This is a genomic window from Actinocorallia sp. API 0066, assembly GCF_020991275.1.
Lineage (GTDB): Bacteria > Actinomycetota > Actinomycetes > Streptosporangiales > Streptosporangiaceae > Actinocorallia.
In genome coordinates this window covers 57,386-112,441 of the sequence record NZ_JAJLQY010000011.1, presented here as the reverse complement: position 1 = coordinate 112,441, position 55,056 = coordinate 57,386, and the positions used below count along the sequence as shown (strand labels likewise).

Sequence of the window (55,056 nt, the reverse complement as noted above, 5' to 3'; positions counted from 1 at the left end):
GATCGAAGGAGGCCGTGGCCAGCCGTGTCCGACGATCAGAGCGAATCGGGGCAGCGCCGGTTTCTGCGGCGGATCCTCGCTGACGGGGCCGCGCGGCTCGGCGTGAGCGTGGACGCCGACACCCCGGAGGCGGTGTTCGGCTGGCGGGACCGCACCATCGGCGCACCCGCGACCAAGGACGGGACCCGGCTGTGGCTGCGGGCCACCGCCGAACGCCGGGAATGGACCGAAAGCGACGACTGGACCGGCAACCAGGACGCCGCCGACATGCCCGGCATCCGCAAACCGTCCCTGATCGCCCACACCGAGTGGGACGACGACAACGTGATCGACCGCGCCGAACTGATGACCTACGTGCCCGACCGGGCCTGCTCGCCCACCGCCGAACTACGAACGCCCTTCACCGCCCCCGACACATGGTGGGCCGACCTGCGGGCCGCGGTGGACGCCCTCAGCGTCCACCCGACGCATCGCGGCGGCGAGAACCCCGGCTGGTACACCCCCGATCTACGGCTGTTCTTCGGCGTCCGGGCCGAGCGGTTCAAACCCTCCTGGGCCACCGAGCACATGGACCTGCAATGGTCCAACATCACCACGCCGACGCTGTGGCTGCTCGACTGGGAGAGCTGGGGCCGCGCCCCTGCCGGATACGGGGCCGCCAGCCTGTACTGCCACAGCCTGCTGATCCCGCCGACCGCACACCGCGTCCACCAGGTCTTCGCCGACGTCCTGGACTCGCCCGAGGGCCAGTACGCCCAACTGTGCGCCATCAGCCACCTGCTACGACGCGCCAGCGACGGCGACTACCCCGACCTCGTGCTACCGCTCCACGCAGCGGCCGAGAAAATCCTCGCCCCGGAAAGCCGCCGATGTACCTGACCCGCCTCTTCCTGGACGACCCCCCGCAACGGGAATGGCCCTTCACGCTGCCGCCCGTCGCCCAGCTCGCCGCGGACGGCCTGGAACTCCCGCGTCCCGTCACCTTCCTCGTCGGCGAGAACGGCTCCGGCAAGTCCACCCTCGTCGAGGCCGTCGCCGACCTGTGCGGGATCAGCTCCGAAGGCGGCAAGGCCGGCACCAGATACTCGAGTACCGGCGCGCGAACCCCGCTCGGCCAAGCCCTGCGCGGCGAGTTCACCAGCGCGGGCCTGAAGCTGCTCACCGGGCCGCGCAGCAGACGAGCGGGCTTCTTCCTCCGCGCCGAGACCCTGTTCAATCTCGCCCAGAACGTCTCCGGCAGGTACGGCTTCTGGGATGCCGACCTCACCGAGCAAAGCCACGGCGAGGGCCTCATGACGGTCCTGGACGCCATGGTCACCCGGCCCGGCCTCTACCTGATGGACGAACCCGAGGCCGCCCTGTCATTCACCTCCTGCCTGAACCTGATCGCCCAGATGGACCGCCTCGCCCGCGCCGGAGCACAGATCATCTGCGCCACCCACTCCCCGGTCCTGACCGCCCTGCCCGGAGCGCAGATCCTGGAACTGGGAGAGCACGGCATCCGCCCCTCCTCATGGGAGGAACTCCCCCTCACCGACCACTTCCGCCGCTACCTGACAAAACCCGACCTCTACCTCCGCCGCATCCTCAACAACTGACCACCCAGAGGCGGCAAAAAGGCCATGACCTGCGCGTTCACGCAGGTCGGCAGGCTTCTCCGGTGGCGGAGGGTATGGGATTCGAACCCATGGGACCCGCGAAGGCCCGGACGCTTTCAAGGCGTCTGCACTCGTCCACTATGCGAACCCTCCAGTGGCGAACACCACGATAGCGGGCCCCGCGTCCGTCGTGCTCGCGGATGGATAGCGTGAGGACATGCAAGCGATCTCCATCACCGGGCCGGGCGGCCCCGAGGTGCTCACCTGGACCGGCGCGCCCGACCCCGTCCCCGGAGAGGGCGAGGTCCTGCTGGAGGTGGCCGCCAGCGCGGTGAACCGCGCGGACGTCCTCCAACGGATGGGCTTCTACGACCCTCCTCCCGGCGCCTCGCCCTACCCCGGCCTCGAAGCCTCCGGAAGGATCACGGCCGTGGGGCCCGGCGTCACCGGCTGGCGGGTCGGCGACGAGGCGTGTGCCCTCCTGACGGGCGGCGGCTACGCCGAGAAGGTGGCCGTCCCCCAGGGCCAGCTCCTCCCCATCCCCACGGGCGTCTCGCTGGTCGAGGCGGCGGCGCTGCCCGAGGTCGTCTGCACCGTGTGGTCCAACGTCTTCCTGGACGGCCGCCTCAGCCACGGCGAACGGTTCCTCGTCCACGGCGGCGGCAGCGGCGTCGGCACGATGGCCATCCAGCTCGCCAAGGCCACCGGCGCGTACGTCGCCTGCACGGTGGGCACGCCAGAGAAGGGGAAGCGGTGCCGTGAGCTCGGCGCCGACCTCACGATCGACTACCGGACGGAAGATTTTGTCGCCTCCGGCACGTACGACGTGATCCTCGACAACATGGGCGCCAAGTACCTCGACCGGAACGTCACGGCGCTGGCGACGGGCGGCCGTCTGATGGTCATCGGGATGCAGGGCGGCACCCGCGGCGAACTCGACCTCGGCAAACTGCTCACCCGGCGTGGCGAGGTCCACGCAACCTCACTGCGCGCCCGCTCGTTGGAGGACAAGGCGCGGATCGTCAGCTCGGTCCGCGAACACGTGTGGCCGCTGATCGAAGCCGGGGCCGTCCGCCCGGTCGTGGACCGGGTGGTGCCGATGTCCCGGGCCGCCGAGGCGCACCGCGTCCTGGAGGACAGTGGCCACTTCGGCAAGATCTTGTTGGAGACTGGGGAGTCATGAGCGAACAGGAGCAGGAGCCGCACGTGCTGATCGTCGGACCCGGCAAGATCGGGGAATCCCACGACGCCGGCGGCAAGGATGGGGACGACGACCGCCCCCTCACCGAGATGGTCGAGCAGCCCGCCAAGGTCATGCGGATCGGCGGCATGATCCGGCAGCTCCTCGAAGAGGTCAAGGCCGCCCCGCTGGACGAGGCGAGCCGGGTCCGGCTCAAGGAGATCCACACCTCGTCGATCAAGGAGCTGGAGGACGGTCTCGCGCCGGAGCTCGTCGAGGAGCTGGAGCGGCTGTCACTGCCGTTCGCCACGGAGGTGCCGAGCGAAGCGGAGCTGCGGATCGCCCAGGCCCAGCTCGTCGGCTGGCTGGAGGGCCTCTTCCACGGCATCCAGACGACGCTGTTCGCCCAGCAGATGGCCGCGCGGGCACAGCTGGAGCAGATGCGCCGCGCGCTGCCCGCGGGCATGGCCCCGCCCGGCCTGCACGAGGACGACCGCGGCACGAACGGCCCGTACCTGTAAGGAGTGACGCGGGGGCCGCGGCCGCACGGCGGCGGCCCCCGCGCTGGACCATGAAGCTCATCGCCACCGATCTCGACGGCACCCTCGTCCGCTCGGACGGTTCCGTCTCCCCCCGCACCGTGGCGGCACTGGCCCGCGCCGAGGCGGCCGGGCTCGCCGTGCTCATGGTCACCGGCCGTCCGCCGCGCTGGATGAGCGCGGTCGCGCAGGCGATCGGCAACCGAGGGCAGGCGATCTGCGCGAACGGCGCGGTGCTGTACGACCTGCGCGCCGAGCGGATCCTGAGCCGCAAGACGATCCCGGAGGCGACGCTCGCGGAGGTGATCGCCCGGCTGCGGGCGGAGCTGCCGGAGCTGCGGTTCGCCGTCGAGTACGGCGAGGGGTTCGTGTTCGAGGCCCGCTACCAGCGCGGCGGCTGGGATCTCACCGCGATGGGCGGCGAGGCCGTCGACGACACGGGCCTGATCGCCCGTCCGGCGACCAAGCTGCTCGGGCTGCATCCGGGGGCCGACCCGGACGCGCTGATGAGCCACGCTGCCAAGGCCGTCGGCGACCTCGTGACGATCACCCGCGCGTCGAGCAGGTCGCTGCTGGAGATCAGCGCGCTGGGCGTCACCAAGGCGACCGCGCTTGAGGAGTACTGCGCGGCGCGCGGCGTCACCGCCTCGGACGTCGTCGCGTTCGGCGACATGCCCAACGACCTGCCGATGCTGACGTGGGCGGGCCGCCCGTACGCGATGGCGAACGCGCACCCGGCGGTGCTCGCCGCGATCCCGGCCCGCACCCCCGCCGACAACGACGGCGACGGCGTCGCCGCCGTCCTGGAACACCTCCTGGACGGCCGCTGAGCCCGGCACCCGGGCCGATGAACACAGCCCGGCTGACGGCACGCGTTCCTCAGCGCTCGCTCTTCAGCGGACGGGTTCCAGCACCTCGCGGCCCAGGTACTTGCGCAGCGCCTCGGGCACCCGGACGGAGCCGTCGGCCTGCTGGTGGTTCTCCAGGATCGCGACGATCCACCGGGTCGTCGCCAGGGTGCCGTTGAGGGTGGCGACGGGCTGGGGCTTGCCTTCGGCGTCCCGGTGCCGGATCGACAGGCGGCGCGACTGGAAGGTCGTGCAGTTCGACGTGCTGGTGAGCTCCCGGTAGGTGCCCTGGGTGGGGATCCACGCCTCGCAGTCGAACTTGCGGGCGGCGCTGGAGCCGAGGTCGCCCGCGGCGGTGTCGATGATCCGGTAGGGCAGCTCGACCTTGGCGAGCATCTCCTTTTCCCACTCCAGCAGGCGCAGGTGCTCGGCGTGCGCGTCAGCCGGATCGACGTAGGAGAACATCTCCAGCTTGTCGAACTGGTGCACCCGGATGATGCCGCGGGTGTCCTTGCCGTAGGAGCCCGCCTCGCGCCGGAAGCAGCTCGACCACCCTGCGTACCGCTTGGGCAGGTCGGTCAGGATCTCGTTCATGTGGTACCCGGCGAGGCCGACCTCGGCGGTGCCGACGAGGTAGAGGTCGTCGGCGGGCAGGTGGTAGACCTCGGGCGCGTGGTTGCCCAGGAACCCGGTGCCCTCCATCGTCTCCGGCTTGACGAGCACCGGCACGTACATCGGGACGAACCCGGCGGCGACCGCCTGTTCCATCGCCAGGTTCAGCAGCGCCAACTGGAGCAGCATGCCGACGCCGGTGAGGAAGTAGAACCGCGAGCCGGACACCTTCGCGCCGCGCTCCATGTCGATGGCGCCGAGCAGTTCGCCCAGCTCCAGGTGGTCGCGCGGGGTGAAGTCGAACGACGGGATCTCCCCGACGGTCTCCAACACCACGTAGTCGTCCTCACCACCGGCGGGCGCGCCTTCTTCGATGACGTTCGGCACCGAGCGCAGCAGCGCGTCAAGCTCCGCCCCGAGCACGTCGGCCTCGGCGTCCGCCTCCTTGACGGCCTGCGCCAGCTCCTTGGCCCGCGCCAGCAGCTCCTGTTTCTCCTCCCCCTGCGCCCTGGACACGAGCCTGCCGGAACTCTTCTGCTCCGCACGCAACTGCTCGAACCTGGTCAGCGCCGCACGCCGCCGCTCGTCCAACCCCAACAAAGAGTCGACAACCGCCGCGTCCTCACCCCGCGCACGCTGCGACACACGCACACGCTCGGGATCATCTCGAAGGGCTCGCAGATCAATCACAACCCCGAGGTTATCGCCCCCCACCCCCCAGCCGCGTCGAGTTATCCACAGGGTCGCGGGATCGGGCGCTCCCGGCGAAGTCGGGCCCGGGAGGCGCCCGAGGGCCGGGAGGCGGGTCGCGCGCCGATCCGCCTCCCGGGGTCGGGGGTTAGAGGACGTTCACCCAGACGTTCTTGCTGGTGACCTTGAAGTTGGCGCCGTTGCCCTGGTACACGGTGCGCCACCAGCCGTCGCGGGGGGTTTTGAACTTTTTGCTGTACTTGCCGTTGGCGGAGACCCAGGCGGTGCCCTGGGAGCGCCACTTGCCGCCCTTGGGCTTGAAGTAGACGGTGACGCGGACCTTGCCTAGAGGGCGCCACACTCCGTCTACGCGGTGGCCGAGGGCGCCGTGTAGGCGGACCTTGGCGTTTTTCTTGACGTTCTTGGGGGTGGCGGCGACCGAGAGGCGGGTTGGGTAGCGGGAGTCGATCCAGACGGAGCGTTGGGTTCGGGTCCAGCCGTCGGGGGTGGGGTTGGCTTCCAGGACGACGTACCAGGTGCCGTCCTGGGCTACGGTCGGGGCGAAGCGGAACCTGCCCTTGGCGTCGAGGGCGGAGGTGCCGACGTAGCTCCAGTTCTTGCCGTCGCCGGAGAAGTGCAGGTCGACGGAAGCGCCGGTGAGCGCCTCCTTGCCCTTCAGGCCGACCCGGAAGGCGCGGCCCGCGATGTTCACCGGCTTGTTCTGCGCGACGGGCTTGGGCGAGGCCGTGAACTCGTCGATGCCCGTCCGGTAGTGGACGGGGTAGTAGGGCGTCGCCCGGGTGGACTCGTCGTAGGCGGTGTCACCGAGGTACTCGGCGGTGTACGCGCCACTGCGCGGCACCACGAGTTCGGCGATGTACAGGCCCTGCGTGTTCGTCCTGACGATGGTGCGTTTGCCCGCGACGTTCACGAGGATGTCCCGGCTGGGCAGCGCGGCGCCGCCGGTGCGGGTGAGCTTGCCGCTGACGGTGACCGAGTCGCCGATGTACTTCGGCGCCTCGTCCACCCGGATGGTGATGGCCGTGCCGACCGCGGCGTAGGCGGGCGGGGCGAAGGCGAGACCGCCGGCGATGAGGGCGATGCCGACGGGGACCGCGAAGATGCGCAACGGATCCTCCGGAAGGGGGGAGTACGGAACGTACGAAACGCGCAAAAGTAAAGAGATCTTCGTTATACCAGGATTCGCAGAAAAATCCTGGAACACAGGCAACCCCACACACCCCTCGCGTGTCGCCTTCCCGTCACCCGGGAAACCGGCCCCTTGACGGCCTCAGGCACGCGTCCACGTGAACGCCGGAGGCCGCCGCTCCAGGAACGCCGCGACGCCCTCGGCGGCGTCCGGCCCGGAGAGCGAGTCCGCCTGCCAGCCCTCCAGGCGCTCCGGTGTCATGGACCCGTCGACGAACCCGTCGATGATGTCCTTCGCCGCCTCATGGCTGAACTGGGAGCGCGAGAGCAGCACGTCGAGGAAAGCGGCGACCCTGCCTTCGAGGTCGTCGGCGATCTCCTGGACGAATCCGATACGCAGCGCGTGAGCGGCGTCCACAAGATCCGCCGAGTAGAGCAGGTGCTTGGCGGCGGCGGGCCCGACCAGGGCGACGAGCCGCCGCAGCGCCGACGGCGGGTAGACGATGCCGATCTTGGCGGGGGTGATCGCGAACCGGGCGCCCGGGTCGGCGAAGCGCAGGTCGCAGGCCCCGGCGAGCTGCCAGCCGCCGCCCACGCAGAACCCGCGGATCACCGCGATCGTCGGCGCGGGGAACGCGGCGAGCGCGTCCTCGGCCCGCGACGACAGGTTGGCGTCGCCGGTCGCGTTGATCGAGGCCAGTTCGGTGATGTCGGCGCCCGCGCAGAAGTGCTCGCCCTGGCCGGTGAGCACGAGCGCGCGCACGGCCGGGTCCTTGGCGAGCACCGCCAGGAGGTCGGGTAGCTCTCGCCACATCGCCGCCGTCATCGCGTTGCGTTTGGCGGGGTGGGCGATCGTCACCGTCGCCACGCCCCCGCTGATCGCCGTCTCCAGGCCCATGGCGCCGATCGTACCTACCGGTAACCTCAGAGCCGCATGATGGGCGGAGCGTAGGCGAACTCCCCCAGGTCACCCGGGGTGAACGTGTACAGGGTGCGCACCTGGAAGTGCACGCCCCACGACGGATCGGGCGCCAACACGCCGACGTCGGAGGCGGGCACGAACCCGAACCGCGCGTAGTAGTCGGGATCGCCCAGCAGCGCCACGAACGGCTCGTTCCGCGCGTCGGCGGCGCCCAGCACCGCGTGCATGAGCGCCGAGCCGACCCCGGAGCGCTGCACGTCGGGCCGGACGGCGAGCGGCGCCAGGCCGAGCGCCGCGACGTCACCGGCGTGGCCACGGGTGCAGAGCACATGCCCGACGACGTCGCCGCCCAGTTCGGCCACGAGCGACAGCGCGGGGATCCAGGCCGGGTCGGCGCGGAGCGCGTCCACCAGCGGCGCCTCGGCCGCGTGGGGGCCGCCGAACGCCGCCGCCACGACGTCGCGGACCGCTGCGACGTCCGAGGGCAGCTCGCGTCGGATGATCAAGCCGCGCCGCCGCGGATGTCGGCGAGCCAGTCCGAGGCCGCCGCGAAGTCCTCGTCGGCGGTGCCGAACCGCGCCACCGGACGCACCCCGTCAGCGGCCGGGTAGCTGCCGACGAACCGGACCTCGGCGCAGACCCGGCGCAGCCCCATGAGCGCCTCGCCTACGCGGGCGTCCTCGACGTGGCCCTCGAAGTCGATCCAGAACAGGTAGGAGCCCAGCCCGGCCCCGGTAGGCCGTGACTGGATCAGCGTCAGGTTGATCCCCCTGACGTAGAACTCCTGGAGGATCTGGAGCAGCGCGCCCGCGTGGTCGTCCCTGATGTAGGCGACGACGGTGGTGCGGTCGCGTCCGGTCCGCGCGGGCGGCCGCACGGGACGGGCGAGCTCCACGAACCGGGTGACGGCCCCCTCCACATCGTGGATCTTCGACGCCAACGCGCTCAGCCCGTACCGGGCACCGGCGAACGATCCGGCGAGCGCCGCGTCGTAGAGCCCGTCCGCGACGTGCTGGGCGGCCTCGGCGTTGGAGGTCGCGGCCCGCCACTCGGCGTCCGGCACGTGCGCGGCGAGCCAGCGGCGGCACTGCGGCTGCGCGTGCGGGTGCGAGGCGACGGTCTTGATGTCGTCCAGCGTGGTGCCGGGCCGCACCAGCAGCGCGAACTCCACCGGCAGGTGGATCTCGGAGACGATCTGGAGCTGCTCGCCCGTCGCCAGCTCGTCCAGGGTGGTGGGCACCGATCCCTCGACGGAGTTCTCCAGGGCCACGACGGCGCGGTCGGCGAACCCGTTGCGCACGGCGTCGAGCGCGGCGGGGACTGTCGTGTAGGGCACCCGCTCGGCCTGCGCGGCACCCGGCAGGGTGAGCAGCGCGGCTTCGGTGAAGGTTCCTTCGGGGCCCAGGTAGGCGTAACGGTCGGGCATAAAACAGAAGGGTAACCGAGTGGTGCGCCCGCTCAGGTGCCGACCGGCGTGCCGAAGTCGGCGAGCGGGTCGTCGAGCTCCACCACGGGCCCACGGCCGAGCCTGGCGGCCCGGAGCGCGTGCTCCTCCTCGGGGGAGAGCATCTGCGGGCTGTGGCCGCCCTGGACGACCTTGGCGTAGGTGCGGGTCTCGCTGCGGCCGTTGATCGAGCTGATGACGACGCCGTCGCCGGCCGCGTCGAGCACGGCGAGCGAGAACGACAACTGGCCCGACATCTCGGCGAGCGCGTCGTACCGCACGATCGCCAGATCCCTGAGCGCCTTCTTGTCCACCCCTGTGGCGGTCTGCATCTGCCGGCGCAGGACGTCGGCGCACTCCTCGACGACCCGGTTGACCCGGTTGCGCGCGACGAGCGCGACGCACAGGCCGGTGATCCCGGTGAGCGCGCCCGCGACGGCTACGGTGATAAGCATCACGGGGTGAGCGTACCCATGACCGGGGATTCCTGAGCCGCTTCACGGCGGCGTGGGGGTGTTTCCCGCCACATTTCGTTCACCAGCCAGACACCCAGGACCAGCACCAACGCGAGCGCGCCGAGCCCGTAGGAGCTCTGCATGACGCGGCCCCCGGCCTGCTCCCAGAGCGGTTTCCAGCCCTGGATGTGCCTGGTCCCCCACCACGGGATCTGCAGCACGTAGTACAGCCAGACGACGACGGCGGCGAGACAGCGCCGGAGGTTGCGCCCGTCGCCCGCCAAAGCGCCGACGACCAGCACGATCCACACGAGGTGGTGGATCCAGGCGACGGGCGACAGCAGGACGGCGAGCAGCCCCGCGACGGCGATCCCGGCCGTCTCGGCCGACCAGGCGTTGGCCGGGGAGAGCGATCCGGACGCGCCGAGCAGCGAGAGCCGCCGCGCGTAGTGGAACCCGACGGCGGCGACCAGCGCGACGGCGGCGAGCCAGACGAGCGAGGTGACCGCGTCCGGCCAGTAGAGCCGCAGCAGCATGCCCCGGATCGACTGGTTGGAAGTGCCCAGGTTGGAGCCCACGCGGTCGCTCGTGAGCAGCGCCCCGAACCAGAAGTCGACCGAGTCGCGGGGGAGGACGGCGAACGTGATCAGGGTCGCCCCGGCGGCCGTCACGACGGCGTTCCCCGCCGCCTCGCGCCTACGCGTCACGAGGAAGTAGATCAGGAAGACCCCGGGCACCAGCTTGAAGGCGGTGGCGAGCCCTACGAGCAGCCCGCGCGGCCAGTAGGTGCGCGGCGCGAGGCAGTCCACGGCGCACAGGGCGAGGAGGAACAGCCCGACCTGGCCGAACCTGAGCTGGTCGTGGACGGGCAGCGGCAGCGTCAGCGCGGCGACGAGCCCGCCGAACACCAGCGGCCCCCACGCGCCCGCCCTGGCGATCAGCGGCCGGAACGCCCACCACACCGAGACGGCGAGCGCCGCGAAGACCGCGAGGATCATCGCCACCTGCGCGACCGGCCAGGAGAGCCACGCCAGCGGGACGGCGAGCAGCGCCGAGAAGGGCGGGTAGGTGAAGGGGAGCAGTTGGGGGGCCTGTGTGACGAAGTCGTAGACGGAGCCCCCGTCCAGCACGGTCTGCCCGGCCGTCCGGTAGACGTCGAGGTCAACGAGCCGCTGGTCCACGGGGTTGGTGAGCCAGCGCGCGGCGAGCGGATACAGGGAGGCGCCCGCGATCAGCAGGCCGCCTACGGTCGCGAGGGGGCGTCTCCAGGGTCCGGCCATGGGTCCATCCTGGCGCAAGACGACCACTAACCTGGGGGCGAGCGTCCGATTGGGCCCCCTGGGAGGTGCCGTGACCCGCTGGCGGGTGAAGTGCCGGGACGCCGCCACAGCGGGACGGTTGCTGCTCCTCGCGCTGGTCGCGGCGCTGGTCCCGCTCGTCGCGCTGCCCGCCCCCGCAGCGGCCGAGACACAAGGCGGGGCCCCCGTCATCGTGCTCGGTGTGCCCGGCCTCCAGTGGGACGACCTGTCGGCGGGCGGCACCCCTACCCTGTGGCGGCTCGCGGGCGAGCACGCCGCCGCGTCCCTGTCGATCCGCACCACGACCACCCGGACGTGCCCGATAGACGGCTGGCTGACGGTGTCGGCGGGCCAGCGCGCGCGCTTGGAGCACGGGGCCTGTGCGCTGCCGCCGCAGCCGCAGGCGGCGCCCGGAGGCGGCGCGACGGTGCCGGGCTGGGCGGAGATCGCCGCCGACAACCGGACCACGTCCTACCAGGCGAAGGTCGGCCTGCTCGGCTCGAAGATCAAGCAGTCGGGCGGCTGCACCCGCGCGGTGGGCGCGGGCGCGGCCCTGGGCGCGGCCGACGAACGCGGCCACGTCGACGGCTACGCGCCGCTCCCGGAGGAGGTCGAGGACTGGTCCCGGTGCGCGGTGACCATGGTCGACATCGACGACGTGCACCGCGTGTACGTCGAGGCGGGCGTGGACGAGGACGGCGAGCAGGTCGAGCCCGCCCCGCTGGACCGGGCCGACGCCGCCGCCGCCGCCGACACCAGGATCGCCGCGATCCTCGGCAGGCTGCCCGCGCACGCGACGGTCCTGGTGGCCGGGCTCGCCGACACGACCGGAGACCCCCACCTGCACGTGGCGATCGCGTCAGGCCCCGGCTTCGCTCCCGGCTACCTCACCAGCTCCTCGACCCGCAGGCGCGGCCTGGTGACCCTGACGGACCTCAGCTCGACGGTCCTGTCCGTGCTGGGCCTCCAGCAGCCGTCCGGCATGGTCGGCGCGTCCTGGACGGCGGCGCCCTCGCCGGACGCGGCCGCGCAGAAGGCCGACGTGCTGCACGACGAGGACGTCGCGGCCCAGGCGATCAGGGACCTGTCCGGCGCGTTCTTTGTGGTCCTGCTGGCCGCTCAGCTCCTCCTGTACGGCTTCGCGGCGTTCGCCCTGCGCCGCCGTGCCTTCGACCGCCGCCGTGTCCTCGCGCTGACCCGTGTGGTCGCGCTGGGCGGCGCGGCGGCGCCCGTGGCGACGTATCTGGCCAACCTGGTCCCCTGGTGGCGCTCGGACCATCCGGTGGTCTCCCTGGCCGTCTGTGTGGCCACCGCGACGGCGCTGGTCACCGGGCTCGCGCTGGCCGGGCCGTGGCGGCGCTCGCTGACGGGCTCGGGCCTGGTCATCGCGGCGATCACCGTCGCGGTGCTGGGCATTGACGTCGTGACGGGCTCGCACCTCCAGCTCAACGCGTTCATGGGCTACACGGCGCTGGTAGCGGGCCGGTTCTACGGCTTCGGAAATATGGCGTTCGCCCTGTTCGCGACCGCCGCGATGCTCACCGCCGCCTGGCTGGCCGAACCCCTGGTCCGCAAGGGCAGGCGCGGCCTGGCGGCGGCCCTGGTCGTCGTGATCGGGCTCGGCGCGATGATCGTCGACGGCATGCCCGGCTGGGGCAGCGACTTCGGCGGCGTCATCGCGATCCTGCTCGGCACCGCCGTACTGGCGCTCCAGGTCGGCGGGCAGCGGGTGTCGGCGGTGCGGGTCGCGCTCGCGGGCGCGCTCGGCGCGGCCGTGGTGCTGGGCCTGGCGTTCCTGGACTCGCGGCGGGCCGACCCGACCCATCTGGGCAAGTTCTGGGAGCAGCTCGCGGCCGGGGAGGCGTGGGGGGTCGTCACCCGCAAGACAGGCGCGATGCTGCGCAGTTTCGGCGGGTATCTCCCGTTCACGCTGATGGCGATCAGCGCGCTGCTCTTCCTGTTCCTGGTGTTGGCCAGGCCGTCGGCTTGGCGGGCGTCAGCGCTCGGCCGCGCTTACGAGTACAGCCCTACCTTCGCGCCCTCGCTCGTCGCCGTTCTCACCGTCACCCTGGTGGGGATGCTCATGAACGACTCGGGTGTGGTCATCCCCGCCCTGGTGTTCACCCTCGCGGTACCGCTGGTGCTGGCGGCGTCGGTGCGGGCGCTGGAGCTGGACGCCGAGCCAGGCACGCCCAGACCAGGGCCGCAAGAACCCCGGCCAGCACAAAGGGCATGACGGTGGCCCGCAGGCCCGTCACGAGCCAGTGCAGGCCCTCGGGCAGCCCGGCCAGGCGCGGGTCGCGGGCGGGCAGGTAGGCGAGGCTCAGCGCGACGGTCCGGGCCAGCAGGACCCCGTCGAAGCGGGACGCGGGCAGCAGCGCCAGGACGGCCCAGGCCAGGCCGTCGTACCAGGGCAGCGCGTAGGGCGCGGCGAACAGCCAGGCGAGGACGAGCGCGGCGGCGATCCGCACCGCCTCGTCGCCCGGAGGCAGGGCCCGCAGCAGCAGCCAGGCCAGCAGGCACGCCAGCGCCAGCGAGAGCACCGGCACGAAGTCCGACGACAGCCCCACGTTGAGCACCCCGCCGCCGCGCCCGGCCACCAGGTGCCAGGGCGTGGCCAGCGAGACGAACTGGGACGCCTCCCGCACCTGGTCGAGCGCGCGCGGCCCGACAGCCGCGTAGGCCCCCCCAGCGACGAGCAGCGCCCCCGCGATCAAGGCGGCCAACTCCGCCCGCCGCCGCCCCCGCAGCAACCGCCACGCGGGCCCGGCCCCGACGAGCGCGGCCGGGAACTTCATCGCGACGGCGGCCCCGGTGAGCGCGCCCGTCCCGAAGGCCCGCCACAGCGCGGACGTCCCCGAGGCGAACAGCGCGAGCGCCACAACAGCCGCCCCGATGCCCAGCATGTCGTTGTGCGCCCCGGAGACGAGGTGGTACAGCAGCAGCGGGTTCAGCGACCACAACAGCGCGGCGCGGGCCCGTCCGGCCTCGCTCCGGGCCGTCCGCCGCAGCACCAGGCCGACCAGCACGAACACCAGCGCGTTGATCAGCGAGAGCACCAGCACCGTCGTACGCACGGCCCCCGGCCCAGAGCCGCCGATCCAGGCCGCGAACTCCTGCGTCCAGGTGATGATCGGCCCGTAGACCGACGGCGTCCCGCGCCACTCCTGCACCGCGAGCCCGAACGGATCGGCCCCGAGCCCCTCGGCCGTCGTGCTGTACGGATCAAGGCCGAGCACCGCCATGTGCCCGTAAGCCGCGTAGTTCAGGTGATCACTGGAACCCACCGGGGGCGTCACCGCGAAGGCGAGCGCCGCCACCGCCCCCACCCACACCAGCCGCCCGGAGGAGGGCGCCCACCCGAGCGCCAACCCCCGCATCCAGAGCCCCAACCCCAGACCCGACAGCACGATCGCCAAGGCGAGCACGGCCACAGCGACCGAAGGCGCGACCCCAAGAGCAAGAGCCCAAGGCGGCCCCGCCCCTCCCCCCAGCGCGGGCTGCACCGCCGAAGGCCCCATGACGGACAGTGCCATAAAGCCCAGAAGTCCAGCACCCACACCAATGCCACCCAAGCGCACCATCAAGGGGAAGTGCGAGCCCGGTTCGACGGCTTCTCTGGAAACGCCCATGGCCAGGGGAGGGCGGCCGGTTAACGACGCCGCAGCCGCGCCGCCGCGTCCCGGACGACCGGGTCGCGGGTGGCGAGCGCGCGCGCCACGTCGCGGAACTGGCGGGCCCGGTGCAGTTGGGCCTTCAGGTCGGTGCCGGTGGCGCGGTGCGCGAGCGGCACCTCGACCTCACGGATCCGGAAGCCCTGCCGGAGCAGGTCGATGGTGAGCGCCGTCTCCACGCCGAACCCTGCGGCGAGCGGCTTCGCGGCCTCGAAGGCGGCCCGCGTAAGGCAGCGCTGCCCGTTGAGCGGCTGGGTGGCGGTGAAGCCGGTGGCCCGCCTGATCCCGTCGCGGGAGAGCCGGACAACGATCCCGTGCCCGCCGAGCTTCACCCGGGAGACGAAGACCGCGATGGTCATGTCGGCCTCGCCCGCCCGCACCGGCTCGATCAGCGGGGCGGCGTCGGCGGCGGTGGCGCCCAGGTCGGCGTCGAGGAAGAGCAGGTGACGCGGGGAGATCCCGTCGCGGGAGTCGAGCAGGGCGACGGCCTCCGCGCCGGTCTCCATGGCGGCGGCCTTGCCCCGGTTGCGCGCGTGCCGGACGACGTCGGCGCCCGCCTCGCGCGCGACCCGCGCCGTGGCGTCGGCGGACCCGTCGTCCACGACCAGGACGAGATCGACGCCGGGCAGCTCGCGGGCTGCCTTGACGGTCGAGGCGATCCGGTCCGCCTCGTTGGCGGCCGGGATCACCACTGCGGTGCCGGGCGGCGTTTCGTCGGACATGCCTGCGATCGTAGTGGCGCGCGGCGCCCGCGCGGCCCGCCGCGCCGCGGTGTCGCGGCCGGTCAGGTGGCGTCGAGCGCGGGCACCGCGTCGTGCACGGTGAACACGGTGTCCAGGCCGGTCACCTGGAGGATGCGCTGCACGGCCGGGCGGGGCGCGGCGAGCTCGAAGACGCCGCCGCGTTCGCGGACCCGTTTCATGCCGGACAGCAGGACGTTCATGCCGGTCGAGTCGCAGAATTCGACTCCGGACAGGTCCACGACGACCCTGTCGAGTTCCTGTTCGCCCAGCAGTGCCTGGAGGGCCTGCTGAAGCCTGGGCGCGGTGTACAGGTCCAGCTCACCGACGGCTGAGACGACGGCGTGACCTGCCTGAGATGCAGTCGAGACCTGAAGCTCCATGACGGGCACACTATCGGCCCGCGAGCCAGGTAGCCAGACAGTCATCACCAAGTCCGAGTGATTCGCCCGGCCGGTTGATGATGATCCGGTCTACCTGCGGTAACACCAGGTTCGATCTGCTGGATCGGGACCCGCGCGGGGCCGGACTTTGGGAAGCTGGGGCGGTGAGGATGCAGCCCGACCGGCAGCCCGACCGGCCCCGCTCCCGGATGCGCGACCGCCTGGAGGCGATGCGGGCCCGCGCGGAGAAGTCCACGTCCTGGCGGGTCACTGTCGCCTATCTGCTGCGCCTGGTGAACCGTGAGGGCGAGGTGCCGGTGCGGGCCCGGCTGAGCCGCGAGGACCTGCTGTTCCTGGGCGAGGCCCGCGAGGAGGTGGCGACGCTCGCGGAGATGGCCTTGCGCGTCCTGGAGCTGCACCAGCCGCGCGGCTCCGGCGGCCTGACGAGCGATCCGGACCATCCGCTGCACCGCTGCCGGACCTGCATGACCCGCTGGCCCTGCGCGACGTTCCGGATCCTCGCCGAGACCCTCGACCGCTGACGCGGGAGGCCGTCCCGGGAAGGGGAGCTTGGCTGCCCGGAGTGCTACCGACGGGGGCACGACAGCACCCCGAGCTTGGGAGAGGACACTAGCGGGTGGTCAGGAAAGATTTTGCACGGGGGTGCCCGTTCCTTGGATGAACCTTTCCCCGGTGTTCACCCTGTCCGAGGCGTCGACGAACTCGTCGGCGTCCAGCGGGAAGACCGAGGGCGCGTGCAGGTGGGCCCAGACGGTGCTGCCGTGGTCGTCGCGGCGCACCCCCCACGCCTGGGAGAGGGTCTCGACGATGCCGAGGCCGCGGCCTCCCAGCGACGACAGCGCGGGTTGGCCCTTGCGCGGCTCGGTGATCGCCCCGCCGTCGGAGACGGAGAGCTCCACGATGTCGCCGATCCGCGCCCATGCCGCCTTGATCTGCGGCTCGGGTCCGGGCAGCGGCCTGGCGTGCCGGAGCGCGTTGCTCAGCAGTTCGCTCACGATGACCGCGGCGTCGTCGGCGACCTCGTCCGAGACGCCCCAGGCGAGGAGTTCGCGGACGAGCCTGCGCCGTACCGCGGAGACACCGGCCGCGGAATGAGGCAGGTGGACGATGCTCATCGCCGGGACCTCCTCTGCTCGATCCGCTTGACCTTCTGTTACCGACCGAAATGCCCCGTATGTCCCGGCCAGAAACCAGGACGTAACAGCGGTTTCCCGGTCCAACGACTGACCGACCCGAAGGTCACGGCCCCTACACCGGAGACTTTTCCACGGCCACGCCCGGTTATTCGTCACACGCGCGTTTCGTCCGTCACATCCGCGATCGGGACGGTCAACCGCATGCGCGTTCCGCCGCCCGCCCGCGAGTGCGCGGTGACGTCGCCGCCCTGCGCCGTCGCGAGCCGACGGGCGATGTAGAGGCCGAGCCCGACGCCGCCGAAACGACGCCTGTCCCCCGCCTCGCCCTGCACGAACCGTTCGAAGATCCGCTCGTGGTCGCCGTCGGCGACGCCGATTCCCTCGTCGTCGATGGTCACCACGAGCCTGTCCCCCGCTCTACCCGCCGTGACCTCGATGAGGCCGCCGTCAGGCGAGTACTTGTAGGCGTTCTCCACTAGCTGCCCGACGATGATGTCGGTCGCCAGCACGTCCCCGTACGCTGTAGGAAGGTCTTCCGGCACGGCGCACTCCAATCGGTGCGCCTGGGACAGCGTACGGAACGCCGGAACGACACGGCGCAGCAGCCCCCCGAGGTCGAACGGCACCGGCGTGACGGGCGGCCGCGCCGAGCCCGCCCGCGAGCCGAGCAGCAGTTGCTCGACAAGCCTGCCCATCGCCCTGCCCCGGTCGGCGATCATCCCGACGGCGCGCCGCCGCTCGGCGTCCGGCAGCTCGTCCCAGCGGGTCACGAGGGTCTCGGCGAACCCCTGCACCACGGTGATCGGCGTGCGCAGCTCGTGCCCCGTCGTCGCCAGGAACAGGTCCTTGGACTCCTCCAGCTCCTTCGCGGCGGTGACGTCGCGGAAGTCCACCACGATCTCGCCCGTCTCCTCGATCTTCGCGGCGAGCACGTCGATCCACGTCCCGTTCGGCAGCAGGTGGCTGACGGTCTCGCCGGGCGAGTACGGGAACGGCAGCCCGGCCCCGTGCGCGGCGACGGCGTCCCGTCCGGTGATCCGGGTCGCCGCCGGGTTCCACTGGCAGACGAGGCCGTCGGTGTCGAGCACCGCGATGCCGTCCGCGCTCGCGTCGATGACGGCGCGCTCGTGCGCCCGCTGCCGGACCACCTCCTGATAGGCGACGGCGTTGCCTACGGCGACGCCCGCATGCCCCGCGAGCAACTCCAGGAGTTCCAGCTCGGTGTGGCCCGTGGTGCGTCCGGCGAACAACGCGTACAGGGCGCCGTAAGGCCGGTTGCCCAGGTGCGCCATGCCCAGGGCGACCGTGTGCAGGTCGGGCAGGCGCTGCCAGATGAGGTCGGTCACCCGAGGCCCGGACGCCAGCATCACCGCCCGTCCCGAGTCGAGCAGCTCCGTGACGAGGCTCGGCTCCAGATCGACCGAGGCGCCCAGCATCTCGTCGGGCAGCCCGCGCGCCGTGACCAGGCGCAGCCGCGCCCCCTCGATCCGGACGAACGCGGCGGCGTCCGCGCCGGTCAGCTCGACCAGCGCGGCGGTGATCCGGTCGAGCACCAGGTCGAGGTCGAGCGCCGAGTTGAGGTCGCCGAGGATGTCGTTGAGCCGCCGGACCAGCCGCGCCTTCTCCGCGACGGCCCGCGTCTCCGGCTCGGCGACCGGGTGGAACACCGACACCCAGCCGGTGAGCGCGCCGGAGCCGTCCCGCAGCGCGCTGGTGTCGATCCTGACGTCGATGAGGTCGCGGGCCCTGGTCCGCCGCCGCGTCCCGATGGACACGTGCGCCCCGGCCGATCTGACGCGCTCCAGCACCGCGTGGTGCTCGGCGGTCAGCTCGTCCGGGACGATCGGCGGCACCCGGCCGACGATCTCCTCTGCCGTCCAGCCGAACAGCCGCTCGGCGGCCGGGTTCCAGAGGATCACCCGGCCGCCGGTGTCCACGGCGACGATCGGATCAGCCGCGCTGGCCAGCACCTCACGCGCGTTCCGGCCGCCTTCGTCTGGGAGCATCACGCCCGCCATCGTCCCATCAAGGGCGGCGGACGCCCCGCGCTAGGCCGATTCCCGTATGCCCGGGATCCTTCCGATGGCGAAAGCCAGCGCCGCCGCCACGAGGAACGACAGCAGAGACGCGCTCATCCAAGGCTGGACCGTCAGGCCGATCGCCTCCTGCGCGCCCTTCCAGAAGTCGGTCCAGGCGCCCAGGTGGCCGGGGTTGATGAGCTGGTAGACGGTGAAGCCGCCCGCCCACGCCGCGATCATCGACCAGCGCGACGGCGCGTCCTGCGCGGTGTTCCAGCCGTGCCGTCCCCGGCCGAGGAAGAAGTCGGCGGCCAGCACGCCGAGCATCGGCACAAAGACCGAGCCGATGAGGGCGAGGAAGTTGTAGTAGTCGTCGCCCATGGTCAGCCAGAAGGCGAGCACCGTGATGAGGGTGCCGAGCCCGATGCTGAGGACGCGCCGGTCCACGCGGGGCAGGAGGTTCTGGATCGAGAGCGCCGTCGAGTACACGTTCGCGAACGACTGGTCGGCCTCGCGCAGCACGAACACAAAGAAGAAGACCGCGCCCAGCGTCACCGAGAGGAACGGCTGGTAGACGCCGCCGCCCTGGGTGGCCAGGACGAGCGCGAAGAGTCCGAGCGTGTAGGCGATGATCTGGGTCAGCGCGTAGGCGCCGCTGGCCGCTCCGAACGCGGCTCGCTCACTGCGTGAGTGCCGGGTGTAGTCGGCGGCGAGCGGCACCCACGAGATCGAGACGGCGAGGGCCGCGTCGGTCGCGAGCCAGAACAGGCTCCAGTCGGAGCCGAACGGCGCGCTCCCGGACGGCCCGGGGTTGTCGGTCAGGGAGGGCAGCCCCTCCCGGAAGAACTGGAGGTAGAACCAGCCGAGCGCGATCACCACGGCGATGGTGACGACCCGGCGCAACAGCCGGACCGAGCCGAGCGGCCAGATCGTCAGGACCGTCGTGAGCACACCGGCGGCCAGCACGTAGACCCAGCGCGGGCCGCCGCCGAACAGCTCGTAGGCGGCGTCGGAGATGACGACGAGCTCGAACGTGCCCCAGCCGATGAGCTGGACGACGTTGAGCACGGTCGGCACGTAGGAGAGCCGGGCCCCGAACAGGCCGCGCAGCAGGACCATCGCGGGCCGTCCGGTGCGGGCGCCGGTCACCGCGGCGAGGCCGAGCATGAGCCCGCCGACCACGGTGCCGATGATCATCGCGGTGATGCCCGCCGCGATCGAGAGCTGCGGCACCCCGTCCACGCTGGGCGCGAGCACGGTGTAGGCGCCGGAGAAGGCGAACAGGCTGACGCCGAGGTTCGCCCAGAACGCGCTCTGGTCCCAGAACGAGAGGACTCTGGGGGCGGGTTCGTCAAGGGTGAGGGGTGCTTCGGCGGGCGCGGGCCCGGCCTTCTCGGGCGCGTTTTCGGGCGCGCCTGTAGACGTGCTTGAGGACATGCGAGGAGCACTTCTCCCTACGCCGGCATTACCCGGACAGGTTCATGCGGTCGGCGACTCGGGTCGCCCTCTCAGCCCGGCCGTTTCCGAGCTCCCGCGGTGGGTTATTCGTCGCGAATCGTACCCACAGCCCCATTTATCCCCTACGCCCGGGGGGTGACGCTTCCCTTACCCCCCGGGCGCACGCCGATCAGGCGATGTAAGGCTCGCCGCCGCCCACGGCCGTCACGGGCAGCCCGTGGCCCGCCCACGCGAGCATGCCGCCCTCCACGTTGAGCGCCTTCCAGCCCGCGTTGTTGAGCGCCGCCGCGACCTGCGCCGAACGCCCGCCGACCCGGCACACCACGTACACCTCGCGGTCCTGCGGGATCTCCCCCGCCCGCTGGTTCAGCGCGCTCATCGGGATGTGGACGGCCTGCGGGGCATGGCCCGCGTCCCATTCGTCCTGCTCACGGACGTCGAGTAGGTAGGCGCCGTCCGGCACCCCGGTCACGCCGACGCCCGGCACTCCGCCGAAATTCATCACGGGACCCATGGAACCGTGCCGGGAGGGCCCGCGTCGAATCGCGCATGAGGACCTCATCGCCCGGGACCGCCGCGAAGCTCCTGCTGCTCGCCGCCGCCCTCACGGCCGCCACCGCCTGTGGTTCGCAGCCACCCGACTCGCAGGACACCGTCACCACCTCGCCGTCGGCGGGGCCCGGCGCCGCCGGCGTGACCGAACTCACCATCACGCTCGCCAAGGCGCCCGGCGCCGAGGAGGAGACGTGGACACTGAAGTGTGACCCGCCCGGCGGCACCCACCCGAAGCCCGCCGCCGCCTGCGCCCAGCTCGCCGCCTCGGGACCCAAGGCGTTCGAGCCCACGCCGCCCGGCACCGCGTGCACCGAGCTGTACGGCGGCCCGGAGCAGGGCACCGTCACCGGCACCTACCAGGGCAAGCCGGTGGACGCCTCCTACGCGCGCAAGAACGGCTGTGACATCGACCGCTGGGAGCTCGTCTCCGAACTGTTCGGCGAGCTGCCCAAGGTCCGCTAGGCGGCGCTGACTCCCCTCACCTGAGCAGACGGGACATCCGGCGGTCCGCCAGGGGCTTGCCGCCCGTCTGGCAGGTGGGGCAGTACTGGAAGGACGAGTCGGCGAACGACACCTCCCTGATGGTGTCGCCGCAGACCGGGCAGGGCTGCCCCGTCCGCCCGTGGACGCGCAGCCCCAGCTTCTTCTCCGACTTGAGATCGCCCGCGGCCAGGCCCCGGGACCGCTCCACGGCGTCGTTCAGGGTGGTGGTGATGACACCGTGGAGGTCGGCGGCCTCCCCCTCGGAAAGCGTTCCCGCGATCTTGTAGGGCGACATCTTCGCGGCATGCAACACCTCGTCGGAGTAGGCGTTGCCTATCCCCGCGATGATCTTCTGGTCCCGCAGCAGACCCTTGATCCTCGTCCGGGACCCCTGAGTGAGGGCATACAGCGCCTCCGGCGTGAACTCCGACCCGAGCGGGTCGATCCCCAGCCCAGCGACCCCCGGCACCTCAAGCGCGTCCCGCACGACATAAACGGCAAGCCCCTTCTTCGTCCCAGCCTCAGTCAGGTCAAACCCAGACCCATCATCGAGGTGGACCCGTAGGGCAAGCGGGTTCTTACGACTGGGCCGAGGCGGCGCCGCAGGCAACTCCGCCCGCCACCGCAGCCAGCCCGCCCGAGCCAGGTGGACAACAAGGTGCAGCCCATCCACGTCAATGTCCAGAAACTTCCCATGCCGAGACGCCCCCGTCACGGCAAGCCCCTGAAGCGCCGAGACAGGCGGATCATAGGTCTTCAACGCAGCCACGGCCGCCACATCAATCCTGGCAACCGCCTTGCCAACGGCATGCTCGCGCAGAAACGCGCCAAGCGATTCCACTTCAGGCAACTCCGGCATGCCCTCAGTATCTCTCCCAGCCACACCCCCCAACCCTGCTTGTCCCCAGCCACCCCCAGCGCCCGGTTGAGTCATCCGCAGTCCATAGACCAACGAGGGCGCACACAGGCGGGTGTAACGCTTACATGCCTATACGGGCACCCGGCAGCGACAGCCTTGTGTGGCGGTATGTGGCTGATATGGCCGTGAGCGGTCATTGCTGCGGCGTGAAGTGCGCAGGTGGGTAGGGGTGGTGAGCAAGGTGCCACTTTGCAGCACATCACATCATCTTGGAGGCGGCCATGGCGGTAACGTTCATCGGGATCGACCCCGCGACCGACGGCGACGAGTGCCCGTCGGTGTCCGTTGACCCGGAGACCGGAGACTTCCTGTTCCACGGGTGGACGGTCAAGGACGTGGAGACGCTCAGGGCGATCGCGGCGCACAGCCCGATCGCGGACGACGAGTCGGTGGTGCGGCTCCCCGCGCGGATGAGGGGGCTCATCCTGAAGGCGCTGGAGGTGCATCTTGCAGGTGTCGGTCCCGACATTCGATGAGCTGATCAAGGCCACCACGGTCTCGGCGGTTCACCTGGAGATGCGGGACGCCTATGTGCCGTCTGATCCCTCGTTCGTCGCCTTCCAGGGAGGCGCGCCGTTCGACCGCTCCGCGCGGGAGGCCGCTTGGCTGGAACTCATCGGCGGTGCCGTAGCGCGTGGGGTAGAAGTGCGACGGGCTCGGATCGTGTCCGAGCCCGTCACCGACTACATCAAGTTCGAGTACGCCGTCACTGAGTCGATGAACCTACGCGCCGGTGAGCGAGTGCGCTGGCTGCCCCGGCGGCTCGCGTCAGACCTGTGCCTGCCAGGAAATGACTTCTGGGTCTTTGACGGGCGCCTCGTACGGTTCAACCACTTCACCGGGGACGGCTCGTCCGGACCGAAGGAGATGCGGGACGAGCCAGCGGTGGTCGAGCTCTGCGTCCAGGCGTTCGAGGCGGTCTGGGACCGGGCCACCGACCACCGCGACTTCCGTCTCGTCTGAAAGCCGTTCAACCCATCGTGCGAACTCCTCCGTCGTCGAGCGTGCGGGCGGCCCGCCAGGCATTGGCCGACCGCCTGCGCGAACTCCGCGTAGATGCCCGCCTGAGCGCTAAGAGCCTGGCCGCTGCGGCAGGCTGGGAGCGGACCAAGGTCTCCAAGATCGAGCACGCGGCCCGCGCCCCCAACGCCCAGGACATCCGGACGTGGTGCGAGGTCTGCGGAGCACCGGAGCAGACCGAAGACCTACTGGCCTCTCTGCGAGCGGTCGAAGGAGCCTACGTCGAGTGGCGTCGGCTACAACGGACCGGCCTTCGGCAGCTCCAAGAGTCGCGGATGCCGCTGTTCGAGCGGACCCGCCTGTTCCGGATCTACTGCTCGCAAGTCGTACCCGGTCTGCTCCAGACTCCGGAATACGCTCGGGCGTTGCTGGCCGCCATCGCGGCACAGCACGGCACACCTGACGACGTCGCCGAAGCCGTCTCGGCGCGCGTGGCTCGGGCCAAAGTGCTTCGTGAGGGCGACCACAGGTTCGCGTTCGTCATGGAAGAGTCAGTGCTCTACTACCGCATGGCCGACCCCGAGACCATGGCCGGGCAGCTTGGTCACCTGCTCACAGTCATGTCGCTGCCTTCAGTCGCCCTCGGAGTGATCCCCTTCTCCTCCCCAGAGGCGCGGCCCATGTGGACCCTGGGGAACTTCTCCGTGTACGACACCGAACAGGTTCGGGTGGAACTGCTGACCGCCGCAGTGACCGTCACAGCACCCGGTGAACTCGCCGAGTACTTCCGGGCCTTCGAGACGTATGCCCACATGGCCGTTTACGGAGCAGAGGCGCGAGCGCTGATAACCCGAGCTGTTGACGCCCTCAGGTAACGCTCGGACGCCACACTTGGCCACACCGCTAGCCCCAAGAGTCCTGGCCGACCGGACTGTTCCGCTGAGATCACCTCGGCGGAAGCCGAGTTCTCGTGGGTGTGAGCGGTTGGGTGGCGACGTAGCGTGGTGGGATGTCCCGTGTGGAGGGAGGCGGAGTGATGGAGGGCTCATTTGCGGATCGTTCGAGAGTCGCGGTCCGGGAGGCTGCTGGGCTTGCTGGACTGTCCTGTGAGGGGGTCGAATTGCTTCGTGTGGGGGATCGCGCGGTTTTTCGCCTGGCTGAAGGGAGGGTGATCGCTCGGGTGGCTCGCCCGGGTGGGTTCGGGAACGCTCAGCGGGAGGTGAAGGTCGCTCGCTGGTTGTTGTCGGAGGGGATGCCTGTTGTTGAGCCGTTGGCTGGACAACAACCTGTGGATGCTGACGGACTCGCGGTGTCGCTGTGGTGGACGGCGGAGGGAGATTGGACCACGCCTGTAGAGCTTGGTCGGCTGCTGCGGAGGTTCCACTCGTTGAAGCCGCCGGGGTCGCTCTCGCTGCCAGGGCTCGATGTCTTGGATCAGGCTCGGGGGCGGGCGAAGCGGGCTCGGGGATTGTCGGCTGCTGAACACGATGTGCTGCTGGGGGCGGCTGATCGGCTGGATGGCGAGCTGGCGGGGGTGGAGTTCGAACTTCCGCGGTCGGTAATCCACGGCGACGCCAACATCGGGAATGTGTTGAAGCAGCCGGACGGGCGAGTCGTGATGTTTGATCTCGGCGGTGTGTGCTGGGGGCCGCCGGAGTGGGATCTGACGGCGACGGCCGTCTACCGGGATCTTGGGTGGCATTCGCGGGATCAGTACCGTGAGTTCTGTGAGGTCTACGGGTTCGATGTCACGCGGATGTCTGGCTGGCCTGTGTTGAAGTCGCTTCAGGAACTACGGATGGTGTGTTGGCTGGCGTTGAAGTTTCAGGACGGGGAGGAGATCGCCGAAGAGGTGCGGCGTCGGGTGGACGACTTGGCCAACCCGGAGAGGTCCCGGGACTGGCGGCCTTATTGAGGCCGTGTGGGGCGGAGAACCCGGCTGATATGGATCATCAGTTCACGAACATCTGGGTGGTCGGCGTGGGTGTTGAGCCTGGTGCGCAGGTCGCGAAGATAAGTGCGGCAGCGGGTGGAGCCAGTTTCTTGGATGCGAGGTAGTGCTGCGGTTACGACAACGCAGGCTTCTTCGAGTTCGTTCTGGGAGAGTAGGGCGGCGGCGAGGACCAGGCGGGAGAACGTGCGGCTGCGGCTGTAGTCGGCGGTCTCCGCGTCGAGGCATTGCATGGCATAGCGCCTGGCCTCGGCGGGACGGTTGAGGTCACGGAAGCAGTGGGCGAACTCGTCAGAAAGTTCTGATTCGTCGAAGTAGGCGATCCACTCCGGGCCTTCGCAGGGACGGTGGCGGATGAAAGCCGCTTCGGCCGTAGCGAGAGCTGAGAGGCATTCGGACTCTCGGCCGGGGATCGCTGCGGCGGCCCTTGCCTGCATCGCGGCGAACTGGGCTTCCAGAAGCGCGCTGGGACGATCGTGAATCGCCTGGGTCGCGGCGCGGGCGAACGTGAGGGCTTCGGTGTGTTCGCCGAGGTAGTTGGCCTGGTGGGACATGGCGGACAGCACGCTTGCGCCGAGTTGCCGGTCTCCGGCGTGGTGGGAGAGATTGAGGGCCTGGACGAGGTAGCGGCGGGCTAGGCCATGGAGGCCGGTGTCGTAGGCCATCCAGCCGACGGTGAGGTTGAACTCGGCGACCGCGCTGAACAGAGCGGTACCGACAGCGGAGGTGTAGGAGCCGTTGAGGAGCGGCGTCACCTGATCGGTGAGGTACTGGATCGCGGCCGTGCGTGAGTGGGCACCGCCGAAGCGGTTGTCGAGACCTGCGAACATCGCGGTGGTGGCACGGATCGCCAGGACTTCGGACATCCCGATCTGCTGGGAGCCGGCGCGCTCGGGACGGCTGGCCGGTGCGGCGAGGAGCCACTGGAAGGCCGGGTGCGAGATGGAGACGGCAGCCACTTTTCCTGTGAGGAAGCGTCGGCGCTGTACGTCGGCGGTCCACAGAGCGCCGATGCCGCTGATGAGCTCTTCGGCTGACTCGACGAAGTCGAGGCCGGTCTCCGGCGCGTCGGTGGAATTGTCCATGCCGATATCGGCGAGGGTGACGCGGCGTCGGAGTTTACGGCTGAGTGCCTCGGCGATCAGCGCGGGAGTGGTGCCGCGCGGTTGTTGACCGGCGATCCAGCGGGCCACCTGGGTATGGGCCGGTCGTATGTTCTCACGCCACTCTTCAGCCACCGCCGTGATGCGGCTGGCCAGGCCGAGATGGGAGACCTCGGCCTCGGCGATGAGGTTGGCGAGCTTGGTGTTGGGCTGCCGTTCCATAGCCCGAGCGTAATTCTCTGGCCACCAGAAGATAAGACCGGAGTATGAATGCACACCGGTTTGCACACATGCGCACCGGTCGAGCGCTGTCGGGGACGTGAGGCGCTGGCGTTTCCTGAGGTGTATGGAGCCCGTACTGATCGAGTCGTTGTCGCCCGCAGGACGGGCCGCGCTCGAATACGTGGGTTGCGGCTCCCGCTCGGCGAGGCGGCCCTGTCAAAAGTCCGGTCCTCGGCCGGATCGTCCTCGGCCCGTTCTGACCGGCCGTCGCGTGGTTTCCGTACTACCCGCAAGCCCGATCTGCAGTTCGTCCACGTCGGGAGATGACATGAGGAAGTCGGCCATGACGTCGGAACCCGCCCCCTGGGACTGGGAGTTCGACTGGCACCTGACCAACCGCTGTAACTTCGACTGCGAGTACTGCCATCCGCAGATCAAACACGTCCTCAACCGCAAGAATCTGAACGAGCCTGACGCCCAGTTGGTGGTGCGCCGGTTCGATGAGACTGGGCGCGTGTGCCTGGTTCACATGTCCGGCGGAGAGCCGTTCCTGTTCCCCGGTTTCGTGGACCTGTGCGCGGGGCTCACCCGTCGGCATCACATCAGTATCAACACCAATCTGGCGACCCCCGATGTTGCGGAGTTCGCCCGCCGGGTCGATCCGGCCAAGACCGTCAAGATCGTGGCGGCGTTGCACATCGGCGAGCGGGAGCGGTTGGGACTCGGCCTTACCGATTACGCGCGGGACGTTCATCTTCTACGGGCCCTCGGGTTCGATGTGGACGCGCTCTATGTGCTCTATCCGCCGTTGCTGGGTCGTCTCGTCACCGACCTGGAGCAGCTGTCCGATCTTGGTGTCGAGCAGGTCAGGGCCAAGGTGTTCAAGGGGGTGCTGAACGGCCGCCGCTATCCCGAGGCATACAGCGACGCGGAGAAGGAGTTCATTCTCGGCTATTCCGGCCAGTACCTGTTCAACAAGCCCTACTTGGACGGTCCCCCCGATTTTCGGGGCGCGCCGTGTTCGGCCGGGGTGTCCTCCTTCAAGGTGACGGTGACCGGAGACGTCCGGAGGTGCGCCTCCGTTCCCGCAAGGTACGGGAACCTGTACGACGGCACCTTCAGCGCGGCGGACGCGGCCGAGCTGTGCCCCGCCAGACGTGTCCTGGTCCTGTCGCAGTGTCTCGCCTACTCGTTCGTCACGGAGAGGGCCTCGTCGTGAGGATCCTCTTCCGTGACGGGCTCCTCGACCCGGACGACCTGCCGTTCGACTGCGCGGAGCGTAAGGGGCTCGGGCACCCGGACACTCTCGCAGACCTTGTTGCCAATGCTTACTCGCGCGAGTACTCGGCCCACTGTCTGGAGGAGTTCGGCACGATCCCGAACCATTGGGTCGACAAGGTGACCCTGGTCGGGGCCGGTTCGCGGGTGTCGTTTGGCTCGTTCGAGGTGATCACGCCGGTGGCCTGCCACCTGATCGGGAAGATGACCGCCCGGGTCGGCTCCGTCGCCGTGCCGCTCGGAGAGATCTTCGAACGGGTGGTGCGTGACGTCCTCAACGAGGCTCTCGGCGGCCCCGAGATCTGGCCGCACCTCACCACCGAAGTCTTCAACACCGCCGGAACGGCCGCGGACCACGCCCCCGGCTTCTATGCGCCACAGAACCCCGCCGAGCTGCACAAAGTGCTGTCCTCGGAGACCGTCTGCAACGACACCGTTCTCTGTACGGGGACTTCGGCGCCGGGCCGCGCGGCGCGGCTCGCAATATGGCTGGAACGCCGGATCATCGAGTCGGGATGGCCGCAGATCGGCGCCGACGTGAAGGTCATGGTCGTCCGGCACGGTGACGCTTTCGAGGCGACGACCGCTGTGCCGGTCCACCCGGAGTCCGTTCGGTCATGGCGGGAGTACGCGGAACTCGTCCGCGACCTGAAAGCGGAGTTGTCGGCTGAGCTACGTGATGCGTATCGGCTGACGCTGCACCTGAACACCAAAGACGGACCCAACCGCGCCTACCTGGCACCGTTCGGTACCTCTCTCGGCAAGGGTGACTGCGGTGCCGTCGGCCGTGGAAACCGAGGCCATGGCGTGATCGAGCCGCTTCGGGCCTCCTCCGGTGACGCCCCGGCGGGCAAGAACCCCGTCCACCACGGCGGGAAGATCTACGCCGACCTCGCGGGCCGGGCAGCCAGGGAGATCGGTGCAAAGACCGGACGGTCGGCAGAGGTGACGATCGCCGCCCGCAACGGCGACCCGCTCGACGACCCGAGGTTCGTGCTCATCTCGCTTCCCGACGGGGGCGACCGAGCGCTCGCGGAGACCATCGTCCGCGAAACACTCACCTGCACTTCGGACGTGGCCGAACGTTTCCTCGCTACGGATGCGATTCGTGACTTCCGGGAGCAGCGATGACCGCGGCGTTCACCAGTGTTCACCAAGCCCACGTCGGGCGGCTCCAGGGGCTGGAGGCCCGCATGGATGAGGCGGGGCTGCTCCTCGGAGATACCTACGTGATGTTCTTCGCTGAGGCGGAGTTGATGAGCCTGCACGCCGCGGCGCTGCTCGCCGGAACGACACGCCCGGACGTCCTTGAGGTCGGCCTCGGGCTGGGGATCTTCGCGGAGCAAGCAGCCGTCTACCGGCCCGCCAGCTACACGGCGATCGAACCGCATCCGCACATCGCCTTGATGACGGAGGAACGTGTGGTGCGCGGGATAGCGGAGGACACCGCCGTGCTCGTCCGCCCCTGGCAGCTCGTGTCGTTTCCCCCGGCCCACTTTGACGCGATCATGTACGACACCTGGCCGCCGGACGGATTCGCCGACGCGGACTTCGAGGCGTTCATCGAACACATCGCGCTGCCGAGCCTTCGGCCCGGCGGGCGGTTCAGTTTCTTCTCCTCCGGCTGTTCCCTCTCGCCGACGCGCGCCGCCATTCTCAGCGACCGATTCACTGGCTGGAGCCAACAGCGGTACACGCTTCCACCCGATCGTGTCCCGGTTGGCTGGACGAAACCGACCGCCGACTTCGTCATTCCGGTGGCGGTCCGATGACGCCGAACCAGCTGGAGGGATTCCGTTCGGAGGGACACCTGACCCTCCCTGGCCGGATCACGGCCGAAGATCTCGTGCGCCTGCGTGCTGAGGCTGACGCGATCCTTCGCAGCGTCCCGTTGACTGATCGGCGTATGACGGCCTGGCGTCTCGCAGACGGGGACGCCTATGTCCTCAAGGCCAAGCCGGTTCTGGACCTGGCGCCAACCGCTCAGACGCTCGCCGTCACCCTGTCCGGGTTGGCGAGCGCTCTCCTGGGAGACGACGCCCGGCTGATCGACGAGAAGATCTCCTACAAGCAGCGTCTCACCGGAACCGCACCCGATCGGATTCTTGGCGAGGATGTGCGTAAGCACACCGACGCCGCCTATTACCGGCTTCGCGGTATCACCGAACCAATCGTCACGATCGCGGTCTGTCTTGACGACTGCCCGCCGTCAGCGGGTCCTGTCCGGGTCTGGCCCGGGAGCCACCTGCACGACGTCACCCACGAGATCACCGAGGACCACGGCCCGGTGGTGTCCGACAGGGACGCGCCTGATGAGCACAGCGTACTCCTGACGGCGGAAGCAAGGGCTGTCCTCGTGTGGGACGCCCGCCTCGTTCACGCCAGCACGTCCAACACCAGCGGCAGACCCCGTCGGCTACTCATCCTCGGGTACGCCCTGTGAACCCTTACAACCAGCCCGAGCCGTACCACTCCCAATGGGGTGAGGACCGCTGGCTCGCTGAGAACCTCGACCTGCCCTCCAACGGGACTTTCGTCGACGTGGGCGCCGGGGACGGCCGTCGGGGAAGCAACACCCTCTACTGGGAGAGCCGCGGCTGGACCGGCCTCTGTGTAGACGCAGACCCCCGCAACCACGCGCCGCTGGCCCGCCGCCGCTGCGAGGTGTCCCAGCACGCGGTATCCGCGACACCCGGACTCCGGACCTTCTGGATGTACGGGCCCCGCAGCTCCCTGTCCGGGCTCAACGTCAACGGGCACGGCTACACCCCCGTCCGTGTCGAGGTACGAACGCTCGCCTCCCTGCTCCAGCGGGCGAACATCGATGCGATCGATCTGCTCAGCATCGACGTGGAGGGAACCGAACTGGACGTCTGGGCTTCCTTCGCCCCCGACCTCCACCGGCCGGGGATCGTCCTGATCGAGTACGACGACCGTGTCCCCGAGCGTTCGACGGCCCGGATCATCTGGGCTCTCGGCACCCGCTACGAGCTGCTCCACAGGACCCCGTCCAACCTGATCCTCCGACGCAAGGGATACCCGTGGAACAGATCCAACGCGTGATCGCCGAAGCGCTCAACGAGGTCGCGGCCGGTCGGCCGGTCATCGTCCTGTCGACGCACGAGCAGGACGCTCCCGTCTGGGAACAGCTTCTCGTCAACGCGGGGACGGACCACCTGGTCCTCGCGCTGGGGCGGGAGTTCACCCCCGGCCGACAGATCTCCGGCCCGAGCGCCCACCTTGAATTCCATCACGAGGTCGTCGCGCGCCTGGTGCTCGGCCCTTCCCGGCTGGACGACTTCGATCCGGTGAACCGGGCCGTCATGATCATCCCAGATCCGCTGCTTCCCCCGCTCATCGGCGGACGCGCCCAGCTGGGCCGCCGCCGCCCCGAATGGGCGCTGGTCGAGGACAAGATGCTCATCGATCCCCTCTGGGACCTGGCGGGAATCGACCGTGTGCCAGCGCTGACCTGCGACTCCACGCACGCCGTCGCGAGACTGGCGGACGAGGTCAACGAAGGCCGGGGAGTGGTGGCGAGCTGCCAGCATCGCGGGCACGGGCCGAGGGCGGGAGCGGAGGGCATCTGGTGGTGGCAGAACGTGCCGCCGCAGGCGTTTCCGTCACAGGCCCACGACTTGCGGGTCAGGTTGATGCCGCTTCTCGAAGGTCTTCCCTGCCGGGTGCATGGCATCGTCACCGCCGAAGGGATCGCGGCCTTTCCCCCGATGGAACTGCTCTCCCTGCCCCGGCCCTCCACCGGGACGTTCCTGTGGGCGGGCGCGGTGCCACTCGGAGAACACCCGCGCTCAGGAGAGCTGAGGCAGATCACCGAAAGCGCGGGCGCCTTCCTGCGCGATCGGTTCGGTTACCGTGGGTCGTTCGCCTCGGACGGCATCCTCACCACGGACGGCTACCGACCCACCGAGCTGACCACCCGCCTCACTTCCGCATTCGAGACGGTCCCGTCACAGGTGAGAGTCCTGCTCCACGCGGCGACGGTGCTCGCACGCGCCGGATTCTCGCTGCCCGATCTCGGCCCCCTGGTCTCGACAGCGCTCACCTCGGACGTCGTCACCGTTTTTGGTGCCTCGGCCCACGCCGACAGTGCCCCGTTCGAATGCGGAGTCGTGTGGGACGGAACCCGCTGGCTGACCAACGATGGAACAGGGCAGGGGACCCTGACCGTGCGGCCGTGGGTCCGAGGCTGGCAACTCCGAGCGGATCTTCGGCGTGCGGACCTTCCCGCCGGAATTCCGATCGGCATGGTCGCCCCCCACCTGTTCCACCTTGCGGACAGCCAGTTCGGGACGTCCTTCGGTGAGGTCACCGCGCCCTTCGGACTGACTCTTCCCTCAGCGCGGTGCCCGTGACTCGCTCAAAGGCGCGCGACCGCGGAGCGGAGACGGGACAGGGTCCGCTCCCGGCCGAGCACCTCAAGGGACTCGAAAAGCGGCAGGCCGACCGAGCGGCCCGTCGTCGCGACCCGGACGGGTGCCTGCGCCTTTCCGAGCCTCAGCCCACGCTCAGCGCCGATCACTTCGAGGTGTTCCTTCAAGACGGCCGCTTCCCAAGGAGCGTCGGTGTAGGCGGCGATCGTCGCAGTGAGGAGGTCGGCGCTGCCTTCCTTCATCGCCTTCGACCAGGAGTCCGCGTCAGCGACCGGCTCGTCGAAAAATGCGAAGTCGACCATTGTGACGATCTCACTCAGCACCGCGACACGGGTTTGTGCCAGCTGCGCGAGGACCGTGAAGGCGCCGGGATCGAACGCCTCAGCCGCCCACGGCACATCGGGGCCTTCGACCCACGGGCGGCATGCCTCGATGAACGCCCCCTGCTCCATCGCCCGGATGTACTCACCGTTGAACGCCCGCAGCTTCTTCACATCGAAGAACGCGGGCGACGGGTTCACGTCAGAGAGACGGAACTCGGCGACGATTTCCTCCCAGGGGACGATCTCCCGGTTCTCCCCGAGACCCCATCCCAGCAGCATCAGGTAGTTGCGCATCGCTTCGGGCAGGTAGCCCTCGTCCCGGAAGTCCTCCAGCGCGACCCGGTCCCGGCGCTTCGACAGCTTCTGGCGCCTGTCGTTCACCAGAACCGGCGCGTGCGCCCACACCGGTGGCTCATGTCCGAGCGCGTCCCACAGCAGTTGCTGCTTCGGGGTGTTCGACAGATGCTCCTCAGCCCGGATCACATGGGTAATCCCCATGAGGACGTCATCGACCACGTTGGCGAGGAGGAACGTCGCCGATCCATCGCTGCGCGCTATGACGAAATCCTCCAGGACCGCGTTCTCAAACGTCGGCTTGCCGCGCACCAGGTCCACGACGACCGTCTCGCCGTCATCCGGTGTGCGGAAGCGCATGGCGCCTTCCGTGAGTCCACGGTCGCGACAGAACCCGTCGTATCCCTTGTTGGAGTCGCCGGTCCGTGCGATCACGTCGTCCCGTGTGCATTGACACCGGTAGGCGAGGCCCTTGGCGTAGAGCTCCTCGACGGCCGCACGGTGTTTCCCGGCGTTCGCCGACTGGAAGTAGGGGCCTTCATACTCTTCCGGCCCCATCCCGAGCCACGCCATCGCCCCAAGAATCGAGTCGACCCCGGCCTGGGTGTTGCGCTCCGCGTCGGTGTCCTCGATCCGCAGTACCATCACCCCGCCGACTTGCTTGGCCACAACCCAGTTGAACAGGGCGGACCGGGCATTCCCCACATGAAACATGCCCGTCGGCGAAGGCGCGATGCGAGTACGCACACCAGGATTCGGCATGGTCGAACTCTAACGGCGCGGGGCGTTGTCCGCTGGTCAATTTCGTCCTCACCCGACCACGTCCACAGGAACACATCACCCGTCCATGGCCGGCAAGACCATCACGCTCAAGGCTCTCGCCTACGTACTGAACGACGCCGACGAATTGCTTGTCATCCGGCATGTGGATCACCCATGGACGGAAGTGGGCCTCCAGGTTCCCGGAGGCAGTGTCCGCCCCGGCGAGAGCCCGGCGGACGCAGCGCTTCGCGAGGCGGCGGAGGAGACCGGTCTTTCCCGTCTCATGTTCGTGCGGTCGGTTGGCCGCGCCACCTACGACATGAGCCCTCTCCGGCCGGAGGTTCAGCGTCGGTTCTTCTTTCACCTCGCTGCCTTGGGAACGCACCCGCGGGCCTGGGACAGCAGCGAAGAACACGATGGCCTTCTCCCGCCGACACGCCTCCAATGCCTGTGGATTCCGCTCCGCCAAGCACACGTCCTCTCAGCAGGCCATGGCGTCATGATCAACAAGCTCGTCGACAGCCACTCAACCCGATAGCACCGAGAAACACCGGGTGGCCTGACCACCAAGAAGGGGCGAATCGAGTAGGGAAACGGCGGCCGGTGCGGACACCATTCGTCTGGTCTAAGCGATGGAGTTCGAGTCGCTGCGCGACCGGGCCGAGGGACCTGAATTCGAGGCTACCCGCTCGGTGCGCGGCGAGGTGGTGCGGGCCGCGTGCGGCTGACCGCGTCTGTTGGGAAGCCCCCGATAGCGGTGATCGATTGAGCGGCAATCGCGCAGGGGCAAGCCCACACCCGCACCGATGCGCATGTTTTCCGTACGTCCCGTGTGGATTGTCGCGGGAGTTCCTCTTTGATTCCAGAAAGGTGTGTGTGGCATGTCTTTGGCTGCGGTGAATCTGGCGCGGTGGGGTGAGGTGCCGTTCATCACGGCGTGGTCGTCGGAGGAGGCTCTGCCGGTCAGGTTGGTGGTTCGAGACGGGCGGATCGCTTACGTCGATGAGACGGCGCGGGATCGTGACGGGGCGGGGGTGTTGTGGACGCGCATGGGGTTCAGTCCCGGGGTCGGGGTTCCCCGGTTCAAGTCCGTCCACTCTCTCCGGCAGCGTCGGGCGATGCACAGGCTGTTGTGTCAGGTGTGCGGGACGCCCTGCGGGAAGAGCGCCTTGTGGATGCTGTCGCGGGAGGAGTACGAGAGCGCGGAGGGCCCGTGGCCCGCCCCCGTCATGACGGCTCATCCGCCGGTGTGCCCGGGGTGCGTGGAACGGTCGACGCGGCTGTGCCCGCACCTGCGTGGAGGGCATGTGGTGCTGCGTGCCCGCCGAGTCGTCCCGGCCGCGATCTCCGGCATGCTCTACAAGCCCACCCGGGACGGCCTGGCGCCCGCCGCCGCCACCATCGCCCACGACGACCCTCGCATCCGCTGGCTCCGTGCGGCCCAACTCCATATGGAGTTGGGAGACTACGACGTCATCCACCACGGACACATGATCATCACCGGTTCCGGGTGGCGTGGAACCATGGGCGATCGACAGGGGCGTCCGTAGAGACGATCACACGGTTCCGGACACTTGGGCCGCTGGGATTACTCACTCATCCCCGATCGTGAGGCCACGTCGGCGATCTGGAGCGGACGACGGCGATCAATCCTCGGCGGGGGAGCATCTTTTTCAGCGGCGGATGGAGATCTGTACGACATCCTCGTGACGAAGGCTTCGCGTCGTGAATTTCTTTGAAGTTCCGGCTTGACGTTGGTTGCCGAGTCGATCCCTTATGTAGCACGCCTGAGCCGACCTCCATTACCCGCATGCCCGGCTCGATCGCCGCCTGCTCCAGCATCACGACCTGGAGGTGCGTCGCCGAGACCGAGCTGAGCGCCGCGCCCGTGCTGTCGCTCTTCACCGTCAACGGGTTGTCCGGGGCGTAGGCGGCCTCCAGCGACTCACCGGGCGCGAACACGTGCCGAGGCACCGTCGCCACCGCGGCGGCCACCCGTTCGGACTTGAAGGCGCCCAGGTCGTGCAGCCTCTCGACCATAGAGGCCCGCAACGCGCCCGCCCGATCCTGGACGCACGAACTGGGGTCAACGATTCGCGTCATTCCGCAATCGCCTTGGGTTACTCGACGATGAGTTCCGTGCCGGGCGGCCCGGCGAGCCACGATCGGCCCACCTCCGTGCCCGTGTACGACCTGGTGCGGGTACATCTTCCGACGCCGTCGGCCGTCATCGGCGACGCCGCGTGGGACGGCGCCGGGCCGGTTTTCTCGGCGTCCTCGTCCGCGCCGGTGCGGTGGGGCCGCTGGTGATGGTGGCGTAGAGGGCCAGGGCGAGGACGACGGTGAAGTGGCGTGGGTCGTGGGGGGTGGGGGGTGGTAGTGGCGGTGGGTGACGGTTTGGACGAGCCAGTCGATGAAGGGCTGGATCATAGGGTCGTGTGGTGTGAGGTCGGACAGGTGCGCGATGGAGTCTCGGGTGTGGTGTCCCGGTGACCGTTGGGAGCGTTGGTCGAAGTAGACGATCATGGCGAAGAGTCCCTCGGCGACCTTGTCGATGCCCCAGCGTTGGAGGGCGGTGTCGGCGCATTGGTGGGCGTGGAGCGTGGCGGCGGAGACGTCGGTGTGCCGGGTGGGGGATCGGATGGTGGCCTGTACCCGGGCGACGGCGGCCATGAGGTGGGCGAGGTCCGCGCCGAGCGGGTCGTCATCGGACATGGTCGGCTGCGACCTTCGCCAGGAATCGGCCGTCTCGGAAGGCGTCCGGGGACAAGGTCGCTCGGCCGCCCGGGAGCCGGGTAAGCGCTTCGGTGACGGGGGCACCGCTCAGAGGGCCACATCGCCTCGATGTTGCGGATGGTGGCGATCAGCTCGGGGATCTGGTCTTCTGCTCCGGTGACTCGGCACCAGGCGCGTATGTCGTCTTCGCTGGCGGAGCGGCGGCCGTGCTCGATGCGGCTGATCTTGGACAGGTGCCAGCCTGCGGACGCGGCCAGCGCTCGCCCGGTGAGGCCCGCGTCTCTGCGCAGGTCACGCAGGCGAGCGCCGAACGCTTCGCGTGCCTGTTGTGCTTGGGTTGACACGATCAGGCAGGCAGGTACTCGTGATGCGGAACGGCCAGGTCCCAGAGACGGTCGCGCACCGCGACGCAGGACGCGACCACCGCAGGGTCGGTGACCAGTTCGGAGCCGAGGACGCGGGCTTCCTCATCAAAATGCCCGACGGTCACGAAGCGGCCATCGAACAGCCACCAGTCACTCCCGTCCACAGGAAACGCGAGGTCGGCGGGGACCAGGTGGCGGGGTAGCCACCGGATGTCTTCTCCCGCGCCGATATTGAGGTGGGTCACGGAGCGGAGCCAGCGGACGTATTCGCTGTGTGGCTCCGTCACCACCCGGACCCGCCGGACCGTCCGGCCCGCCTTGGCCGCCTCACGCACGCGGTTCAGCCAGGGCTGGAGCCAGGCGTAGTCGTCGGGCTCGCCGCGCCGCCAGCGGGCTATCGGGCCGTGCTCGTAGTCGGCGGCGTAGTAGTCCTTGAGCTCCAGGTGGAAGGCGTCACGCTCGAACGTGTTGAGCAGCTCGTCCCGCTGCTCGGGTGTCATCAGCTGCATCCTCGGGGTCCTCCAGCAGCGCGGCCAGGACGGCCTTGGGCACCTCGATGGCGTCCTCGTGATCGGGCATGGACATCTGCTCGCGCGCGTCCGGGTCGGTGAGCCTGCGCCCCCGCACGATGTAGTTGCCGTTCGGCAGGACGTGGACGATCGGGGCCCTCATGTTGCGCACCACCCCGAAGATGCCGTCCTTCGCGAGGTTGGCCAGGAGCATGGCGTAGATCTCCACGCACGTCTCGCCCTCCGAGATGTCCAGCAGGACCGCGACCGCCGGATCGGTGATCTTGTAGCCCTGGATGATGTAGGTCTCGCGCTCGGTCGCCCACAGGGTAGGGCTGTCGCCGCCGCTGGTCACCTTGCCCATGAACCGTATCGACATGGTCGCGCTCCCGTCCGAATGTTTGCCGGGGTTTGCATGGCCTGCATCGTCGGTCAGTGCTCTCATCTGGTCAAGGACACCCATGGCAAACTGCGGCAAACTAGTTGGGGCCACGCCAACCCCAGCTTTAGCTTGCAGGTAGGCCCCGAGATGCCCTACCTGCAAGGAGATCCCGTGACGGTCCTGGTTCTGGTATTCGTCGTGGAACGGGTCGATCTGCCCGGTGGAGCGTGTGGAGGCGGCGAGCCGGGACGTGCAGGGGTGGTTGTTCCAGAGGCGGCGGGCGGTCGGCCGTGGCGCTTGACCGCGAGGCTCTCACCGACACGGTTCCGATGGTCGTTCCGGCGAGTGCGGCTCCGGGGTGGCCGGTGGGGTTATCCACAGGGGGGGGTGGACCTGTGGATGCCTGTGGACAAAGGCTGTGGATAACTCTGGGACGCCTGGGGGCGAGTGGGGATAGGGCGCTGTCAAAGTGGCCAAATCCGTACAAGGGCTGACAAAGTGGCCAGTGGATGGCGGTGTGGATATCCACAGGGGGTGTGGATAACCCTGTGATGGAACCGTGCTCGACTGATCTCGGCAGACGGCTGGCGTGGGGCTGTCCACAGGCCCGATACTGCCCGCACAACCGAAAACTCGGGGGAGCGATCGGGAGAACGACATCCCATGACTCCCCGTGTGCCCGCCCTTGTGTTGGGCCTCTGTGCGCTCCTTCTCGGCAACGTGGCGCCCATTCCCGTGTCCGCCGCCGTGCCGGAGCCCGTCTACTACCTTTCGCTTGGTGATTCGCTGGCCACCGGCTACCAGCCGGGGCAGGGTGACACCGACACCGGTTACCCTGACCAGCTGCTTTCCCGCCTTGGCGCGCGGGCGCCCGGCCTGGAGCTGGTGAAGCTTGGGTGCTCCGGCGAGACCTCGGCGTCCCTGCTCAGGGGTGGGCGGTGCGCCTACCCCGAAGGCAGCCAGCTCAAGGCGGCCGTGGCGTTCCTCAGGGCCAACCCCGGCAGGGTGAGGTACCTGACCCTCGACATCGGCGGCAACGACGTGAACCGCTGTGTGCGCGGCGGCGCGCTCGACCAGAAGTGCGTGCTGCCCGCGATCCGCGAGCTCACCGGCAACCTGTGGACGATCATCACCGAGCTGCGCCGGGCGGGCGGCCCCTCGGTGCGCTACACCGGCATGACCTACTACAACCCCGTCCTCGCGTCGTGGCTGACGGGCTCCTCGGGCCGGACCCTCGCCACCGTGTCCACACCCCTCGTCCAGGGGCTCAACGGGTTCATGTCCACCCTGTACCTGCTCGCGGGCTACCGGGTCGCCGACGTCCAGCGCACCTTCGCCACCGGCGATTTCCGCGGCAAGGCGACGGTGGAGGGCTACGGCGAGCTGCCCCTCAACGTCGCGCGGATCTGCCTGTGGACGCACATGTGCGCGCGCGGCGACATCCACCCGACCGTCGAGGGCCACACCAAGATCACCGACACCTTCGCCGCCGTCGCCTGAGCCCTCCCCGTCGTCCGCTCGCGACGGGCGTCGGGGGCTAGTCGCGGTAGGCGTCGGCGAGGGCCGCCGTCTCGCCGAAGGCGACGAGCAGGGTGCGCAGGCCGCGTTCCACGCCGCGCGGGTCGGCGAGCGATTCGAGGACCCGGCGCTGCACCGCGAAGTAGCCCTCCAGCATGTCGTCGACCAGCGCGCGGCCGGGCGCGGTGAGCGTGACGCGCACCGCGCGCCGGTCGGCGGGGTCGGGGGCGCGGGCGACGAGGCCCTTGCGTTCCAGCTTGTCCAGCCGGTTGGTGATGGCGCCCGACGTCACCGTGGAGGCGCGCAGCAGGTCGCCGGCGGTGAGCCCGTCGGCGCCGCCCTCGCGGCGCAGCGCGGCGAGCGCGTCGAACTCGGCGTGGTCGAGGCCGAACTCGGCGTGGAACCGCGCTGTCTCCCGCTCCAGGAGCCGGTTCAGCCTGTGGATGCGCTCGGCGACGCCGAGGGGCGAGGGGTCGAGGTCGGGCCGCGCCGCTCGCCACAGCGCGATGATCCTGTCGACGGCGTCGTCGACGCCGCCGTGCGAGGCTTCCTGCACAGCCGCGACCGTACCGCACTTCTCTCAATGTTGAAACACATCCGGCAACACACAGGCAACCGGTGGATAACTATTTCAACATTCATATGTTCAACGCTCAATTGACAAGCCCAGCCCACCGACCCAACCGACCCAACCACCAAGACGTTCCACGCTAGCAGAGCCACCGAGTCCCGGTGTCCCACTCGCCAGATCGCCGCCGCACCGAACCCCGCCCAACGAGCAGGCCGCGCGGGCGCCGGGAAGGCGCCCACGCGGCCGGGGTCGGGTCGGCGCGAGGCTAGACGGGCAGGACGCGGAGGGCCGGGTAGCGCGGGGAGTTCAGGTAGAGCTTGTCGGTGCTGTGCTCCTTCTCCAGTTCGAGGACGAACCGGTAGCGGTACAGGCCGGGACGGGCGGTGCTGAGCACGGCGCCCGCCCAGTAGTAGTAGACGGCCGTGTACTTGTCCCGCATCCGGTCCGGCCCGCCGTACACCTTCAGCTCGGTCATCATCCGGCGCTCGGCCGGGTCGTCCTCGTCGCCCTTCTCGATGTCGAGGAAGACCAGGTTGTTGATCTTCGGCATGGGCGGCCAGGTGCCGTCGGCGCGGCGGTGCATGTCGATCGGGCGGATGATCCAGTTGACCACCTGGCCCTGCTTGCAGACCGTCTCCAGGTGGTCGGTGCCCTGGCCGACACCGCCGATGCTGTTGTCCATCATGTACAGGCAGCCGTCGAGCGACTCGGTGGCGGCGGCCTTCTCCATGTCCACGAGCGTGACGACGTTGAGCTGCACCGAGTTGAGCTGGCCACGCTCGGTGAAGTCCGTGGCGGCGTACAGGGACATCAGGACTCCTTCGTGTCGGGGCCGACGAGCAGCGGGGACGCCTCGGGGGTGAACGGCTCGGCGACGCCGCCCAGCAGGAACGACAGCCGGTAGCCGATCGGGCCGGTCAGGTCGCGCTTGACGGTGGCCGTGAAGAAGACGATGTCGGTGCCGGGGTAGACCTTGCGGACGGGGTCGGCGACCCGCCGGTCGATGTCGATGTCGGCGAGCGCGACGAACGTCTCGCACTCCAGCGGGATCACGTTCCACAGCAGGACGTCGCCCTTGCGCACCCGCGTCCGCAGCTCGGGCGTGCCGAAGCCGGTCGAGCCGACGGTCCGGTTGGTGTCGTACAGGTACAGGTTCTCGTCGAGGTTCCCGGACGCGAGCGCGGCGACGGGATCAACGACGGCGGTGATCGTCAGCGGCCGGGCGGCGGGCTGGGTCGGCTTGGGCCTGGGGGGCATGGGTGCTCCTCGGGGTCAGGAGATGGGCGGGAAGGCGGGCAGCGGCAGCACGCCGAGGCCGGCGCCGGTGAACGCGTTCCGCTTCGGGTCGGTGATGACCTTCAGGTACGACTCGCAGGTGAGGTCCACCGGCTCCCAGACCAGCTCGTCGTCGCGGGAGACGAGCTCGTGGAGCTGGATGTGCATCGTGTAGGCGTAGACGCCGGGACGGCTGGTGTCCACGGTGGCCGCCCAGTACCAGCCGTCGTAGGTCATGTCGGGTGAGCCGTACTGCGCCGGGTAGATGATCTTCTCGGTGACGGCGGGTCCGGTGATGTCGGTGATCACCGGGGTCGGGTAGTTGTAGGTGTCGGCGGCGTTCGCCCCGGCGACCTGGCCGGTGGCGTCCAGCACCTTGCTCGTCACGAGGCTGCGGCTGCTGTGCGACCGCCGCGCCCGGCGGCCCGCCTGCTCCCGGATGCGCCCGAGTTCGGCCTCGTCGGCCGGGGCCAGCTCCGCGATCCCCTGGAGCGCCTCCTGGTCGGTGTGCCTGGCCTGCTCGGCCAGGTAGTTGCGCGGCACCGTCGGGGGCACCGAGCCGAGCGCGGCGGGCAGCCAGTTGAGCACCTGCTCGGTGGCCTGGGAGCCGTCGAGGAAGTACGCGCCGGGGACGATGGTCGTCAGCTTCTCGGTGCCCTCCCCGGTCGAGCCGAGGAACTTCATGTTGTCGAACCAGTAAGCGTTCCCGTCGAGGGAGCGCTCCTTGAGCGCGTTGTTGACGTCGACGAGCACGATGATGCCGTGCTGTTGGGCCATGGATCCGCCTTCCGGGTCGGGTGCTTCAGACGCGCAGCAGCGCGGGGGACTCGATGGACAGCACGCTGTTCGCGCCCTCGTGGAGCTTGATGGAGAGCCGGTACCGGTAGGGGACGCCCGGCACCATCGTCACGGGCACGATGCCCTCCCACACGAGGAGGTCGTGGTTCTCGAACCCGTTGGACGCGAGGGCGCTCGGCCCGCCCGTCCAGGGCTCGGCGGCGGCGGGGAAGTCGGGCAGCGTGAGGACGGGGCCGTCCGCCTCGTAGACGGGCTCGGCGGCGTAACCGGGCTCCACGGCGGCGCCTTCCTCCGCCGCCGGCGCGGCCAGCGGCGGCGGCACGGGCGCGGGCGCGGCCCCGAGGAACTCGATGTTCTGGATCTCGACCGGCGTCTGCACGTCCACGTGGATGGGCGTCCACTGCACGACCTGGCCGGGGACGACGGCGGTGACCAGGTCGGTCGTGCCGAGGTTGCGGCTGCCGAGCGGGCTGTCGTCGACCAGCGACAGGTTGCCGTCGTGCAGCGTCCGGTCGGACAGCGCGCCGACGGCGTCCACCAGGACGACGATGCTGATCTTCGGTTTCACTGTTTCTCCCAGGGTGTCGGGGGTGCGGTCACATGCGGTCGCGGACGAGCGGGACCTTGCCGACCGAGGTCCGCTCGATCTCCACCGAGCCGCGCGGCACGAACGCCAGCCGGAAGTCGTATCCGGAGCGCTCGATCGTCTCGGGGGTGGCCTCGCGGTCGTTGAACAGCGAGAGCGACCGGGGCAGCGCGGCCGCGAACAGGCCGCGCCAGCCGCCGGGGCCGAGCGCGGACTCGGCCTTCTCCGCGAGCCGCTCGGCGTCGTCGGCGGCCACCAGCAGGACGAGCGCCTTACCGCTGCGGTGGTTGACGAACTGGACGTCCAGGGCCGTCTGGTCGAGGTCGATGCCCGTGACCCGCAGCAGTTCGGCCCGCAGCGCCGCCTGCGCGAGCACCGCCGAGTACTGGCTGTCGCCCAGGTGCAACACGTCGCCGCTGCGTCCGGCGAACTCGAACCGCCCGGTCTTCAGCTTCGGCTCGTCCAGCGGCGTCCGGCGCACCATCCGGTCGCCGAGCTTGAGCCGCAGCAGCGGCGCCTCGTGCGCGTGCAGGCGGGTGACGACGAGTTCGCCCTCCTCCCCTTCGGCGACCGCCCTGCCGTCCTCGTCCACGATCTCGACGAGGTGCAGGCCGGGGACGGAGGCGAGTTCGGGCCGCGTGTGGTCGAGCTGCAGTCCGATGCATTCGGCCTGGGTCGCGGCGAAGTAGCTGAGGATCGACACGTTCGGGTAGACCTCACGCAGCTCGTCCCGTTTGCGCTGCGGGAGCAGGCCGCTCCCGTACATCGCGACCCGGAAGGACTCGCGCGCGGCCGGGGGCATGTCCGCGCCCAGCTCGCTGAGGATCCCGATGCCCGCCGAGATGCCCATCAGCGCCTTCGGGCCGGGGTAGGAGAACATGTGCGCCAGCACCGGCGCGCTGACCGGCCCCGCCCCGATGTAGTTGACGCCCGGCACCTGCGCGAGGACACCGCCGACCATCGTCCCGCTGCTCCACATCTGGTAGTCGGCCAGCGTGGTGTACAGCCAGCGCGGCCCGGCCCCGCCCAGGTAGCGGCTGAGCTGGTAGGTGCCCATGAACGCGCCGGAGATCCGGTAGGTGTCCTGGAGCTCCCGCAGCGAGTAGACGATCTCCAGCGGCTGCCCGTCGCTGGTGCCGCCGCTCGCGACGACCTCGAACCCGCCGTGCTCGATCGGCACGACCATGCCCGCGCGCGCCCCCATGAACATGTCGCGCTGCACGATCTTGTCCGACAGCGGGATCCGCTCCCACTCGGCCAGGTCGGCGGGCGCCCCGGTGACGCCGAAGTAGCGCAGCCGCTCCCGCCACAGCGGGTTCAACAGCACGGTGTTCACCATCTGCTGGAGCCGGCGCAGCACCAGCGCGTCCTGGACGCGGTGCGGCAGCTCGCAGTAGGGCGCGCCGGCGAGGCGGGCGCACTCGCTGAGCTTCCCGGCGAACGACGGCAGCGCGGCGACCTGCGCGACCGAGCGCGGCCGCAGCTCGTGCTCGGGGATCAGCCGCGCGGCGAGGTCCGCGGCGGCCCGTCCGGTGCCCGTCAGGGTGGTGGTCATGAGCGACTCCCGTCGGCGTGGTCGGCGGTGCGGTCGGCGCGGGCGCGCTCGCGCAGCACCCGCTGTCCGGTCGTTCTGATCTCGCTGATGAGCAGGGCCAGGTGTCCGGCGTCGATCCGGTGGTTCATCAGCACGACGCGCAGTGCGGCGACGCCGTCGAGGTCCACCTTGGAGATGAAGAAGCGGCCGTCGGCGCGGACCCGGTTGCGGATCTGGAGCTGGAGCGCGTGCAGCTCGGCCGGGTCGAAGCCCTCGGGGTCGTACCGGAAGCACAGGATGTTCGCCTCGGGCTCGTGCAGGACGGTGAAGTCCGGCTCGGCCGCGAGCAGCCGGTGCGCCTGCCGGGTGAGGTCGCACAGGTGGTCGATCTTCCGCGCGAACAGCGCGGGCCCGTAGACCGACCAGAGCGTCCAGAGCGGCATGATCATCGGCCGTTTGGTGCATTCGAGGTTCTTGTCGCCGCTGTCGAACGCGCTGTAGACGTCCGGCTCCTCGTCGAACACGTAGCTGGCGTGCTGCCGGAACGCGCCGCGCGCCGCGTCGCCGTCCCGGTAGAACAGCAGCGTGCAGGGGGCCGGCACGAACAGCATCTTGTGCGCGTCCCAGGTCAGCGAGTCGGCTTCGGCGATGCCGCGCAGCCTGTCCCGGTGCCGCTCGGACACCAGCAGGCTGGCGCCGTGCGCGCCGTCCACGTGCAGCCAGATGCCGCGCGGCCGGGTCAGCGCGGCGAGCTCGTCGAGCGGGTCGAACGCGCCCATCGAGGTGGTCCCGGCCGACGCGACCAGGCAGAACACCCGCAGCCCGGCGCGCGCGGCGGCGTCCAGGACGGGCCCGGCCGCGTCGGGGCGGATGCGGCCGTGCCCGTCGACGGGCAGCCGGACGATCTGCTGTTCGCCGATGCCCAGCACCCCGGCCGCCCGGTTGACGCTGTAGTGCGCCTCCTCGCTGATCGCGATGGCCGGACGGCCCTCCGCCTCCGCGACGCCCTCCGCGACGCCGCCCGCCCAGACGCCGGGGAAGGCGCGGTTCCGGGCGGCGAGGAGGGCGGTGAGGTTGGCCATCGAGCCGCCCGAGGTGGTGACCATCGCGAACGTCTCGGGGTCCCAGCCGATGAGCCGGTTGAGCTCGTCGGCCATGAGCCGTTCGGCGACGTTCGGGAGCTGGCCCGCCTCGTAGAAGGAGGACGGCTGGTTGGTCACCGAGCTGACGAGGTCCATCAGCCCGGCCAGCGGCACCACGCCGGAGAACTGGCGGCCCATGTAGCCGGGGGAGTGCACGTGGATGCCGGTGTTGAGGTACAGGTCGATGATCTGGGCGAGCCTGTCCTCGTCGAAGTCGGCGATCCGTTCGCGTTCGGTGGTCATCAGCTCGCGGGCGGCCTTCAGCAGCACCGCGGGCTCCATCAGGTCGAGCCCCTTGATCTCGGGGTCGTCCAGGTACCGGCGCAGTCTCAGGGTGCTCTGCTCGGCGGCCCGGTGGAAGTGCAGGGAGTCGAAGACCGCGAACAGGTCGTCGGCATTCCGTTCCGCTCCGTTCACCGAATTATCGGCGGCATTTTGAGTCCTGGCGAGCGAACCCGTCACAGGTGGAGACCTCCCTTGTGATCACGTTCCAGAGAATTTCCGAACCGTCGGCATCGTAGGCACCGGGAGGGCTATTCCGACATCTCCGAGACCACCTGAGGACTCGCCGGTCAAATAGGCGGACCGTAAATAATCACCGCGTGATGGTGTGGTGTTGTGGATTAATTACGACAATCCAGACACGCAGGGACGAAGGGCGGGAGCGAGCTGGACACCGGGGGAAGTTCACACCAGGGTGCCGTCCTTTTCGGCTCGCCACCCCTCGGACACCCGTCCGCGACCAGCACCGGCAGGTCATTACCCAACCCCCCGGGCACGTGTTAAGGGGCAGTGGAAAAGATTCCGATTCGATCGTCCCGCGACCACCCCCGAAAGAAGTTGTGAAAAGCCTCTCCCGACAGACACCGAGGATCAGATCGTCAACCGGGTACCACTTCGGGCTGAATAAGCGCCGCACCCGATCCCCCACAAAAAGATGTGACGCGCACCGAACCCCGCGGCGCTGTTTCACATCCCCCACCGCACCACCGCTCGCCCCCCGGACACTCCACACAAAAGCGAATCGCCACCCACCCCCGCCGGACCGGGCGTCCCCCGCCGACGCCCCCGCCCCCGACCGCACGGGTCTCCGCCGCGCCCGTGCCCGACTCGACCCCAGCACCTTTACCAAAGCGTTACAGTATGTTCCATGAGTGTGCCGGGAACCCTGTCGGAGGCGCGAGCCACCCGCGCGCGGCGGCGCGGCCCACACCGCCCCGCTGTCCGCAAACGCGGAAAGGGCCCCGACGCATCCTGCGTCGGGGCCCCTTCCACACGTGGTGGGCAGGACTTTCGTCGCTGCCCCAGGGTGGGCGAGGAGGGATTTGAACCCTCACACCCTTTCGGGCACACGGACCTGAACCGTGCGCGTCTGCCGTTCCGCCACTCGCCCCTGCGACTGGCCGCTCTCGGCGGCGCTTGAAAAGATTAGCACGGCACAAAGGGTGGTTTGGAAACGACGGCGGGCCGCGAACCACCGCACGGATACGATCGTCTGACGAGCAGGGAGAGGAGGTGCCCGGTGGGCGTCCTACAACGCTTCGAACGTCGACTTGAGGGCATGGTCGAGGGTGCCTTCGCGCGCGCGTTCAAGGCGGAGCTTCAGCCGGTCGAGGTGGCCAGCGCGGTACAGCGGGAGATGGACGAGCGCGCCGCCATCGTGGCCCAGGGCAGGACCCTGGTGCCCAACGACTTCGTGGTGGAGATCTCGCACCCCGACGGCCAGCGCCTTGAGGTCTACGCCGACAGCCTGAGCCAGGAGCTGGCGAACCTCGCGCGCGAGTACGCGAAGGAACAGGGCTTCTCCTTCGTGGGCCCGGTCCGGGTGCGCTTCGAGCCGGCCGGCGACCTCAGCACCGGCATGTTCCGCATCAGGTCCGGCGTCGTGCGCGGCTCCACGATCGAGAACAACGAGATCCGCCAGCCGCCGAGCAACCATCCGCAGCGCGGCGGCGCCTTCCCCGGCCGTCCCCGCCTCGACGTCACCACCGGCGACGGCGCGCGCCAGTCCTATGAGATAGCCACGCCGGTGACCCTCCTCGGCCGTGGGACGGACTGCGATCTGCGCCTCGTCGACCCGGGAGTGTCCCGGCATCACGCCGAGATCCGCGTAGAAGGTCCCGAAATCGTGCTCGTGGATCTAGGGTCTACCAACGGCAGTTTTGTGAACGGCCAGCCGATACGTCGGGTCTCCCTGATCGACGGCACCCGGATCACGATCGGCCGGACCAACCTCGTGTTCCGCCGCGACCGGGAGTAGCACCCCTCGATGACCCCGATCACCCTGACGCTCATCAAGATCGCGTTCCTCGCGGTGCTGTGGCTGTTCGTCATCGCCGCGGTGGGCGTGATCCGTGCCGATCTGTTCGGTTCGCGGGCGGCCGAGCGCGCCGCGAACCGCCCCCCCAGACCCGCCCGCCAGACCGCACAGGAGCGGGCAGGGCGGCAGCAGCAGCGTCAGACCGCCCCTCCGCAGCCGGGGCCCGCACCCGCTCCCGCGCACTCGGGGCAGACGCCGCAGCCGCACCAGGGCCGTGCCGAACAGGCGGTCCTGGTGGTCACCGAGGGCCCGCTCACCGGTACCACGATCGACCTGGCCGCCTCAGGCCCGGTCACCATCGGCCGGGCCCCCGACTCCACGCTCGTGGTGTCGGACGACTACGCGTCGAGCCGGCACGCCAGGATCCACGCGCAGGACGGCGGGTGGATCCTGGAGGACCTGAACTCGACTAACGGCACCTACCTGGGCCGGTCGAAGGTGACCCGGCCCGTCCAACTCCCTGTCGGCGTCCCGGTGCGTATCGGCAAGACGGTAATCGAGCTGCGCAAATGAACACTCCACGTATCGGCATTCGCTACGCCGCCCGCTCGGACGTCGGGATGCTCCGCGAGGGCAACGAGGACTCGGGGTACGCCGGGCCCCGCCTCCTGGCCGTCGCCGACGGCATGGGCGGCCATGTGGGCGGCGAGATCGCCAGCGCCGCCGCGATCGAGACGCTCCGCAAGCTGGACGCCGACGTCCCCGCCGAGCAGCTTCTCGGCGCGCTGGAACGCGCCGTCAGGGAGGCCAACGACAGGCTGCACAAGGCCGTCGAGGGTGATCCGTCGCTCCAGGGCATGGGCACCACCCTGACGGCGATGCTCTGGTCGGGCCAGCAGGTCGCCCTCGCGCACATCGGCGACTCCCGCGCCTACCTGCTGCGCAACGGCGAGCTGTTCCAGATCACGCACGACCACACACTCGTCCAGTCCCTCGTGGACGAGGGCCGGATCAGCCTCGACGAGGCGGCCACCCATCCGCAGCGCTCCCTGCTCCTGCGCGCGCTGGACGGCCGCAACGAGGTCGAGCCCGACCTGTCCCTGCGCGAGGCGCAGATCGGCGACCGCTACCTCCTGTGTTCGGACGGCCTGTCGGGCGTCGTGTCGGCTGACACGATCCACCAGGTGCTCACCACGCAGGACGAGCCGGGCAACGCGATCCGGCAGCTCATCGACCTCGCCAACCGGGGCGGCGGCCCCGACAACATCACCTGCGTCATCGCCGACGTGGTGGACCTCGACGCGGCGGCCCCGCCCGCCGAACGTCCGGCCCGGGTCGGCGCGGCCGCCAACAAGGCGCAGGAGACGGCGCAGGATCCGCGCCCCGCCGACACCCCCGCCCAGCGCGCGGCCGACCTCCGCGACACGCTCCCGCAGCCCGCGCTGATGATGAACGGCGGCGACTACGTGCCGCCGCCCTCCCCCGCCCCCGCCGCGGCGCCCCCGCCCTACCAGCACGGCGCCCCCCCGCCCGCGGGCCCGCCCCCGCAGCTCCCCCCGACGGCCCCCCAGCCCGCGCGCGGCCGCAAGCGTCCGCGTAAGGCGGTGCTGCTGCTCGGCGCGGCCGGTGTCGCGGGCCTGCTCGTGATCGGCGCCGCGTTCTTCGGCTACCGGGCCCTGAACAGCGGCTACTACCTGCGCGCCGAAGGCGGCCAGGTGGTCGTGTACGAGGGCAGCAGCGACGGCCTGCTCGGCTTCGACCTGTCGTCCAGGGCCGCGCCCGGTGTGCAGCCCAAGCCCGCGCTCGCGGTCGGCGACCTCACCAAGTCGGCGCAGAGCCAGGTCCGGGCCAAGTCGATCAGCGCGGACTCGACGGGCGGCATCAAGACCGCGATCGATCGGCTGCGCGAGCAGGTCTGCCAGTTCGGCCTCGCCGTCGAGGAGGGCGTCCTGGTCATCGTCCAGGGCAAGGACCAGCCCGACTGCACCGTCAAGCAGATCACCGAGAACCCCGCCGACACCGCCCCCGACGCCACGCTCCCCGCCCCCGAGGCGAAGTTCCTGAACGTCCGTGACGTGCAGGCCGCCGAGGGCCAGAGGTTCGGCACCCTGGACGAGGCCGTCGCCCGGCTCACCGAGCTGGACGGCCAGGCCAGGGGCTGCCAGGCCAACCCGAACGGGGCAGGATGCCCCGGAAAGTGACAACGCGGGCGAGGAAGGGACTTCACCGCTCATGAGCGAGGCAGCTACTCCGACGGCGGGGCGCACCCGTCTCGGGGCATCCCTCGGGCTGCTCATCTTCGCGATCATCGTCGCCGTCTCGGCCTTCGCCCAGGTGGGCCTCGTCCGTGACGGCAGCCTCCCGACCGGCATGTTCGGCTACGGCCTCGCCATCACGGTGCTCGCGGGCGTCGCGTTCTTCGTGATGCGCAGGTTCACCCCGTACGCGGATCCGGTGCTGCTGCCGCTGGCGATGCTGTTGAACGGCCTCGGCCTGGCGATGATCTACCGCATCGACCAGACTACGCTCCTCACGTTCGCGGAGGACAAGGCGCGGTTCGAGGCGACCAACCCGGGTAAGAAGTTCGTCCCGTTCGGCGCGGGCGCCAACGTCTTCGGCCAGCTCCTGTGGACGGTCCTGTCGATCGCGCTGTTCATCACGGCGCTGATCGTGCTGAAGGAGATCAAGGTCCTTCAGCGGTACCACTACAGCCTCGGCCTGGCCGGGCTCGTCCTGCTGATCGCGCCGATCTTCTTCCCGGGCATCAACGGCTCGAAGATCTGGATCACGATCGGCTCGTTCTCAGTGCAGCCGTCCGAGTTCTGCAAGTTCGCGTTCATCGCCTTCTTCGCCGCCTATCTAGTGAAAAAACGATCAGCGCTCTCGCTGGTGAGCCGCAAGATCGGCCCGCTGGAGCTGCCGCGCTCGCGCGACCTCATGCCGATCCTCGCCTTCTGGGTCATCGCGCTCATGATCATGGCGGTGGAGAACGACTTCGGCACCGCGCTCCTGTTCTTCGGCCTGTTCGTCTCGATGGTCTACATCGCGACGGGCAAGGTCTCCTGGGTCGTCATCGGCCTCGGCATGTTCCTCGGCGGCGCGTTCCTGCTGTACCTGACCGCCAGCACCATCGGCGGCCCGATGGAGCACATCAACCAGCGCGTCGAGATCTGGCTGAACCCCGAGCCGTTCTTCGGCAACGGCTGCTCCAAGGGCGGCGAGATCTTCAACGCGGTGAACGACCCCGACGGCTACAAGCAGTGCCTCGCCGACGGCGGCAAGTTCTCCAACAGCGAACAGCTCATGAAGGGCCTGTTCGCGCTCGCCCAGGGCGGCGTGCTCGGCACCGGCCTCGGCCAGGGCCAGCCGTACCTCAACGACCTCGCCTTCTCCGACGAGATCTTCACCTCGTTCGGCGAGGAGATCGGCCTGACCGGCCTCATGGCCATCCTGCTGGTCTACGTCCTCCTGGTCGAGCGCGGCTTCAAGATCGCGATCGCCACCAAGGACGAGTTCTCCAAGCTCTTCGCGGGCGGCATCTCGTTCGTGTTCGCGCTCCAGGTCTTCGCGATCTGCGGCGGCGTCACCAAACTCGTGCCGTTCACCGGTCTGACCACACCGTTCCTCACCCAGGGCGGATCGTCACTGCTGGCCAACTGGATCCTCATCGCGATCCTGCTGCGGCTCAGCCACGAGGCGCGCAAGCCAGCGCCGGTCGCGATCCAGGACGAGGGGATGACGCAGATCGTCAATCTGAGGGGGGCGAACCAGTGAGCGCCGACGAGCAGCGCGGCAGCGAGGCCGGGTCGCGCAACATGAACAAGGAGCTGAAGCGGGTCGGCCTCGTCGGCCTCGCCATGATCGGCCTCGTCGCGGTGAACACCAACTGGATCCAGGCCAGCCAGGCCGACGACCTGCGGATACACAAGCTCAACAACCGTCCCCTCCAGGGCGTCTCGCTGCGGTTCCGCGGCGAGATCATCTCCGCGGACGGCGTGAAGCTCGCGTTCTCCGAACCGCTCAGCCCCGGCGACCCGAAGACCAAGTACCAGCGCCGCTACACCAAGAACGGCGAGGCGTTCCTCCCGGTCACCGGCTTCTTCTCCGGCACCATGCAGAAGTCCGGCCTGGAACTGTCGTACAACTCGCTGCTGGACGGCCTCGACCCGCGCCAGACGACGGACTCCTGGATCGGCATGCTCACCGGCGCGAAACCGCTCGGCGGCAGCGTCTACACGACGATCGACTCCAAGGCGCAGATCCGGGCGTTCCAGGCGCTCAGTAACCAGCCGACCGCGCGCCGCGGCGCCGCCGTCGTGATCGACATGAAGACCGGCGCGATCAAGGTGGCGGCGAGCTTCCCCGCGTTCAACCCGAACGAGGTCGCCGACATCAAGAACCCGGGCGACGACCAGAAGCGCCTCAACGAGCTCAACAAGGCGCCGAACGCCCCGCTCGTGGACAAGGCGTACTCCGAGCTGTTCCCGCCCGGCTCGTCGTTCAAGACGATCGTCGCGGCCGCCTTCCTGTCCAAGGAGGGCAACACCAAGGACAGCATCGTCCCGGCGCCCTTCACCGTCTCGACGAGCGGCCCGGACATCGGCAACAGCCACAACGACAACATCTGCGGGGTGCCGAACGGCTCCCCGCTGATCGGCACGTTCGCCCAGTCCTGCAACACCACCTACGCGCTGCTGGGCGTGGACAACTCGATCGCCGGGAACAACGCGGTGAAGACCCAGGCGGAGAAGTTCGGCTTCTACAAGCGCATCCCGATCGAGCCCGACCTGTCCGCCCCCGCTTCGGAGTACCCGCACGGCGACGTCGACCGCGACGAGATCCTCCGCGGCAGCTTCGGCCAGGGCGAGACCAAGGCGACCGTCCTGCAGATGGCGATGGTCGGCGCGGCGATCGCCAACGGCGGCGAGATGATGAAGCCGTACCTGGTCGAGAAGGCCGTCGGCAGGGTCGAGGACGACAACGGCAAGCCCAAGGAGACGGGCAAGATCCACGAGGCCGAGCAGGAGGCCCTGGGCAAGCCGATCTCCAAGAGCGTCGCCGAGCAGTTCCAGGACATGATGCGCGAGGTCGTCACCACCGGTACGGCGACAGTGCTGAACGGACGTAACATCGCGGGCAAGACGGGTACCACGGAACTGACCGCCGGACGCGGTGGCGCCTGGTTCGTCGGGTTCGCCCCGGCGGACAAGCCCAAGTACGGGTTCGCGGTGTTCGTCGAGGGCAGCGACAAGCTCTTCGGCGCCAGCACCGCCGGACCCATCGCCGCGGACATCATCGACGCCCTGGGGAAGCAGTGAGTCCCATCACATCGCCACGCGGGACCCAAACCGGCCCCATGGCCGCAGAAGCGCCCGGTCACAGGCCGGACGCGACGGTAACGATTATCACACCTTCTTCCCTCGCCGAACCTAATCCCGGGAGCACTACCCCTCGGGCGCTAGGTTCGGGTAACAAGGTTTGACCCGGATCGAAGGACTGGAAGAGATGACACAGCCTCGGCTGCTCGGTGGCCGTTACGAGCTCGGTGGGGTCATCGGGCGCGGCGGCATGGCCGAGGTCTTCCGTGCCCGCGACCTGCGCCTAGACCGGACCGTCGCGATCAAGACGCTCCGCACCGACCTCGCCAGGGACGCCACGTTCCAGGCGCGGTTCCGGCGCGAGGCGCAGTCCGCGGCGTCGCTGAACCACCCGTCGATCATCGCGGTGTACGACACCGGCGAGGACGACTTCAACGGCCAGCCGATCCCGTACATCGTGATGGAGTTCGTCGAGGGCCACACGCTGCGCGAGCTGATCCGGCCCGAGGGCGGGCAGGAGCGGCGGCTGCGGCCGGAGCGGGCGCTGGAGATCGTCGACGGCATCCTGCGCGCCCTCGACTACTCGCACCGTGGCGGCATCATCCACCGCGACATCAAGCCCGCCAACGTCATGCTCACCCGCTCGCACGAGGTGAAGGTGATGGACTTCGGCATCGCCCGCGCGATGTCGGACTCGGCGGCGACGATGACCGCGACGGCCCAGGTGATCGGCACCGCCCAGTACCTGTCGCCCGAGCAGGCGCGCGGCGAGCGCGTCGACGCCCGCAGCGACCTGTACTCGACCGGCTGTGTGCTGTACGAACTGCTCACCGGACGTCCCCCGTTCCAGGGCGACTCGCCGGTGGCGATCGCCTACCAGCACGTCCGCGAGGAGCCGATCCCGCCGTCCCAGCTCGACCCGGACATCCCCCAGTGGGCGGACCGGATCGTGCTGAAGGCGATGACCAAGGACCCGGCGCACCGCTACCAGTCGGCGTCGGAGTTCCGCGCGGACATCCAGCGGGCGATGCAGGGCGTCCAGGTGGCGTCGCAGTCCACGTCCACGATGGTGATCCCGCCTGCGGGCACCCAGGTGATGGGGGCCGCAGGCGCGACCCGCGTCCAGCCGCCCGTGGGCCCCGCGACGTACGCGGGCCAGGGCTACGACGATCTGCCTCCGGTCCGGTACGACGACACCCAGTACGGGCGTTCGCCGGGCCGTCCCGGCGGCGGCCCGTCCGGCCGTGACGACGAGGACGAGCAGCCCGGCAAGAAGGCGCAGAACCTCGCGCTGTGGGTGCTGCTCGGTGTGGTGATCGTCGGCCTGTTCGCCGGTCTCGCCGCCTGGATCACCAGCGGCGGCGGCGACGGTGACAAGGCGGGCACCGTCGAGATCACGAACGTCGCCGGCATGTCGGGCGACGACGCGAAGGCGAAGCTGGAAGAGCTGGGCTTCAAGGTCACCGTCACCCCGCAGGCCAGCGACACGGTCGACAAGGGCCTGGCGATCGCCACCGACCCGAAGGCGGGCGAGGAGGTCGCCGAGGGCTCGGCCGTCGAGCTGTTCGTCTCCTCCGGCCAGCAGGACGTGACGATCCCGGCGGGCCTGGTCGGCCAGCAGATCGCGGACGTCCGCCGCAAACTCCAGGACGAACTCGGCCTCGTCGTGCGGGAGCGATTCGAGACCACCGAGTCCCAGGCGGCGGGCACGGTCCTGAAGACCAACCCGAGCGCGGGCAAGAAGGTCAAGCCGGGCTCCACGGTGACCGTCACGGTCGCCAAGGCCCCGGAGGCCATCACCCTGTCTGACCTGACGAACATGACCCAGGTCGAGGCTCAGGGCGAGCTGGAGAGGCTGGGGCTGCGCGCCAGGTTCGTGGAGATCTCGCCCGAGGGCGACATCGACCCGGGCCACGTGATCAGGACCAACCCCGAGGCGGGCGCGACGGTCAAGAAGGACCAGTTGGTCACGGTCTACGTCGCGAAGGCCATCGAGGTCCCGCCGACCGACCCGAACCAGCCCGACCCGAACCAGCCCACCGACCCCAACCTGCCGACCGACCCGAACCAGCCGGGTGACGGCGGCGACGGCCAGCGCAACGACGCGCTGGACAAGCTGACCAGCCTGTTCAGGCGGGACTGACACGGCGCAGCACAGGAGCCCCGGACCTCAGGGTCCGGGGCTCCTCGCGTTTGGTACGGGGCGCCCGCGCGGGCTCCCCGGAAACACAAATGAGGGCTTCCGCCACTCGGGGGCGATGGCGGAAGCCCTCATTCGTCTCATCGGTTCTGGGGAGGCGTGTGTTACACGTTCTTCGCATCTTGTGGAAAGAAGTTCATCCCGGCCGTCCGGGGAGCCTCGCCAGCCACGTCCGTACCATCGTGTGGCCGTGCTCGCTGAGGATGGATTCGGGGTGGAACTGGACGCCCTCGACCGGCGCCGTCCGGTGCCGCAGGCCCATCACGACGCCGTCGCCGGTCCAGGCGGTGATCTCCAGCTCGTCCGGGACGGTCTCGGGGTCCACGGCTAGGGAGTGGTAGCGGGTCGCCTTGAACGGGGAGGGCAGGCCCGCGAAGACACCCGCGCCGCAGTGGTGGATGTCGCTGGTGTACCCGTGGACGACGTCGGGGGCGTGCCCCACCTTCGCGCCGTACA

57 protein-coding genes, 2 tRNA genes and 1 riboswitch (1 of these 60 running past the window's edge) are annotated in these 55,056 nt (G+C 69.6%); of the genes, 28 read left to right on the top strand and 31 right to left on the bottom strand.

All coding sequences use genetic code 11. The features are described 5' to 3' along the window. The first annotated feature begins 24 nt into the window (after nucleotides 1–24). Together LO762_RS25565 and LO762_RS25560 are read left to right on the top strand one after the other, a co-directional pair. On the top strand, nucleotides 25–879 hold the full coding sequence (locus LO762_RS25565) for an aminoglycoside phosphotransferase (protein ID WP_230618562.1): 855 nt from the start codon (nucleotides 25–27) through the stop codon (nucleotides 877–879). Beyond that, entirely contained in the window at nucleotides 870–1,598 is a 729-nt protein-coding gene (locus tag LO762_RS25560) for an AAA family ATPase (RefSeq protein WP_230618561.1), read from the top strand. Before LO762_RS25565 ends, LO762_RS25560 begins: the two co-directional genes overlap by 10 nt. Nucleotides 1,599–1,661: 63 nt before the next feature. Here LO762_RS25560 and LO762_RS25555 read toward each other — a convergent pair. Next, nucleotides 1,662–1,751 (bottom strand) — tRNA-Ser (locus LO762_RS25555). Nucleotides 1,752–1,815: 64 nt separating this feature from the next. Here LO762_RS25555 and LO762_RS25550 point away from each other — a divergent pair. Genes LO762_RS25550 through LO762_RS25540 form a run of 3 tightly spaced genes read left to right on the top strand, consistent with a single transcriptional unit; the run spans nucleotide 1,816 to nucleotide 4,147 of the window. Then, on the top strand, nucleotides 1,816–2,781 hold the full coding sequence (locus LO762_RS25550; protein WP_230618560.1) for an NAD(P)H-quinone oxidoreductase: 966 nt from the start codon (nucleotides 1,816–1,818) through the stop codon (nucleotides 2,779–2,781). Then, a complete protein-coding gene (locus LO762_RS25545; protein WP_230618559.1) occupies nucleotides 2,778–3,299 on the top strand; it encodes a bacterial proteasome activator family protein in 522 nt (173 codons plus the stop codon). Before LO762_RS25550 ends, LO762_RS25545 begins: the two co-directional genes overlap by 4 nt. 50 nt (nucleotides 3,300–3,349) lie before the next feature. Continuing rightward, nucleotides 3,350–4,147 carry an HAD family hydrolase gene (locus LO762_RS25540; RefSeq protein WP_230618558.1) on the top strand — a complete coding sequence of 266 codons (798 nt, stop codon included), beginning with the start codon at nucleotides 3,350–3,352 and terminating at the stop codon, nucleotides 4,145–4,147. A gap of 63 nt (nucleotides 4,148–4,210) precedes the next feature. On the opposite strand, the gene serS is transcribed toward LO762_RS25540, so the two are convergent. The 7 genes from serS to LO762_RS25505 all read right to left on the bottom strand — a co-directional run bounded on the left by serS (nucleotide 4,211) and on the right by LO762_RS25505 (nucleotide 10,717). After that, nucleotides 4,211–5,467: a serine--tRNA ligase gene (gene serS, locus LO762_RS25535; protein ID WP_230618557.1), complete on the bottom strand. Its 1,257-nt coding sequence runs from the start codon at nucleotides 5,465–5,467 to the stop codon at nucleotides 4,211–4,213. A gap of 148 nt (nucleotides 5,468–5,615) precedes the next feature. Next, a complete protein-coding gene (locus LO762_RS25530) occupies nucleotides 5,616–6,596 on the bottom strand; it encodes a hypothetical protein (protein WP_230618556.1) in 981 nt (326 codons plus the stop codon). A gap of 162 nt (nucleotides 6,597–6,758) precedes the next feature. Further along, nucleotides 6,759–7,514, bottom strand: coding sequence for an enoyl-CoA hydratase/isomerase family protein (locus tag LO762_RS25525; protein ID WP_230618555.1), 756 nt, complete (start codon nucleotides 7,512–7,514; stop codon nucleotides 6,759–6,761). Between the two features lie 26 nt (nucleotides 7,515–7,540). Next, nucleotides 7,541–8,044: a GNAT family N-acetyltransferase gene (locus LO762_RS25520; RefSeq protein ID WP_230618554.1), complete on the bottom strand. Its 504-nt coding sequence runs from the start codon at nucleotides 8,042–8,044 to the stop codon at nucleotides 7,541–7,543. Next, complete coding sequence (gene pheA / locus LO762_RS25515) at nucleotides 8,041–8,964, bottom strand: prephenate dehydratase (protein WP_230618553.1); 924 nt, start codon at nucleotides 8,962–8,964, stop codon at nucleotides 8,041–8,043. Before pheA ends, LO762_RS25520 begins: the two co-directional genes overlap by 4 nt. 32 nt (nucleotides 8,965–8,996) lie before the next feature. After that, nucleotides 8,997–9,437, bottom strand: a complete 441-nt coding sequence (locus tag LO762_RS25510) for a DUF4446 family protein (RefSeq protein ID WP_230618735.1) — start codon at nucleotides 9,435–9,437, stop codon at nucleotides 8,997–8,999. Beyond that, nucleotides 9,437–10,717, bottom strand: coding sequence for a glycosyltransferase 87 family protein (locus tag LO762_RS25505; protein WP_230618552.1), 1,281 nt, complete (start codon nucleotides 10,715–10,717; stop codon nucleotides 9,437–9,439). Before LO762_RS25505 ends, LO762_RS25510 begins: the two co-directional genes overlap by 1 nt. Before the next feature lie 70 nt (nucleotides 10,718–10,787). Between LO762_RS25505 and LO762_RS25500 the strand changes: the two genes are divergently transcribed. Then, complete coding sequence (locus tag LO762_RS25500; RefSeq protein WP_230618551.1) at nucleotides 10,788–12,971, top strand: hypothetical protein; 2,184 nt, start codon at nucleotides 10,788–10,790, stop codon at nucleotides 12,969–12,971. On the opposite strand, the gene LO762_RS25495 is transcribed toward LO762_RS25500, so the two are convergent. The 3 genes from LO762_RS25495 to LO762_RS25485 form a co-directional block, all read right to left on the bottom strand. After that, nucleotides 12,856–14,163 (bottom strand): hypothetical protein, encoded by a 1,308-nt coding sequence (locus tag LO762_RS25495; protein ID WP_230618550.1) that lies wholly within the window; start codon nucleotides 14,161–14,163, stop codon nucleotides 12,856–12,858. The two genes, LO762_RS25500 and LO762_RS25495, sit on opposite strands and share 116 nt — an antisense overlap. A gap of 224 nt (nucleotides 14,164–14,387) precedes the next feature. Next, nucleotides 14,388–15,131 (bottom strand): glycosyltransferase family 2 protein, encoded by a 744-nt coding sequence (locus LO762_RS25490; RefSeq protein WP_230618549.1) that lies wholly within the window; start codon nucleotides 15,129–15,131, stop codon nucleotides 14,388–14,390. A gap of 62 nt (nucleotides 15,132–15,193) precedes the next feature. After that, on the bottom strand, nucleotides 15,194–15,532 hold the full coding sequence (locus tag LO762_RS25485) for an STAS domain-containing protein (RefSeq protein WP_230618548.1): 339 nt from the start codon (nucleotides 15,530–15,532) through the stop codon (nucleotides 15,194–15,196). Nucleotides 15,533–15,702: 170 nt separating this feature from the next. Here LO762_RS25485 and LO762_RS25480 point away from each other — a divergent pair, with 170 nt between their 5' ends. Then, nucleotides 15,703–16,074, top strand: a complete 372-nt coding sequence (locus tag LO762_RS25480; RefSeq protein ID WP_230618734.1) for a hypothetical protein — start codon at nucleotides 15,703–15,705, stop codon at nucleotides 16,072–16,074. A 99-nt stretch (nucleotides 16,075–16,173) separates the two neighbouring features. On the opposite strand, the gene LO762_RS25475 is transcribed toward LO762_RS25480, so the two are convergent. The 4 genes from LO762_RS25475 to LO762_RS25460 all read right to left on the bottom strand — a co-directional run bounded on the left by LO762_RS25475 (nucleotide 16,174) and on the right by LO762_RS25460 (nucleotide 20,667). Continuing rightward, on the bottom strand, nucleotides 16,174–16,668 hold the full coding sequence (locus LO762_RS25475) for an ATP-binding protein (RefSeq protein ID WP_230618547.1): 495 nt from the start codon (nucleotides 16,666–16,668) through the stop codon (nucleotides 16,174–16,176). A 173-nt stretch (nucleotides 16,669–16,841) separates the two neighbouring features. Then, entirely contained in the window at nucleotides 16,842–18,695 is a 1,854-nt protein-coding gene (locus tag LO762_RS25470) for a PAS domain-containing protein (RefSeq protein ID WP_230618733.1), read from the bottom strand. 42 nt (nucleotides 18,696–18,737) lie between these two features. Next, entirely contained in the window at nucleotides 18,738–20,144 is a 1,407-nt protein-coding gene (locus LO762_RS25465) for a cytosine permease (protein WP_230618546.1), read from the bottom strand. Next, a riboswitch (TPP riboswitch) is annotated at nucleotides 20,142–20,252 on the bottom strand. (Overlaps the previous gene by 3 nt.) An 82-nt stretch (nucleotides 20,253–20,334) precedes the next feature. Beyond that, nucleotides 20,335–20,667, bottom strand: a complete 333-nt coding sequence (locus tag LO762_RS25460; RefSeq protein ID WP_230618545.1) for a rhodanese-like domain-containing protein — start codon at nucleotides 20,665–20,667, stop codon at nucleotides 20,335–20,337. 47 nt (nucleotides 20,668–20,714) lie between these two features. On the opposite strand from LO762_RS25460, the gene LO762_RS25455 reads away from it, so the two are divergent. After that, complete coding sequence (locus tag LO762_RS25455) at nucleotides 20,715–21,182, top strand: SSI family serine proteinase inhibitor (protein ID WP_230618544.1); 468 nt, start codon at nucleotides 20,715–20,717, stop codon at nucleotides 21,180–21,182. Nucleotides 21,183–21,198: 16 nt separating this feature from the next. Here LO762_RS25455 and LO762_RS25450 read toward each other — a convergent pair whose 3' ends face one another. Next, nucleotides 21,199–22,062: an Fpg/Nei family DNA glycosylase gene (locus LO762_RS25450; RefSeq protein WP_230618543.1), complete on the bottom strand. Its 864-nt coding sequence runs from the start codon at nucleotides 22,060–22,062 to the stop codon at nucleotides 21,199–21,201. A gap of 281 nt (nucleotides 22,063–22,343) precedes the next feature. On the opposite strand from LO762_RS25450, the gene LO762_RS25445 reads away from it, so the two are divergent. The 4 genes from LO762_RS25445 (at nucleotide 22,344) to LO762_RS25430 (ending at nucleotide 24,997) form a co-directional block, all read left to right on the top strand. After that, nucleotides 22,344–22,598, top strand: coding sequence for a hypothetical protein (locus tag LO762_RS25445; RefSeq protein ID WP_230618542.1), 255 nt, complete (start codon nucleotides 22,344–22,346; stop codon nucleotides 22,596–22,598). Next, nucleotides 22,576–23,085, top strand: a complete 510-nt coding sequence (locus LO762_RS25440; protein WP_308104546.1) for a DUF6879 family protein — start codon at nucleotides 22,576–22,578, stop codon at nucleotides 23,083–23,085. The genes LO762_RS25445 and LO762_RS25440 overlap by 23 nt, the downstream gene beginning before the upstream one ends. Nucleotides 23,086–23,147: 62 nt before the next feature. Continuing rightward, the gene (locus tag LO762_RS25435; RefSeq protein ID WP_230618540.1) at nucleotides 23,148–23,957 is read left to right on the top strand and encodes a DUF5753 domain-containing protein; all 810 of its coding nucleotides are present in this window, start codon (nucleotides 23,148–23,150) and stop codon (nucleotides 23,955–23,957) included. A gap of 134 nt (nucleotides 23,958–24,091) precedes the next feature. Next, entirely contained in the window at nucleotides 24,092–24,997 is a 906-nt protein-coding gene (locus LO762_RS25430) for a phosphotransferase enzyme family protein (protein ID WP_230618539.1), read from the top strand. Here LO762_RS25430 and LO762_RS25425 read toward each other — a convergent pair. Continuing rightward, nucleotides 24,991–26,358 carry a hypothetical protein gene (locus LO762_RS25425; protein ID WP_230618538.1) on the bottom strand — a complete coding sequence of 456 codons (1,368 nt, stop codon included), beginning with the start codon at nucleotides 26,356–26,358 and terminating at the stop codon, nucleotides 24,991–24,993. The two genes, LO762_RS25430 and LO762_RS25425, sit on opposite strands and share 7 nt — an antisense overlap. 343 nt (nucleotides 26,359–26,701) lie before the next feature. Here LO762_RS25425 and LO762_RS25420 point away from each other — a divergent pair, with 343 nt between their 5' ends. From LO762_RS25420 to LO762_RS25395, 6 genes are read left to right on the top strand one after another with little or no spacing between them, the layout of a single operon-like run. Next, a complete protein-coding gene (locus LO762_RS25420; protein ID WP_230618537.1) occupies nucleotides 26,702–27,577 on the top strand; it encodes a radical SAM protein in 876 nt (291 codons plus the stop codon). Then, nucleotides 27,574–28,767 (top strand): methionine adenosyltransferase, encoded by a 1,194-nt coding sequence (locus LO762_RS25415; RefSeq protein WP_230618536.1) that lies wholly within the window; start codon nucleotides 27,574–27,576, stop codon nucleotides 28,765–28,767. Before LO762_RS25420 ends, LO762_RS25415 begins: the two co-directional genes overlap by 4 nt. Further along, entirely contained in the window at nucleotides 28,764–29,408 is a 645-nt protein-coding gene (locus tag LO762_RS25410; protein WP_230618535.1) for a hypothetical protein, read from the top strand. Before LO762_RS25415 ends, LO762_RS25410 begins: the two co-directional genes overlap by 4 nt. Next, complete coding sequence (locus tag LO762_RS25405; RefSeq protein ID WP_230618534.1) at nucleotides 29,405–30,079, top strand: phytanoyl-CoA dioxygenase family protein; 675 nt, start codon at nucleotides 29,405–29,407, stop codon at nucleotides 30,077–30,079. The genes LO762_RS25410 and LO762_RS25405 overlap by 4 nt, the downstream gene beginning before the upstream one ends. Continuing rightward, a complete protein-coding gene (locus LO762_RS25400) occupies nucleotides 30,076–30,699 on the top strand; it encodes an FkbM family methyltransferase (RefSeq protein ID WP_230618533.1) in 624 nt (207 codons plus the stop codon). Before LO762_RS25405 ends, LO762_RS25400 begins: the two co-directional genes overlap by 4 nt. Next, a complete protein-coding gene (locus LO762_RS25395) occupies nucleotides 30,678–32,009 on the top strand; it encodes a hypothetical protein (RefSeq protein ID WP_230618532.1) in 1,332 nt (443 codons plus the stop codon). Before LO762_RS25400 ends, LO762_RS25395 begins: the two co-directional genes overlap by 22 nt. A 5-nt stretch (nucleotides 32,010–32,014) precedes the next feature. Here the strand turns inward: LO762_RS25395 and gltX are convergent, their stop codons facing one another. Next, the gene (gene gltX / locus LO762_RS25390) at nucleotides 32,015–33,406 is read right to left on the bottom strand and encodes a glutamate--tRNA ligase (protein ID WP_230618531.1); all 1,392 of its coding nucleotides are present in this window, start codon (nucleotides 33,404–33,406) and stop codon (nucleotides 32,015–32,017) included. 85 nt (nucleotides 33,407–33,491) lie between these two features. Here gltX and LO762_RS25385 point away from each other — a divergent pair, with 85 nt between their 5' ends. Together LO762_RS25385 and LO762_RS25380 are read left to right on the top strand one after the other, a co-directional pair. Then, entirely contained in the window at nucleotides 33,492–33,944 is a 453-nt protein-coding gene (locus LO762_RS25385) for an NUDIX domain-containing protein (RefSeq protein WP_230618530.1), read from the top strand. A 724-nt stretch (nucleotides 33,945–34,668) separates the two neighbouring features. Then, on the top strand, nucleotides 34,669–34,956 hold the full coding sequence (locus LO762_RS25380; protein ID WP_230618529.1) for a hypothetical protein: 288 nt from the start codon (nucleotides 34,669–34,671) through the stop codon (nucleotides 34,954–34,956). 46 nt (nucleotides 34,957–35,002) lie between these two features. Here the strand turns inward: LO762_RS25380 and LO762_RS33975 are convergent, their stop codons facing one another. Continuing rightward, nucleotides 35,003–35,446 carry a hypothetical protein gene (locus tag LO762_RS33975; RefSeq protein WP_374201596.1) on the bottom strand — a complete coding sequence of 148 codons (444 nt, stop codon included), beginning with the start codon at nucleotides 35,444–35,446 and terminating at the stop codon, nucleotides 35,003–35,005. A gap of 90 nt (nucleotides 35,447–35,536) precedes the next feature. Between LO762_RS33975 and LO762_RS25375 the strand changes: the two genes are divergently transcribed. After that, the gene (locus tag LO762_RS25375; RefSeq protein WP_230618528.1) at nucleotides 35,537–35,716 is read left to right on the top strand and encodes a hypothetical protein; all 180 of its coding nucleotides are present in this window, start codon (nucleotides 35,537–35,539) and stop codon (nucleotides 35,714–35,716) included. Nucleotides 35,717–35,928: 212 nt separating this feature from the next. On the opposite strand, the gene LO762_RS33700 is transcribed toward LO762_RS25375, so the two are convergent. Genes LO762_RS33700 through LO762_RS25360 form a run of 3 tightly spaced genes read right to left on the bottom strand, consistent with a single transcriptional unit; the run spans nucleotide 35,929 to nucleotide 37,395 of the window. Further along, nucleotides 35,929–36,486, bottom strand: a complete 558-nt coding sequence (locus LO762_RS33700) for a helix-turn-helix domain-containing protein (protein ID WP_230618527.1) — start codon at nucleotides 36,484–36,486, stop codon at nucleotides 35,929–35,931. 2 nt (nucleotides 36,487–36,488) lie between these two features. Then, on the bottom strand, nucleotides 36,489–37,016 hold the full coding sequence (locus LO762_RS25365; RefSeq protein WP_230618526.1) for a DUF6879 family protein: 528 nt from the start codon (nucleotides 37,014–37,016) through the stop codon (nucleotides 36,489–36,491). Further along, a complete protein-coding gene (locus tag LO762_RS25360) occupies nucleotides 36,961–37,395 on the bottom strand; it encodes a hypothetical protein (protein ID WP_230618525.1) in 435 nt (144 codons plus the stop codon). The genes LO762_RS25365 and LO762_RS25360 overlap by 56 nt, the downstream gene beginning before the upstream one ends. Nucleotides 37,396–38,118: 723 nt before the next feature. Between LO762_RS25360 and LO762_RS25355 the strand changes: the two genes are divergently transcribed. Continuing rightward, nucleotides 38,119–38,898 carry an SGNH/GDSL hydrolase family protein gene (locus LO762_RS25355; RefSeq protein ID WP_230618524.1) on the top strand — a complete coding sequence of 260 codons (780 nt, stop codon included), beginning with the start codon at nucleotides 38,119–38,121 and terminating at the stop codon, nucleotides 38,896–38,898. A 37-nt stretch (nucleotides 38,899–38,935) separates the two neighbouring features. Here the strand turns inward: LO762_RS25355 and LO762_RS25350 are convergent, their stop codons facing one another. The 8 genes from LO762_RS25350 to LO762_RS25315 form a co-directional block, all read right to left on the bottom strand. Next, nucleotides 38,936–39,472, bottom strand: a complete 537-nt coding sequence (locus LO762_RS25350; RefSeq protein WP_230618523.1) for a MarR family winged helix-turn-helix transcriptional regulator — start codon at nucleotides 39,470–39,472, stop codon at nucleotides 38,936–38,938. Nucleotides 39,473–39,752: 280 nt separating this feature from the next. Next, the gene (locus LO762_RS25345) at nucleotides 39,753–40,298 is read right to left on the bottom strand and encodes a hypothetical protein (protein WP_230618522.1); all 546 of its coding nucleotides are present in this window, start codon (nucleotides 40,296–40,298) and stop codon (nucleotides 39,753–39,755) included. Beyond that, nucleotides 40,298–40,744, bottom strand: coding sequence for a hypothetical protein (locus tag LO762_RS25340; protein ID WP_230618521.1), 447 nt, complete (start codon nucleotides 40,742–40,744; stop codon nucleotides 40,298–40,300). Before LO762_RS25340 ends, LO762_RS25345 begins: the two co-directional genes overlap by 1 nt. 15 nt (nucleotides 40,745–40,759) lie before the next feature. Beyond that, nucleotides 40,760–41,539, bottom strand: a complete 780-nt coding sequence (locus LO762_RS25335; RefSeq protein ID WP_230618520.1) for a hypothetical protein — start codon at nucleotides 41,537–41,539, stop codon at nucleotides 40,760–40,762. A gap of 25 nt (nucleotides 41,540–41,564) precedes the next feature. Continuing rightward, nucleotides 41,565–42,128, bottom strand: coding sequence for a hypothetical protein (locus LO762_RS25330; protein ID WP_230618519.1), 564 nt, complete (start codon nucleotides 42,126–42,128; stop codon nucleotides 41,565–41,567). Between the two features lie 28 nt (nucleotides 42,129–42,156). Then, complete coding sequence (locus tag LO762_RS25325; RefSeq protein ID WP_230618518.1) at nucleotides 42,157–43,701, bottom strand: hypothetical protein; 1,545 nt, start codon at nucleotides 43,699–43,701, stop codon at nucleotides 42,157–42,159. Further along, nucleotides 43,698–45,239, bottom strand: coding sequence for an aspartate aminotransferase family protein (locus tag LO762_RS25320; RefSeq protein WP_230618517.1), 1,542 nt, complete (start codon nucleotides 45,237–45,239; stop codon nucleotides 43,698–43,700). Before LO762_RS25320 ends, LO762_RS25325 begins: the two co-directional genes overlap by 4 nt. A gap of 893 nt (nucleotides 45,240–46,132) precedes the next feature. Then, a tRNA-Leu gene (locus LO762_RS25315) sits at nucleotides 46,133–46,215 on the bottom strand. A gap of 129 nt (nucleotides 46,216–46,344) precedes the next feature. Between LO762_RS25315 and LO762_RS25310 the strand changes: the two genes are divergently transcribed. The 6 genes from LO762_RS25310 (at nucleotide 46,345) to pknB (ending at nucleotide 54,543) form a co-directional block, all read left to right on the top strand. Next, nucleotides 46,345–47,082 (top strand): DUF3662 and FHA domain-containing protein, encoded by a 738-nt coding sequence (locus LO762_RS25310; protein ID WP_230618516.1) that lies wholly within the window; start codon nucleotides 46,345–46,347, stop codon nucleotides 47,080–47,082. A 9-nt stretch (nucleotides 47,083–47,091) separates the two neighbouring features. Continuing rightward, complete coding sequence (locus LO762_RS25305; protein WP_230618515.1) at nucleotides 47,092–47,655, top strand: FHA domain-containing protein; 564 nt, start codon at nucleotides 47,092–47,094, stop codon at nucleotides 47,653–47,655. Beyond that, on the top strand, nucleotides 47,652–49,283 hold the full coding sequence (locus LO762_RS33200) for a Stp1/IreP family PP2C-type Ser/Thr phosphatase (protein ID WP_304523705.1): 1,632 nt from the start codon (nucleotides 47,652–47,654) through the stop codon (nucleotides 49,281–49,283). The genes LO762_RS25305 and LO762_RS33200 overlap by 4 nt, the downstream gene beginning before the upstream one ends. Before the next feature lie 31 nt (nucleotides 49,284–49,314). After that, complete coding sequence (locus LO762_RS25295; protein ID WP_230618514.1) at nucleotides 49,315–50,856, top strand: FtsW/RodA/SpoVE family cell cycle protein; 1,542 nt, start codon at nucleotides 49,315–49,317, stop codon at nucleotides 50,854–50,856. Continuing rightward, nucleotides 50,853–52,400: a penicillin-binding transpeptidase domain-containing protein gene (locus LO762_RS25290; RefSeq protein ID WP_230618513.1), complete on the top strand. Its 1,548-nt coding sequence runs from the start codon at nucleotides 50,853–50,855 to the stop codon at nucleotides 52,398–52,400. Before LO762_RS25295 ends, LO762_RS25290 begins: the two co-directional genes overlap by 4 nt. Before the next feature lie 187 nt (nucleotides 52,401–52,587). Then, nucleotides 52,588–54,543, top strand: a complete 1,956-nt coding sequence (gene pknB, locus LO762_RS25285) for a Stk1 family PASTA domain-containing Ser/Thr kinase (protein WP_230618512.1) — start codon at nucleotides 52,588–52,590, stop codon at nucleotides 54,541–54,543. Between the two features lie 193 nt (nucleotides 54,544–54,736). Here the strand turns inward: pknB and LO762_RS25280 are convergent, their stop codons facing one another. After that, nucleotides 54,737–55,056, bottom strand: the 3' portion of a protein-coding gene (locus LO762_RS25280; protein WP_230618511.1) for an aminodeoxychorismate/anthranilate synthase component II. It continues 277 nt past the right edge of the window; the window shows 320 of its 597 coding nt (coding positions 278–597); its start codon lies off the right edge, out of view — the gene reads right to left on this strand; it ends in the stop codon at nucleotides 54,737–54,739.

Coding starts and splice junctions, on each gene's coding strand:
- LO762_RS25560 (WP_230618561.1), top strand. CDS start 870: ATGTACCTGACCCGCCTCTTCCTGGACGACCCCCCGCAACGGGAATGG.
- LO762_RS25550 (WP_230618560.1), top strand. CDS start 1,816: ATGCAAGCGATCTCCATCACCGGGCCGGGCGGCCCCGAGGTGCTCACC.
- LO762_RS25545 (WP_230618559.1), top strand. CDS start 2,778: ATGAGCGAACAGGAGCAGGAGCCGCACGTGCTGATCGTCGGACCCGGC.
- LO762_RS25540 (WP_230618558.1), top strand. CDS start 3,350: ATGAAGCTCATCGCCACCGATCTCGACGGCACCCTCGTCCGCTCGGAC.
- LO762_RS25525 (WP_230618555.1), bottom strand. CDS start 7,514: ATGGGCCTGGAGACGGCGATCAGCGGGGGCGTGGCGACGGTGACGATC.
- pheA (WP_230618553.1), bottom strand. CDS start 8,964: ATGCCCGACCGTTACGCCTACCTGGGCCCCGAAGGAACCTTCACCGAA.
- LO762_RS25510 (WP_230618735.1), bottom strand. CDS start 9,437: ATGCTTATCACCGTAGCCGTCGCGGGCGCGCTCACCGGGATCACCGGC.
- LO762_RS25505 (WP_230618552.1), bottom strand. CDS start 10,717: ATGGCCGGACCCTGGAGACGCCCCCTCGCGACCGTAGGCGGCCTGCTG.
- LO762_RS25490 (WP_230618549.1), bottom strand. CDS start 15,131: ATGTCCGACGAAACGCCGCCCGGCACCGCAGTGGTGATCCCGGCCGCC.
- LO762_RS25485 (WP_230618548.1), bottom strand. CDS start 15,532: ATGGAGCTTCAGGTCTCGACTGCATCTCAGGCAGGTCACGCCGTCGTC.
- LO762_RS25480 (WP_230618734.1), top strand. CDS start 15,703: ATGCAGCCCGACCGGCAGCCCGACCGGCCCCGCTCCCGGATGCGCGAC.
- LO762_RS25475 (WP_230618547.1), bottom strand. CDS start 16,668: ATGAGCATCGTCCACCTGCCTCATTCCGCGGCCGGTGTCTCCGCGGTA.
- LO762_RS25470 (WP_230618733.1), bottom strand. CDS start 18,695: ATGCTCCCAGACGAAGGCGGCCGGAACGCGCGTGAGGTGCTGGCCAGC.
- LO762_RS25465 (WP_230618546.1), bottom strand. CDS start 20,144: ATGTCCTCAAGCACGTCTACAGGCGCGCCCGAAAACGCGCCCGAGAAG.
- LO762_RS25460 (WP_230618545.1), bottom strand. CDS start 20,667: ATGAATTTCGGCGGAGTGCCGGGCGTCGGCGTGACCGGGGTGCCGGAC.
- LO762_RS25455 (WP_230618544.1), top strand. CDS start 20,715: ATGAGGACCTCATCGCCCGGGACCGCCGCGAAGCTCCTGCTGCTCGCC.
- LO762_RS25450 (WP_230618543.1), bottom strand. CDS start 22,062: ATGCCGGAGTTGCCTGAAGTGGAATCGCTTGGCGCGTTTCTGCGCGAG.
- LO762_RS25445 (WP_230618542.1), top strand. CDS start 22,344: ATGGCGGTAACGTTCATCGGGATCGACCCCGCGACCGACGGCGACGAG.
- LO762_RS25430 (WP_230618539.1), top strand. CDS start 24,092: ATGTCCCGTGTGGAGGGAGGCGGAGTGATGGAGGGCTCATTTGCGGAT.
- LO762_RS25425 (WP_230618538.1), bottom strand. CDS start 26,358: ATGGAACGGCAGCCCAACACCAAGCTCGCCAACCTCATCGCCGAGGCC.
- LO762_RS25420 (WP_230618537.1), top strand. CDS start 26,702: ATGACGTCGGAACCCGCCCCCTGGGACTGGGAGTTCGACTGGCACCTG.
- LO762_RS25410 (WP_230618535.1), top strand. CDS start 28,764: ATGACCGCGGCGTTCACCAGTGTTCACCAAGCCCACGTCGGGCGGCTC.
- LO762_RS25405 (WP_230618534.1), top strand. CDS start 29,405: ATGACGCCGAACCAGCTGGAGGGATTCCGTTCGGAGGGACACCTGACC.
- gltX (WP_230618531.1), bottom strand. CDS start 33,406: ATGCCGAATCCTGGTGTGCGTACTCGCATCGCGCCTTCGCCGACGGGC.
- LO762_RS25385 (WP_230618530.1), top strand. CDS start 33,492: ATGGCCGGCAAGACCATCACGCTCAAGGCTCTCGCCTACGTACTGAAC.
- LO762_RS33975 (WP_374201596.1), bottom strand. CDS start 35,446: ATGGTCGAGAGGCTGCACGACCTGGGCGCCTTCAAGTCCGAACGGGTG.
- LO762_RS25375 (WP_230618528.1), top strand. CDS start 35,537: ATGAGTTCCGTGCCGGGCGGCCCGGCGAGCCACGATCGGCCCACCTCC.
- LO762_RS25365 (WP_230618526.1), bottom strand. CDS start 37,016: ATGCAGCTGATGACACCCGAGCAGCGGGACGAGCTGCTCAACACGTTC.
- LO762_RS25360 (WP_230618525.1), bottom strand. CDS start 37,395: ATGTCGATACGGTTCATGGGCAAGGTGACCAGCGGCGGCGACAGCCCT.
- LO762_RS25345 (WP_230618522.1), bottom strand. CDS start 40,298: ATGTCCCTGTACGCCGCCACGGACTTCACCGAGCGTGGCCAGCTCAAC.
- LO762_RS25340 (WP_230618521.1), bottom strand. CDS start 40,744: ATGCCCCCCAGGCCCAAGCCGACCCAGCCCGCCGCCCGGCCGCTGACG.
- LO762_RS25335 (WP_230618520.1), bottom strand. CDS start 41,539: ATGGCCCAACAGCACGGCATCATCGTGCTCGTCGACGTCAACAACGCG.
- LO762_RS25325 (WP_230618518.1), bottom strand. CDS start 43,701: ATGACCACCACCCTGACGGGCACCGGACGGGCCGCCGCGGACCTCGCC.
- LO762_RS25305 (WP_230618515.1), top strand. CDS start 47,092: ATGACCCCGATCACCCTGACGCTCATCAAGATCGCGTTCCTCGCGGTG.
- LO762_RS33200 (WP_304523705.1), top strand. CDS start 47,652: ATGAACACTCCACGTATCGGCATTCGCTACGCCGCCCGCTCGGACGTC.
- LO762_RS25295 (WP_230618514.1), top strand. CDS start 49,315: ATGAGCGAGGCAGCTACTCCGACGGCGGGGCGCACCCGTCTCGGGGCA.
- pknB (WP_230618512.1), top strand. CDS start 52,588: ATGACACAGCCTCGGCTGCTCGGTGGCCGTTACGAGCTCGGTGGGGTC.